Here is a 57,671-nt window from a genome sequence, read left to right as displayed (position 1 = left end):
ATTACTGTTGCATCTGAATTAATGGCTATTTTGACGCTATCAACTGATCTAATGGACCTAAAGGCTCGCATTAATCGTATTGTCGTTGGCTATACTTACGACAAAGAACCAGTTACTGTTGCTGATTTAGGTGTAGCCGGTGCGTTAACAGTATTGCTAAAAGATGCAATTAAACCTAATTTGGTACAAACACTGGCTCATACACCGGCAATCATTCATGGTGGTCCATTTGCAAACATTGCGCAAGGGACAAACTCAATTTTGGCAACAAAAACAGCACTACAATTGGCTGATTACGTGGTTACAGAGGCCGGATTCGGAGCTGATTTGGGTGGTGAAAAATTCCTCGATGTTAAAGTCCCATTGCTAGGAAAAACACCGGATGCAATTGTTATTGTAGCGACCATTCGCGCACTGAAACATCATGGTGGTGTGGCACTGGGCGACTTAAACAATGAAAATATTGAGGCTTTGTCTGCTGGATTAGAAAACTTAGGACAGCATTTAACGGCGATGAATCGTTATGGTGTACCGGTTGTCGTTGCAATTAATCGTTTCACCGCGGATACAGCTCAAGAACTAGCAGTCATAAAAGACTACGTTGCACAATTTGGCGCGACCGCTTACACGACAGAGGTTTGGGCCAAGGGTGGCGAAGGTGCAACAGACTTGGCACAAGCCGTTATTGAAAAAGTAGCACAAGAATCTGATTTTACACCACTTTATCAACCTAACGATGCTGCAACTGATAAACTTAATGCCATTGTGCAAACGATTTATGGTGGCAAAACTATTGTATTATCTGGCAAAGCTCAAAAGCAACTAAAAGAATTTGAAACTCGTGGCTGGGATAAGCTACCAATTATTATGGCTAAAACGCAATATTCTCTGTCTGATGATGCTAAAAAGTTAGGAGCACCAAAAGACTTTGCTATTCATATTCGTGAATTTGTCCCTAAGTTGGGCGCTGGTTTCTTAGTTGCATTGACTGGTAATATTATGACAATGCCCGGTTTGCCAAAACATCCTGCAGCATTAGACATTGATATTGACGAAAAGGGTCAAATTACTGGCTTGTTCTAATTCGTACAGCATGATATAATCATTTTAAATATTGAAAAGAGGTCGATCCAGTGCGTAACTAAACTATTCATTCAAATTTCACAAACGGAATTGGAAAGAGTAGGATAAGTGCGCCAAAATCGACAATAAGTCGTTATTTTTGCGATGTTTACGAAACCAATTCTGTGAAAAATCAGAGGAGGTTTTTTTATGCATGCAATCACATTAAATAAAGTCAATTACAGTATTGACGGACGCGACATTTTAACACAAGTTACTCAGCAAATAAAAATTGGTGAGCGTATTGGCGTTATTGGCGCTAATGGTGTTGGCAAAACGACATTGGCGCACTTAATGATTGGTGATTTATCACCTGACAGTGGTGAGATTTCTATAAATGGCCGTGTTATTTATGTGCCGCAATTGGTCGTCGACGATAGTGATCGTAGTGGTGGTGAAAAAATGATGCAACGTATCAATGAGTCACTGAACAATCAACCTGATATTTTGGTGTTAGATGAACCAACTGCTAATTTAGATATGACACATCAGAATTGGTTAATCAAACGGCTGTCACATTTTTATGGTACATTGATTGTGATTTAACACGACAGTTATTTTCTTAATCATATCATCCAAAAAATATGGGCGCTGCATGAACAACAAGTTACTGCTTATAATGGCAATTATCACGACTATCTAGCGCAACGTAATCTTGCCAACGAAACTCAGAATCATCTGTATCATGATGCGGTCAATAAGAAAAAGCAACTGCAACGGGCAATGACGAAAGTGAAGGTGAGAGAAGGGCGAGCAACAAAACGACCAAAGAATATTAGTCCATCTGATGCACGTTTGATCAGTGGAAAAGGTAACGCATTAAAAACACAGAAAAAATTAGGCCAAAATGCCAAAACGATGGCGCGTCGCTTTTCAGAATTAGAAAAAGTTGATAAACCGCTTGTCACAAAGCCTTTAAAACTTCAAACGGTTGCAGGTCAAAACTATAAAACACGGACTATTTTAAAAATAACAGGGGAAACAGTTAAAGCCGGCAATCATTTACTGTTACAAGACGTGAATTTTAATCTGGAAACAGGGGAGCGACTGGCTGTTTTAGGTGATAATGGCAGTGGTAAAACCACCTTGATTAAGCAAATCATCAAAAATTATGATAAGCTGGTTGGCTATTTTTCACAAAATTTGTCTGGTTTGGACGAAGAAAAGACAGTCCTAGAAAACGTATTATTGAAATCTTCTCAACTGCCACAATTGGCCAGAGATTTTCTTGGTGCTTTTGGCATTAAAAGAGATATGGCTTTTCAAAAAGTTAGTTCACTAAGTGGCGGTGAAAAAGTAAAAGTATTACTGCTACAAGTTTTATTTACCGATACGCAGTTACTTATTTTAGATGAACCCACTAATTATTTAGATTTACTAGCCTTAGATGCGCTGACAAATTTTTTAACGCATTATGCTGGCGCTGTTTTGATTGTATCTCATTATAAGGACTTTATTGACGCGGTTGCTACGAAAAAAATGAGGATTCAATTTCAGCATTTACTGCCTGTTTGAAATTCTTGTAACTGCGTCGTGGCGGTGCTAAACTAGAATATATTAAAATAAATTGTTGATATAGTGTCGGATATTGGCCGACAGTTTCTACCCAACACCAACATGTTGGACTATCATAAATTGTGTGGTGCTAATCCATTCATCGTTTGTGATGGGTGGATTTTTCTATGTCACAGGGAGATACACATATGCAAAAGTTTTTTCATCTTAAGGAAAATGGTACCAGTGTACGACGGGAGATTGTCGCAGGTATAACGACCTTTGTTTCCATGGCTTACATCTTTTTCTTGAATCCACAGATTCTTGGTCAAGCAGGTATCCCACAGCAAGCTGTTTTCTTGGCTGCGATTTTAGTGGCGGTATTTGGCACCCTGTTTATGGGATTGTTTGCTAACGTACCCTTTGCTTTAGCACCAGGTATCGGAATGCAAGCGTACTTTACCTATACGATTGTGTTTGGCTTTGGCTTTAATTGGCAGCAAGCCTTAGCAATCGTGTTCTTGGTCGGTGTGGTTGATATCGTCATTACTTTAACACATGGTCGACGCGCTATTGTGAAAGGCATTCCTAGCGAATTGAAGGCTGCCATAGGTGGTGGTATTGGTATGTTTGTCACTTATATTGGATTAAAAAACGCTGGTTTTATCAACTTTATCGTTGATCCAGGCAATATTTTGACGCTAAATGACAAACCATTTACTGGCAAGGCCACAGGTACGATTAATTCTATTTTAGCGAGTGGTGGCGTGACACCTGAACTGTCAAAGTTCAATTCTGCGTCTGTACTATTGGCACTAATTGGGTTTGTTCTATTAGTAATATTAGTAATGCGTAAAGTGCCTGGTGCATTTTTGATCACATTAATTGCGACAACGGTCATCGGTATTCCAATGGGCGTTACTAATACTCATATTTCAGCCGGTACATCGGTTGGATCAGCATTTGGCGCCTTGGGACATGTTTTTGGGCAAGCATTAGGTGCAAATGGTTTAGGATCATTGTTCACTGATTGGCACCATGCTTCATTAGCAATTATTACGATTTTTGCAATGGGACTTACCGGTCTCTTTGATGCGATTGGCACTTTGATTGGTATTGGTGACCAAACTGGTATTTTCTCAAAAGCAGATACAAAGGCATTCGAAGAAGATAAAGGGTTTAATTCTAAAATGGATCGCGCGTTGGTTGTTGACACCTTTACAACAGCATTTGCTGGTATCGCGGGTACTAGTAACACGACAACGTTTATTGAATCGGCAGCTGGTGTTGCTGCTGGTGCCCGTACTGGTTTGGCAAACATTGTCACAGCAGCTGGCTTTGCTTTGATGATTATTTTTGCCCCATTTGTTGGCGTTATACCAACTGCGGCAACATCATCATTACTGATTCTGGTAGGTATCATGATGATGGGAGAATTTACTAAAATCTCTTGGGAAAACCTAGAAGTAGCATTGCCAGCTTTCTTCACGTCAGTGTTTATGGCATTTTCTTATTCCATTTCGTACGGTATTGCCGCTGGTTTCTTATTTTTCATTATAGTGAAATTAACATTAGGTAAATTCAAAGAAATTTCACCGGTATTGATTATCGTGTCACTATTTTTCTTGATAAATTTTGTTGTCCTAGCATTTATTTAAAAAAATAATTGAAAACTATGAAAGTTGTCCGTGGGGGCAACTTTTTTGATACAATAAAGATATGAAAACAGGAAAAGTAAAAATTTGGCAAAAAGAACGTGGCTACGGTTATATCACACCTGATGATGGTGGGGATGATATTTTTGTCCACTTTAATGGCATTGAAATGGATGGCTTTAAGTCATTAATTCAAGGTGAAAGGGTCGAGTATGTCTTGGTGCAAGGTCATCAAAACTATCAAGCTGCCCGTGTGCAACCTATTAAGACAAAAGCTGGAGAAGTTTAATGGCTGAAAAAGAGATCGTGACTGACACTAAAACTGTCTATGAAGGACCTATTTTTAGTGTTGAGACACAAAGTGTACAGCTCTACAATAATCAGACATCACAGCGTGATATTGTGAGACACGTGCCAGCCATTTCAGTTTTAGCGATGGTGGATGATGATCATATTATTTTGGAAAAGCAATGGCGTGCCACAATTGGTGATTTTATTCTTGAAATTCCGGCAGGCAAGTTGGATGAAAGAGATTTCGACGCCCCACATCATGCGGTCGTTCGTGAATTAAACGAAGAGTTACGAATGTCCGCTGGAACGATTGAAAAGGCCTTCGGTTTTGTAGAAACGGTCGGTTTCTCTGATGCTTATATGCATCTCTATGTTGCTAAAGATTTGCAACCAATATTAAAATCAGATCAATTGCCTCGTGATTTAGGGGAAACAATGGATTTAATAACAATTTCGTTTGATGACTTAAAAGAGATGTTTGAGGCTGGAAAATTAAACGATCAAAAGACAGTAACGGCGTTTTTGTATTGGGCCTATCTTAGAGGTTAATGAATGGATAACGAAACAAGAAAAGCTGCGAAAAAGGCACAAAAGCAACGTGATAAACAACGGGTGAAAGCAGAAAAAGAATATGCTAAAGCGCATCCAATGAAAGTAGAAGTTGTCACACCAGAAACACGTCAAGAGATGCGGTTAACCCGCAAAGGTCGCTATGAGTTGGGTTCAGACGGGAAACTGACACCAATCGGTAAATCTAAACGATTAACTCATCGCTACAATTTGGCCATTATTTTTTTGGCAGTATTAATTATTGCGACATATGCGTATTTCTTTTTAGTAAATTAGACTTGGAGCGTAAATTATTATGAAAATCGGTATTATTACACCAATGGCGGAAGAAAAGTTGTCATTGATTGCTGCACTAGATAACACAAAGACAAAGCAGCATGGTGGTACTTCAATTACCACAGGCACTTATAAGGGTCATGAAGTGATTTTAACAGAATCCGGTATTGGAAAAGTCGCAGCAGCATCAGCGGCGACAGTAATGATTGACAATTTTGAACCAGATTTAATTGTAAATACTGGTTCGGCTGGCGCCCTTGACCCTGACTTGAAAATTGGTGATGAGGTTGTCGGTACTCGAGTTGCCCATTCTGACGTTGACGTTACTGTATTTGGCTATGCATTTGGGCAGGTACCTAACAAACCTTTGTATTATTTGGCCGATCCTGAAGTTGTCGCTGATTTTGAAAAATTGGCTGCCGTTAAAGAAGGACTCATTGTTTCCGGCGATCAATTTGTACAAGACGATGCCAAGAAGCGTATTTTAGCTCATTTTCCAGACGCTCTAGTTGCTGAAATGGAAGCCGCAGCAGTAGCGCAAGTTGCCACCCAATTTGGGACGCCATTTATTGTATTACGCGGTGTTTCCGACTTAGCGAATGGTGATTCGGGCGTTGTGTTTGATGACTATGTTGTTGAAGCAGGGAGAGCTTCAGCTAAGCTATTGTTACGGTATTTGGATCAAAAAAAATAAGCCGTTAGGCTTTTTTTTGTGTTTCGGTTTCCTGTTGATAGGGCACGGTGTCAGCTTTACTACTATAACGATTACCAATAAACATGATGGTTGAACCTATCACGATAATGACAACGCCAATTATTGTATTGAGTTTGATGCTTTCGTGGAGAATAATCAGTGCCAAGATTGGTGCAAGGGCTGGTTTAATAAAAAAGACAAGCGAGGCAGTTGAGACATCTGAAGCCTCCATTGCTAGTGAATAGAGTACATAACCGGCTGCTGTAACACCCAAGAATATGTATGCCAATAAAATGATATTGTGGATAGTAATGCCCTGAAAGAAAGGAATATTCGAAAAATCGTGCATGACAGGATTATGTGTAAACAAATTAGCCACACTCTGAATATGAGATAAAATCATAATCACCATCAGCTCCAAGGCACCAGCAATAAACGAAAATGTGTTCATTGTTAAGCCGTCATAGCCACGCTTCATGCCAACTTGTCGCTGCATAATCGCGAATAATCCAAAAGTTAGTGCCGCAATCAGCGCAAGTGAAATGCCAAGTGGATTCGTTAAGTGGGCTGGATTGACAATAACGAGTAACCCAATAACTGATACAATGACGGCAATCAAATTAGAACGTGTCAGCGTCTCATGAAGAATGATATAACCAAAAATGAGGGCAAAAATGGGATTCGAACTGAATAGGACCGCCACCGTTGAAGCAGCATCGACTTCAACTGCAATTTGAAAGAATGTCATACTGATAACAACACCTATAAAACCAGTTAAAAGAAAAGTACCAATATCTTGTTTTTGAAAGGTGACATGACGCTGTTTCATGTTATGAACAGCTAAAGGGACTAAAGCCAAGCCACCAATTAAAAAGCGCAGGAAATTTAATTGCACGCCATTGAATTGACTACCGGCTAATTTTAATGAAATTTCCATCGAACTGAAGAGAAATGTTGAAATGAGAACGTAGATATAAGCTTTTTTCAAGATGATTACTCCATTGTTTTTTCAGTGTACTACTCTGTTTTACTCTTTTCACAAGCGTTCGTCAAATATTGACTTTATTGGGATTAAAAAGTAATGTAAAATAGATAATGTACTGATAAAACAAAGGAATTGAACCATGATAACAACATATAACCCAGAACATCTCGGAGATGTTTTAATGATTATTTTGGCGCCAAATGCTAACCAGCAAGTTGTGACAACCAATAAGAATGTTACACGAGTGAGTGATTTATCTTCGGATAAAACAACAGGCTATAACATCTTTGGTATTGGCGAAAAATTACAGATTAAGCACAAATCTGGTCAGCTAACATTGACACAAGAACAAATTGATGTCATTAATCAAGAATTAAAACAAGCAGGATTTTCTGACAAATTGACAGTTGAACCAACGAAATTAGTCATTGGCTATGTCGAAACGGTTGCCACACATCCAGACTCTGATCACTTACATGTCACCAAAACGCGCGTGGCTAATGATAAAACTTTACAAATTGTTTCGGGATCGCCTAACATTAAAGAAAATATCAAGGTGGCAGTTGCGCAACCAGGCACAATGATGCCGAGTGGGGCTTTGATTTGGGATGGCGAATTACGCGGTGTACCTTCAGCTGGAATGATTGTGTCTGGCAGAGAATTGCATTTGCCAGGCGCTCCTGATAAGCCAGGCGCACTGATTTTACCAGACGATTTTGGTGAGGTTGGTGACAGCTTTAATTTTGAAAAGGCTGCTAATTTGTATCATGATAATCTCGTGGATCTAAACTACTAATGAGCGATAATTTGAAGAATGCTCCACGAGTATATCGCACGTTAAATGACGAAACAGCACAGTATCGTCGCTTAATTTTTGAACTGCGAAAAGGTGAGTTGCAATATTTTACATTTGTAACAGAAGGTGAAAATAATGAGTAAACAATATTATTTTATTGGTATTAAAGGCACAGGAATGGGACCCTTAGCGCAAATTTTGCATGATCAGGGCAATGAAGTTTTGGGATCTGATATTGATACTTATACGTACACACAAGCACCTTTAGAAGCAGCGGGTATCAAAATTTTACCCTTTGAAGCTAAAAATGTTGATGAATATCAGTCAGCCGTTTTTGTACGAGGAAACGCTTTTGAAGATACGCATGTTGAGGTAGCACGCGCACTTGAACTAGGTGTCAAGATGATTTCGTATCCTGAAGCAGTGCAAGAGCAAATTGCTCAAACAACCTCAATTGCTGTCGCTGGCGCGCATGGTAAAACATCAACTACTGGATTATTGGCTCATGTACTCAAAAACATCGCGCCAACCTCGTATTTGATTGGAGATGGAACCGGACGTGGTGTACCAAACTCGCAATTTTTTGTTGTGGAAGCCGATGAATATCGTCGCCATTTTAAGGATTATCGTCCAGATTACGCAATCTTGACTAATATTGATTTTGATCACCCTGATTATTACACGGGTATTGAGGATGTGACAAATGCGTTTGCTGATTTTGCCAACAATGTCAAAAAAGGTATTTTTGCATGGGGTGATGATGAGCATCTGCGTTCATTAAAACCTAATGCTGACGTTTACTATTATGGTGTTAACCCTGATAAAGATGATTTTGTTGCCACCAATATTCGTAAATCAACCTTAGGTTCTCATTTTGAAGTGGTATTTCGCGGTAAAAGTCTTGGTGATTTTGCCGTACCTCTGTTCGGTCAACATGGTATTTTAAATGCTTTGGCTGTCATTGGTGTTAGTTATATGGAACAAGTTGATCTTGATTTGATACGTCAGTATTTACTCACATATCAAGGTGTTAAACGGCGCTTCAGTGAAAAACAAATCGGTGATATCACGGTAATTGATGATTACGCACATCATCCAACAGAAATCACCGCGACTTTAGATGCTGCTCGACAAAAATACCCTAATAAGCCAATTATTGCTATTTTTCAACCACACACATTTTCTCGTGTCATTGCCTATAAGGACGAATTTGCTGAAAGCCTAGAAGCAGCTGATAAAGTTTATTTGGCCAATATTTTTGGCTCAGCGCGAGAACAATCAGGTACGATTTCTTCAGAGGACTTAGGTGCAGAAATTTCCAAGTTTGGTGGCATCGTTCAGGAAGATAATATGCGTTTGCTGATGCCTTATGATAATGCGGTCATGGTGTTTATGGGGGCTGGTGACATCGAAAAATATGAATTTGCTTACGAAAAATTACTTGGGCAACTTCATACTGATTTGACTTAATGTCTATTTAATGACCTTTCTGATATAATAGATATAACTGAAATACAACGGTGTTGTATTTGCTAATTGGAGGAGGTAAGCATTAATGGATAATTTTAATATGAATGCACGTCGCGATGTGACGGGTATCGATGATGGGCTAAGAGCATTTTTTAGACAAACATATAGTTTCATGGGTATTGCTATCATTGTGACTGCGATTACAGGGTTTATTGTTCAGAATTTTTTCTTGACTCAAGTTTATAGTCTTATTGCTGGTAACATTATCGGTACGTTAGCACTGTTCGGGGTACAAATTTTAATCATGACAATGATTGGACGTGCAACGTTCAAAAATCCTGCTAAAGCTTTTGGATTGCTCATGGCGTTTGCCGTGATTGAAGGCTTAACGCTCGGATTGTTGTTAGCAGTCTACACTGGCGCATCAGTCTTAATGGCATTTGTTTCAGCTGCTGGTGTTTTTGGCGGTATGGCTGTATATGGTATGGTGACAAAGCGTGATTTGACTGGCTTAGGATCAATTTTGTTTGGTTTGTTGATTGGCTTGGTCATTGCTTCCGTTGTTAACATGTTCTTTTATAGTGGTATGGTATCATTGCTGATTTCTTGGGCAAGTGTCTTTGTCTTCTCATTGTATACAGCTTATGACAACCAAAGCCTTAAGGTTATGTACGCTCAATATGCTGGGCAAGCTGATACAACAGGCTTGGCAGTTAACGGTGCGCTACGTCTCTACTTAGACTTTGTGAACTTGTTCTTCGCTTTGTTGCGTATCTTTGGTGTTGCAGCCGGTGGATCTCGTGACTAATTTATTTAAAATAAAAATCAGCCCGTTAGGGCTTTTTTATTTGGGAAATTATTACATGGTATAATAATTGGGATAGGTATTATCTCACTACATTGTTTTTGAAGATATCATTACAATGAAAAACAGAATGGATAGCAAATGACCAATAAAAAACTCTTATTAATTGATGGCAATTCACTGGCTTTTCGAGCCTTTTATGCGATGTATAATCAACTAGACCGTATGATTTCACATGATGGCCTACATACTAATGCACTAGTTGCGTTTAACAATTTCTTGGATCAAATAGTTGATCCGATGCAACCTGATTTGGCAGTAGTGGCTTGGGATGCTGGTTCTGGTAAAACGACGTTTCGTGGTGAACTATTATCAAGTTATAAAGATGGGCGTTCTAAAACACCATCTGAATTTTTAGAACAATTTCCTTATTTGCGTGAAATGGTCGCGCTCCATGGGCTGCGCAATTATCAACAAGAAGGGCTTGAGGCAGACGACATTATTGGGACATATTCGCGTTTAGGCGAGGCGGCTGGATACTCAGTGACCATTGTGACTGGTGACCAAGATTTAATACAACTTGCGACTGATAACATTACTGTAAATGTCACCAAAAAAGGTGTGACCGAAATTGAACGCTATACGCCGGATTACATACTAGAAAAATTCAATTTGACGCCGGCCCAAATTATTGAAAAAAAAGCTTTGACTGGTGATACTTCTGATAATTATCCCGGTGTAACAAAAGTCGGTGAGAAAACGGCGCTTAAGTTACTAGCAGAGTACCATGACTTGGATAATCTGTATGCCTATATTGATGGCATGAAGCCGTCTAAAATGAAAGAAAATCTGATAAATGATCGCGATCAAGCTTTTCGAGCACGTCAACTAGCGACGATTTTAACAGCGGCTGATCTTGAATTACCATTGGAAGAGATTGAATATCGCGGTGTTGATTATGATGCTCTCATTCCTTTTTATGAGAAATTAGATTTTAAGCAACAATTAGCTAAAATTAAAGCACTAAAACGTTCGGGGCAAATTGCCGGAGACGATACGGTTGGTGAGAAGAGTGTACAAGTTGTTGAATTAAAAGACAGTAATTTATGCGCTTTGAGTATGTTAGGGGACAAAGTTGCGCTCCATATTGAATATGTCGGCGAAGATTATCATGCTGGCGAGATGATTGGCTTTGTGATTGGAAATGCTGCTGTCGGGTATTATGGTAGCCGAGATGTGTCATTATTACAGCAGTCCGAACTCAAAACGTTGGTTGAAAACGATAAAATTCAAAAAAATGTTTTCAATGTCAAGGCGCAATTAGTCTTATTTAAGCGTTTAGGCTTGAAATTAACTGGTGTTAATTTTGACTTTTTGCTCGCGGCATATTTACTGGATACTGTTGATAATGACAATGTGTTTGCGACATTAGCGCAACGATTTGACATTTATCTCACTCCTGATGAAGAAGTCTATGGCAAGGGCGCTAAATTTAAGATACCTTCAGATAGTGGTCGAGTTTTGATGCATATTGCTAACAAAGCAAATGCGTTGATGGCATTAGAAGAGCCAACTTTTTCAGCATTAAATGAACATCAACAGACTCATTTATATACGGACATTGAGTTACCATTAGCACATGTATTAGCTAATATGGAGTTTCAAGGAATTAAAGTTAACCCAGAATATTTACAAGAAAGAGGACGTGATTTAGCGCAACGTATTGAAGATATTCAGTCAGCTATCTATATTGAGGCGGGAGAAAAAATCAATTTAAACTCACCTAAACAGCTCGGTGTGCTGTTATTTGAAAAAATGGGATTGCCAGTTATCAAAAAAACGAAAACAGGTTATTCTACGGCAATTGATGTTCTTGAAAAGTTGGCCCCACAAGCACCGATTGTGGATCACATATTGCAGTATCGTCAGCTGGCTAAACTTAAATCTACTTACATTGATGGTTTACTGTCAGTCATTTATCCAGAAGATAGTAAAATCCACACCCGATTCTTGCAAACGCTCACTCAAACAGGAAGATTATCATCTGTTGACCCCAATCTTCAAAATATTCCAATGCGCTCAGAAGAAGGACGTTTAATTCGCACGGCGTTTATTCCAAGTGAACCAAATTGGCAAATTTTTGGTGCCGACTATTCTCAAATTGAGCTTCGTGTGTTGGCACATGTGACAGGGGATGCTAATATGCAAAAAGCATTTTTGAATGGCGAAGATATTCATGCGGAAACTGCACGAGCTGTATTTGGTTTGCCAAATGATGCCGTCGTTGATCCACTTATGAGACGAACTGCTAAAGCAGTTAATTTTGGAATCGTTTATGGTATATCTGACTTCGGTCTGGCTAATAATTTGGGCATTTCTCGAGCTGAAGCCAAGCGATTTATTGATACTTATTTTCAAGAGTTTCCTCAAATACATGATTGGATGAATCAAATCAAACAATTTGCGCACGATCATGGCTATGTCGAAACAATTGCTCATCGTCGTCGTTACTTGCCAGATATTAATGCGAAAAACTTTAATTTGCGTTCTTTTGCCGAGCGGACTGCCATGAATTCACCGATTCAAGGATCAGCTGCTGATATCATCAAAATCGCTATGATTAAAGTTAATGATGCATTAAAAGCGCATCACTTCCAAGCACGCATGCTATTACAGGTACACGATGAATTAATTTTTGAAGCCCCATCTAGTGAAATTGATGCATTATCAGAAATCATTACCAGTGTGATGGATTCAGCAGTGTCATTAGATGTACCTTTGAAAGTGGAAAGTCATTCTGGCGCCACATGGTATGATGCTAAGTAACAGAAAAGTATAGGATTATCATGATAATATTACCAAATAATTTAGCAGCTACGCTAAATGACAGTCAAGTTCCTCATCAATTAGCTCATCAAATTGCGACTTATGTTGCCGTTTTCGTGGTGGCTTTCTTGCTGGTTGCTATTTGTCGCTTATTGATAACTCGTTTGCGTCATCACAAATTCAAACCACGCCAACTTATCTATGATGGTTTAATTGGTGCATGCATTATTTTACTAGCATACCTCGGTGGTACCTATGTTTATCAACAAAATATATTAGGCGTTAAAACTGCTATTTTGAAACCTGTTCAGCACCATGAACGACAAGTAGCAGACAAAAAAGCATCATCATCTACGGTTTCACGTGCCACAATTAGGAAAATGGTAATGCGAAATGCCGCCAAGGGCTTTGAAAAACAAGGTTTTGTGTCGATTCCAAGTCGTAATATTTTGTTGCCAATCTATAATGATGCTTATAGTGATGCTGGGTTGAATTTGGGGGCTGATTACGCCAACCGCTCTAGTCAAGACCCAGATGGCACTAAAGTACCAGTGATGGGTCAAGGAAACTATGGTTTGGCAGCACATAATTTCAATGATGGTGTGACTGGATTTAGTGGCTTGCAACAAGTCATTAATCAAAATGCACCTTATCTCACTAATGGTCAATTAAAGGGATCATCATGGTTGAATGGCACATCAGTTCTGTTGGCAAACAATAAAGGCTTATACCAATATGAGATTACAGGGCAAGATGCTGTTAAGAATACAGATGTCTCGGTTTTGGATCCAACAAAAAACGCGCAGTTAACAATCATTAGTTGCTTATTTCCCTCAACTCAGTATCGTATTATTACCCACGCAGATTTGAAGCACACTTATACTTGGAAAAACGCCCCGCAAAGCGTTGTTTCGAGATTTAACTTACAGGTTTATAACACCAATGCTCGTGTGAGTTGGTGGAACCCAGGTGTTGAAGAGGGTGCCAATGGTGATCAGGGTGGTACAAAATAACACTTTTTAGGTAAGGACGATTGTGCCCTTACCTTTTTCTTTAATAATGATAAAAATTAATTGGTATAATAAAAAAATATATGTTAGGTTTCCTGACATATATTTGCAAACAACTAAAATTTCGTATAAAATAAAAGTATCTTAAGCGAAGGGGTATTGTGATGAGCGAACGTGAGTTAAGACGTAATCTATCGATTTTAACAATTGGTACAGTTCGTGAATTGACGTTACTGACTGACCGTCAAATACGGTATTATGAGCAGCAAAACTTAATCACACCAGGACGTGGTAAAGGTGGTCAGCGCCGATTTTCACTAAATGATGTTGATCGATTATTAGCTATTCGTGATTTTTTGGATTCGGGTGATTCTATCAAAGATATTCAAGAAATATTCGCCAAACAACACCGCAAAGCACAAGAAAAACAAGATTCGGAATCAGCACTACGTCGTTCATTACAGAAAGAATTCGCTCAAATTGGGCGATTCGGGGCTCGTTAAGGAAGGAAAATCATGGCTCGCAAAACATTTACCAAAGAAGAAATTAAACAGATCGTTGTTGATGAAAATGTGGAATTCATTCGGGTGACATTTACTGATGTACTTGGTGCGATTAAAAACGTTGAAGTACCAACGTCTCAATTAGATAAAGTACTTGACAACAATTTGATGTTTGATGGTTCATCAATCGAGGGCTTTGTTCGTATCAATGAATCAGATATGTACCTTTACCCAGATTTATCGACATTTATGATTTTCCCTTGGGAAACAGATGGTCATGGTGGTAAAGTTGCCCGTCTAATTGCAGATATTTACACTTCTGATCGTGAGCCATTTGCGGGAGATCCACGTCATGCACTACGTTCAGTACTAGCTGATGCACGTGAAGCTGGATTTACGGCATTTAACGTTGGTACAGAACCTGAGTTTTTCTTGTTCAAACTCGATGAAAAAGGCAACCCAACTACTGAATTAAATGACAAAGGTGGCTATTTTGACTTAGCACCATTGGATATGGGCGAAAATGTTCGTCGTGAAATTGTTTTGACTTTGGAAAAAATGGGCTTTGAAATTGAAGCTGCTCACCACGAAGTCGCTGAAGGTCAACATGAAGTGGACTTTAAATATGCGTCAGCCCTTGAAGCAGCTGACAATATTCAGACATTTAAGTTGGTTGTTAAAACGATTGCACGTAAGAATGGTTACTATGCAACCTTTATGCCTAAGCCTGTTGCCGGTATCAACGGATCGGGTATGCACACTAACATGTCACTATTTACTAAAGATGGTAATTCGTTTGTTGATACGTCAGATGAAATGGGCTTGTCAAAAACAGCCTATAATTTCTTGGGTGGTATTTTGGAACATGCGACTGCGTTTACAGCACTTGCAAACCCAACAGTTAATTCTTACAAGCGCCTAACACCAGGATTTGAAGCACCTGTTTATGTTGCATGGTCAGCATCAAATCGTTCACCAATGGTTCGAGTTCCAGCTTCACGTGGCAATTCAACACGTTTGGAACTACGTTCAGTTGATCCAACAGCTAATCCATATACTGCTTTAGCAGCCATTTTGGCTTCGGGATTGGATGGTATCAAGCGTGAACTAGAGCCTTTGGCTTCAGTCGATAAAAACATTTATTTGATGGATGAGGTTGAACGTGAAAAGGCTGGCATTACAGATTTGCCAGACACTTTGTTGGCAGCCGTCCGTGAGTTAGCAGCTGACGACGTTGTTCGTTCAGCCATCGGAGAACATATTGCAGACAAGTTCATTGAAGCAAAGAAGATTGAATACACATCATATCGTCAGTTTGTTTCTGAATGGGAAACAGATTCTTATCTTGAAAATTACTAAAATAATTATTTTAAAAAGCGCTTGTCGCTTTTTTTTTGTGCTCAAAAAAATGTATTTTAAATTGTTTTTGAAAGCGCTAATAAACTTAACATTCGGTTATTTTTGTTAAAATGCGTAAAAATCCAGCAAAAAGCGAACTATAAACAATAAACTGTGAAAATTCTTATTTTAAAACGAACACAATTGATTGAAAATTTGTTAAATTAGTATCATAAACGAATGATTAGTGATGCGGAACTAAAAAGAATGGAGAAAAAATGACACAAGTAGCCGTTGTAATGGGGTCAACCAGTGATTGGGAAAGCATGAAGCAAACAGTCATGCTTTTAAAAGAGTTGGGTGTTAGCTACGAAAAGCACGTGATTTCAGCTCACCGTATGCCCGTACATTTACAAAATTTTGCTGAAAAAGCACGCGATAATCATTTTCAAGTCATTATTGCTGGTGCGGGTGGCGCTGCACATTTACCAGGTATGCTAGCTGCTAACACCACCTTACCAGTGATTGGTGTTCCTATGAAATCACATGCTTTAAACGGCATTGATTCGTTGTTATCGATTGTTCAAATGCCAGCAGGCGTTCCCGTTGCAACAGTTGCAATTGGTGATGCTGGTGCTAAAAATGCAGCCATTTTGGCAGCCCAAATAATCGCATTATCTGATGATGAAGTATTGGCCAAGTTGACTAACTTCAGGCAAGCTCAAACACAACATTCAGTTGACAGTGAAAAGGAGTTGAAATGACGCATAGTATTTTACCACCAGCAACCATTGGTATCATTGGTGGTGGGCAACTTGGGCGTATGATGGCATTGGCTGCAAAACCAATGGGTTACACTGTCATTGTGCTTGATCCAACACCACAGTCTCCAGCAGGGCAGGTAGCAGATGATCAAATTATCGCAAGCTATGACGATGTGAGTGCCCTAAAAATTCTAGCTAGTCGCAGTGACGTGCTAACTTATGAATTTGAAAACGTTGATCGCGATGTTTTGGAAAAGTATGCCTCAAAAATTTTGCCACAAGGGGTTGATTTGTTAAGAATTACCAGTGATCGCATAGCAGAAAAAACGTTTATTCGTGATGAAGCAGGTGTGCCAGTCGCACCATTTCAAATAATTGATTCAGCTGAACAGCTGAAAACGGTAACGACGCCTTCAATTTTAAAAACGGTTAGTGGTGGTTATGATGGGCATGGTCAATGGCAACTTAATACACCATTCGAAGCATCACAATTAGCTGATAATTTTCCAGGTGGTCGACTAATCTTGGAAACACTGGTCAATTTTAAGCAAGAGGTTAGTATCATGGTTTCTCGTTCTCATGATGGACAAATAACGACATGGCCAATTGCAGAAAATGTGCATCAAAATCATATTTTAAAGTACACAACCGTTCCTGCTAAAATTTCTAGCACATTGCGCAAAAAGATCATCGAGATTGCTCATCAAATTGCTAAAAAAATTGATTTGCGTGGTATTTTGGGTATTGAATTATTTGTCAATGACGAGGAAGTTTGGGTAAACGAGTTGGCCCCACGGCCTCATAATTCAGGGCACTTTACTATTGAAGCAACCAATGTTTCTCAATTCGAAGGTCATATTCGAAGCATTGTAGGATTGCCACTGCCAGAGATTACGTTAACGCAGCCAGCAACAATGTTGAATTTATTAGGTGATGAATTGACGCAGGCAAAGGCCGATTTTAAAAATCATCCAGAATGGCATTTTCATGATTACGGCAAGGCAACGATCAAGGCAGATCGTAAAATGGGACACATTACGGTGCTAGGTGATGAAAACGGGCAAGCATTAATCGCATGGGGTAAACAACATGAACAACGTAACAGACTATAACAATCAAACGATAACACGTGGTGATTTGAAGTATCAAGGAAAGGCTAAATCTGTTTATTGGACAAGTCAGGCAGATATTTTGTGGTTACATGATACAAACCAAGCAACAGCTTTAAATGGTAAAGTTCATGAAAATATTTCTGATAAAGGCCGCCTTAATAGTGCAATTTCCTATCTCTTATTCAAGCACCTCCATCAACATGGCGTTGCAACGCATTATTTAAAACACATCTCAGAAACGGATGAGTTGGTTGAAAAATTAGATATCATTCCCGTTGAAGTCGTGGTGCGAAATTTTGCTTCAGGTCATTTTGTCAGTCGATTTGGTGTCGCGAGCATGACTGAGTTAACACCAATTGTGCAAGAATTTTACTATAAATCAGATGCTTTGGATGATCCATTTATTAACGATTCACAACTTATTGCTTTGCATTACGCAACAGCTGAAGAAATTAAATCGCTTCGCTTGAAAAGCGCTGAAATCAACGATATATTGAGACGTCGGTTTGCAGAAATTAATATTGAGCTGATTGACTTCAAGCTGGAATTTGGTCGAAGAGCTGATGGCAATATGATTCTCGCGGATGAATTGTCACCAGATAATATGCGTTTGGTTGACAAAACAAGTGGTCAATCACTTGATAAAGACATATTCCGCCAACACAAAGGTGATTTGACGGTCGGTTATCGTGAAGTATTACAGCGTTTAGAAAAATTGGAGAAATAAACATGTACTTAGCCAAAATTTATGTTACCTATAAGCCATCAATTCTTGATCCACAAGGTGAGGTCATCAAATCAGCCCTGACACGACTGGATTACACTGGTATTTCGCAAGTATCACAGGGTAAGTATTTCGAAGTGAAATTGGATGCACGAGATGTTGAAGCGGCAACTGCTGAAGTGAAAAGTTTTACCGATTCACTTTTAATTAACCAAAATACAGAAACCTACCGTTTTGATTTATCCATTGTCAATGAAGACGAGGCAACCTTATGAAAGCAGCAGTAATTAGATTTCCAGGATCAAATTGCGATTTTGATATGTTATATGCTTTGCAAGATTTTGGTATTGACGCCGAAATCCTTTCAGCTGATAATAACGACCTCAATGACTTTGACGCCGTCTTTTTACCAGGTGGTTTTGCCTACGGTGACTATTTGAGAACTGGCGCCATTGCAAAGTTTTCGCCAATCATGGCGGCCGTTATTCAAGCGGCTAACGATGGTAAATTAGTGGTGGGTGTCTGCAACGGATTCCAAATTTTGACTGAAGCTGGTTTGTTACCTGGTCAATTGCAAGTTAACAAGGTACCGGGTTTTATTTGTGAAGATGTTGAGCTGTTGATTGAAAATCCAAATACAGCGTTCACAAATGCCTATGAAACAGAATCAATTATGATTCCAATTGCTCACGGTGAAGGTAATTACTATGCTGATGACGCAACATTAGCGCAACTGGAAGATAATCATCAAATTGTTTTCCGTTATGCTCAAAATCCTAATGGTTCGGCACATGACATCGCTGGCATTATGAATGAACGGGGCAATGTCTTTGGCATGATGCCACATCCAGAACGCGCAGTAGACGCAGTAACAGGCAATGTTGATGGACAACCATTTTTCAAAAGCATTTTGTCAGAGATAATAGCGGGAGATTAGGACATGCATAGTGATAATGAGATAACACCCGAAATGGTCCGTGATAGTAAAATTTATCAGCAATGGGGTTTGACTGATACGGAGTACCAACTTATTGTTGATACACTTGATCGCTTACCTAATTATACTGAAACAGGTATTTTCTCTGGCATGTGGTCAGAACATGTTTCTTACAAAAAGTCCAAGCCAATTTTACGTCATTTTTGGTCAACCAATGAACGTGTTTTGCAGGGGCCGGGTGAAGGTGCCGGTATATTGGATATTGGTGATAATCAAGCAGTAGTTTTCAAAGCTGAGAGTCATAATCATCCGTCATTTGTTGAGCCTTATGAAGGCGCGGCGACTGGTGTTGGTGGTATTTTACGCGATATTTTTTCAATGGGAGCCCAGCCTATTGCTGTACTAGATTCGCTACGTTTTGGCGAACTTGATAACGCACACACACACCACATTGTTGACGGTGTGATTGCTGGTATTGCTGGTTACGGTAATGCGATTGGGATTCCCACAGTTGGTGGTGAAATTGGTTTTGACCCAGTTTATGCGGGTAATCCATTAGTTAATGTAATGGCTGTTGGACTAATGGATCAAAAGGGTATGCAAGTCGGTCAAGCCAAAGGTGTTGGTAACTCAATTATTTATGTAGGTGCCAAAACTGGGCGCGATGGGATTAACGGGGCATCATTTGCATCGGCCGAATTTTCAACTGAACATGAGTCAGATCGTTCTGCTGTTCAGGTTGGCGATCCATTTCTAGAAAAATTAGTGATGGATGCCACTTTGCAAGCAGTTCGCGATCATTCAGATATTATTGTTGGTATTCAGGATATGGGTGCTGCTGGTTTGTTATCTTCTAGTTCAGAAATGGCCTCAAAAGCTGGTATGGGAATTGATTTAGACTTAAACCAAGTGCCACAACGTGAAACAGCGATGACGCCTTATGAATTGATGTTGTCCGAATCCCAAGAACGCATGTTATTTGTTGTTAAAAAAGGGGAAGAGCAAGTTATATTAGATTTGTTCAAAAAAGCCAACTTGGATGCTGTCATTATCGGTCGTGTGACGGATGATGGTCGCTATCGTTTACGTTTCAATGATCAAGTAGTGGCTGATGTGCCCGTTGACTTTTTGACGCATGCCCCTAAACAAGATTTGCCAATGGTGGCGCCTCAACGTTTGGCTATTTTGAAAGCAGATCAATTCGTACCAGATGTAACTGATTTAAAGCAAACAGTCCTTGATTTAGTTGGTCAACCGACGATTGCTTCAAAAAGTGATTTGTTCCGTCATTTCGATTCCCAAGTTCGTGCTGATACGGTCATTAAACCTGGTGGTGATGCTACTTTAGTCAGGATTCGTGGGACTAAGAAGGCACTAGCAATGACGACCGACGTGAATGCACGATATTTGTACTTAAATCCTAAAGTAGGCGCTAAAATGGCTGTTGCAGAGGCAGCTCGTAATATCGTTGCTACTGGAGCAACACCAATTGGCATCACAGACGGATTGAATTTTGGTTCACCGGATAATCCGGAAGTGTATTATGAATTGGCTCAAGCAGTTGATGGCATTAATGAACTTGCAAAACAACTCAATACACCAATTATTTCTGGAAACGTATCACTTTATAATGAAACGGATGGTCAAGCCATTTATCCGACACCAATGATTGGCATGGTTGGTTTGCTAACTGATGTGTCAAAAGCAACACGGATTGGATTCCAAAATGCCGGCGACAGCATTTATATCATTGGGGAAACGAGCGCTAGTTTCAATGGTACTGAAATTCAAAAAATGCAGACAGGTACCATCGACGGGCAGCTTTTTGAATTTAATGATCATGATGAAATTACCAATCAAAAGCTAGTATTAGCAGCAATAGAGCAGTCATTATTAGCTAGCGTACACGATTTATCTGAAGGTGGTTTGATTGTTGGTTTATTGGAAAGTGCATTTGCTGGTCATTTAAGTTTCAATGTTGTCACTGACATGACTTCAGAGTTCCTATTTGCTGAAACACCTAGTCGTTTCATTGTTTCCGTGGCACCCCAAAATCGTGATGCTTTTGAAAAACTAGTGGGTGAGTCAGCTCAAAAAATTGGTGAGGTATCTGATGAGGATCAAATGACGATTCAATCAAGTGACCAATTATTGCAGTTATCACGACAAGAAACTCAAACCATCTATCAGGAGAGCATTTCATGGCGATTAAAGGCATAATGACAGATATTAACACACAAGCGAATCAGGCAATGAGAACTGAGCAATCACGCGTCAATGTTCGAAGCCTTAATGAAGAATGTGGCATATTTGGTGTTTGGGGACGGAGTGATGCTGCGCAGCTGACCTATTATGGCTTACATGCATTGCAACATCGTGGTCAAGAAGGTGCTGGGATTGTATCTAATCGTTCAGGCCATTTGTGGCAGGAAAGAGGACTTGGCTTATTAAGTGACGTCTTTCGAGATCCAAGCAGAATAGAAGCCCTGCAAGGAAACAGTGCAATTGGACACGTTCGTTATGCGACTGCTGGCTCTCATGGTATAGAAAATATTCAACCACTCATGGTCAACTTTCACGATATGCAAATTTCACTTGCACACAATGGTAACTTGACTAATGCCTTGACATTGCGCGAAAAGCTCGAAGAAGAAGGCGCCATTTTCCAGTCATCGGCTGATTCAGAAATTTTATTGCATTTGATTCGTCGTTCTAAAGCGTCAACATTTGTTGACAAACTTAAAGCTTCACTCAATGTTCTCCGCGGGGGATTTGCTTACTTGCTGTTAACCCCGCACGGGTTGTACGCGGCGCTTGACCCCCATGCTTTTCGACCTTTTGTGGTTGGTCAAATGCCGGATGGCCAATACATTGTGACTTCTGAAACTGCAGCATTAGACGTTGTTGGCGCTAAATTTTTGCGAGATGTACAACCTGGCGAACTGCTGATTATTGATGATAGCGGACTCACGATTGACCATTATACTGATAAGACGACGTTAAATATCGATGCGATGGAATATATTTATTTTGCTCGACCTGATTCATCAATATATGGTGTCAATGTTCATCAAGCCCGCAAGCGTATGGGAGCAGCTTTGGCAGCTGAACAGCCTGTGAAGGATGCCGACATTGTGGTCGGTGTTCCCAACTCAAGTTTGAGCGCTGCCGCTGGTTTTGCAGAAGCTACCGGCCTACCAAACGAAATGGGTTTGGTAAAAAATCAGTATATTGCTCGAACATTTATTGAGCCAACACAAGATAAACGTGAGCGTGCAGTACGTATGAAATTAAGCGCGGTTCGTGATGTCGTTCGTGGACAAAACGTTGTTTTGGTTGATGATTCAATTGTTCGTGGTACAACATCAATGTACATCGTTCGCATGCTAAAAGAGGCGGGAGCTAAGTCAGTTCATGTGCGCATTGCGAGTCCGATTTTTAAATTTCCTTCTTTTTATGGTATTGATATGCAAACGACTAAAGAGTTAATGGGCGCTAACCACTCATTGACAGAAATGACCGACATGATAGAGGCTGATTCACTAGGATTTTTGTCGGTAGATGGCTTGGTGTCAGCGATTGACTTGCCATACTATGGTGAGGGGACAGGATTGACCACAGCATATTTTGATGGACATTATCCTAGCCCAATATATGACTATCAAGCAGGATTAGCGGATTTTGAGGCACGTCACGAAGTTGATTTTGCACCAGAGCCAACCACAACTTATCATCCACATCAAGTCAGATCTTTGCGTAATCAAGATATTTTGGCAGATGGAACTGTTCATCTTGATGCACAACCAATTATGGGAGGAGAACGATGACCAACGAAAATGCCTATCAGAAGGCTGGCGTGGATATCAAAGCTGGTGAAAAAGCTGTTGATTTAATGCAAGATGAAGTTGCTAAGACATATAACGATAATGTTTTGAGTGGTATTGGCGGTTTTGGTGCGGCTTATGCACTTGGTACAGACTACAAAGATCCAGTACTGATTTCAGGCGCGGATGGTGTTGGAACAAAGTTATTGTTGGCGATTGCGGCGAATAAGCACGACACCATTGGCCAAGATTTAGTTGGTATGGTGGCTAACGATATTTTAGCTCAAGGTGCCAAACCGGCATTCATGTTGGACTATTTAGCGGTTGATAAAATGCGACCGGAAGTGGTCGCTGAAATCGTACAAGGCATAGCACATGCAGCCAAAGAATCTGGTATGGCTCTTATTGGTGGCGAAAGTGCTGAATTGCCCGGATTGTATGCTAAAAATCACTACGATCTAGCTGCATTTGCTGTTGGTATAGCAGAGCGGGATCAGTTATTGAAACCAGAAAATGTTGATGTAGATGATATTTTAATTGGTTTGCCATCGTCAGGCATTCATTCAAATGGCTACTCATTAGTTCGCCACATTTATCATATTGATAATGAATCAGCCTTTCAACAGCTTGATGAGCAATTGCAAACGACTTTGCTGACGCCAACAGCATTATATGCTAAATCGGTATGGCCATTAGTTCAAGCAGGTCTGGTACAATCAATGGCGCATATCACAGGTGGTGGGTTAGTTGAAAATTTGCCTCGTGCCTTTCCAAAACATCTATCAGCTGAAATTAGTTGGGGATCATGGCCCATACTGCCCATTTTTGATGATTTACAAAAACGTGGCAATGTTTCTCTCGCAGATATGCTATTGACGTTTAACAATGGCTTAGGTTTAGTATTGGTAGTTCAACCTAGTCAATTAGCAGATGCCATGACGATGTTGACTGAAAACGAACAACCTGCTTATCTATTAGGTAAAATCACTGACCGTCAAAAAGAAGCTGTGGTGTTTACAGGAGTAGCACCATGGTAAAAAAAGTTCGATTAGCAGTTTTTGCCTCTGGGACTGGCACAAACTTTCAGGCATTAAATGACGCCATTATACAACGCAATCTAAATGCTGAAATTGTCAGATTAGTGGTTGATCATTCCAAAGCTGGGGTGCTCAACTTAGCAAAAGTATTTGGCGTGCCAACCACGACAATTATTTACAGTCACTATCTTGACAAAACAGCTGCTGAACAAGCGATTATTGACCAGCTGGAATCAGATCAAGTTGATGGTATTTTACTGGCAGGTTACATGCGCATTTTGACACCATTATTAATCAATCGTTATTTGGGTAAAATCATCAATTTGCACCCAGCGATGCTGCCTAGTTTTCCCGGGCGGCACAGTATTTTGGATGCGTTTGAAGCAGGTGTCGATAAGACTGGCGTCACAGTGCATTTTGTTGACAATGGCATTGATACTGGCGAAATTATTGCGCAAGAAGTGGTGCCAATTAAAAAAGACGACACACTTGAACAACTGGAAACGCGTATCCATCATGTGGAACACGTTTTATACCCGAACACACTAGAAAAGTTATTAAAAGAAGGAGTATTTTTAAAATGACCCGTGCATTACTAAGTGTTTCCGACAAAAAAGGTTTGGTACCATTTGCTAAAAGTTTAGTGGAATTAGGTTATGAGTTAGTGTCAACAGGTGGGACACATAAAGTGTTAGCAGAGGCTGGCTTGGAAGTATTGCCAATTGACGAAGTCACAGATTTTCCTGAGATGTTAGATGGGCGTGTCAAGACGTTGCATCCACGTGTGCACGCTGGTTTACTAGCACGTCGTGATTTGCCAGAACATATGGCCAAATTAGCAGAATACGATATTACGCCAATTGACATTGTGGTTGTGAATTTATATCCGTTCAAGTCAACGATTCAAAAAGATGGGGTCACAGAAGCAGAAGCTATCGAAAATATTGATATTGGTGGGCCATCAATGTTACGTTCAGCTGCTAAAAATTTTGCCGCTGTTTTACCAATTGTTGATCCAGCTGATTACGATGATGTTATTAACAAATTGAAGTCTGGTTCAGTGGACCAAACCTATCGTCGTAACCTAGCAGCCAAGGTATTTCAACATACGGCGTCATACGATGCCTTAATCGCTCATTATTTGACAGAAACAGAATTTCCAGAAAACCTGACACTGCCGTTTGAAAAATTTGATGATATGCGTTATGGTGAAAATCCTCATCAATCTGCCGCAGCCTATCGGAATGCCTTGCCTGAGGCATATTCAGTGCTCAATGCGGAAATATTGCATGGGAAGCAATTGTCATATAACAACATTCGTGATGCGGACGCTGCGTTGCGCATTATTGCAGAATTTGACGAAACAACTGTGGTGACAGTTAAACATATGAATCCAGCTGGCATTGGTCAAGGTGCAACGGTTGAAGCAGCGTGGGATAAGGCTTTTGCTGCTGATGATATTTCAATTTTTGGTGGAATTGTTGCATTAAATCGAGAAGTTGATGCCGTAACTGCTGAAAAAATGCACAAGATATTTTTGGAAATTATCATTGCGCCAAGCTTTACACCAGAGGCTTTTGAGATTTTGTCTGCTAAGAAAAACTTACGTTTGCTGACGTTGCCATTTACTACTGCAATCCCGCAAGCGCTTGAAGTTACCTCTGTACTTGGTGGTGCCGTTGTTCAAGAACGCGATTTGGTGGAAGAGTCAGCGGATTCGTTCAAGGTGGTATCAAAAGTTGTACCAACAGAGGAGCAGTTAAAGGCCATGATTTTTGCGCAAAAAGTTGTTAAACATGTCAAGTCTAACGCAATAGTTGTGGCGAGAGATGGTCAAACTTTGGGTGTTGGCGCAGGACAGCCAAATCGTATTGATTCCGTTGTTTATTCTATTCAAAAAGCTGCCAATAAGTCAAATCTTAGCGATGCGGTATTGGCATCCGATGCCTTTTTCCCGATGAATGATTCGGTGCAATATGCTGCTGAACATGGTATTAAGGCAATTGTTGAACCAGGTGGATCAATCAAAGACCAAGATTCAATCGACAAAGCTAACGAGTTAGGGGTTGCGTTAGTCTTTAGTGGTACCCGTCACTTCAAACATTAAGCCTTCAAAACGCTCAAACGAGCGTTTTTTTATTGAAGTCATCTTGAAATTTCGGTATACTAATCATACGAACAAATATTCGCTTAGGAGTGACAATGAAATTTATTCATGCAGGGGATATACATTTGGGTAACCCATTTTCGGGGTTGGACGGACAGTTGCCCGAAATGTTAAAAGAAACGGTTCATAAGGCAACTATCACTGCTTTCATAAAGTTAATTGATGCTGCAATTAGTGAATCAGTAGATTTTGTATTGTTTCCAGGCGATTTGTACAACGCTGCTGAAAATAGCGCCCAAATTCAAAGTATTGTGAATCAACAATTTAATCGGTTACTGGAGGCAAAAATACCGGTTTATTTGAGTTTTGGTAATCATGATTTTGAAGCAGATCGACGACAACATTTGCCTTGGCCAGTTAATGTTGTTGTTTTACCTCAGCAGGTTGTGACGCAATCGTTAACGATAAAAAGTGGTAAACGTGTCGCAATTACTGGATTTAGTTATCAGACTCAGCAACAAGCAACTCGTATTATTGATGATTTTCCTCAAAAGAATCGACAATTTGATTATCAAATTGGTATGTATCATGGGTCTGTTGGTACGGAGGGATCATCTTATGCACCGTTTTCTGTTGGCGATTTACTATCTAAAAACTATGACTACTGGGCACTGGGCCATATTCATAAGCGACAAACACTGAATCAGCGGCCCTTTGTTGGATATTCAGGAAATTTGCAGGGGTTGAATCTCACAGAAACTGGGCCAAAAGGTTACTATTTAGTTAGTGATGATACTGGTCGTTTGGTACCTACATTTGTTGCTGTGGCACCAGTTGTTTGGCATGAAGTGACTTTTGATCACGTTGCAGATGAACTGGATTTGATTCAGCGTGCCAAAACATTGTCTGATGATGAAGTTGGGTTTTGGACCATCAATATCTCTCAGACAAGTGACCCTGAATTTATCTCTCGTATTACACACGGCTTCACACTGGAAGGCTTGCGTGCCAATATGGCTTCAAACGTGTGGATTGTTCGTTTAAATCTGATTATGGATTATCAATCAGCACAAATTAACGACGTGATTGATCAGCAATTTTGGGAAAACTCATTGACGCAATTGATGTCTTCATTTGAAGTGAATGATTATTTACCAAATCAAGTGCCTTTTTTTGTGCGTGATTATTTTACGACATCAGCCGGTAAACATTTGTTGCGTCAACGGATGACGGAATTAATTAGCGAAAGGCGACACTTACATGAAGATTAAACAAGTTCATATTAGTGGTTTTGGCAAATGGTCTCAGGTGGCATTTGATTTTAACAGTCAATTGCAGATAATTGTTGGTCAGAATGAGTCCGGTAAATCAACCTTACGCGCATTTATTGTTGGTATTTTATTTGGTTTTCCAAGTAAAAAACAATCAAAAAATGTTTATGATCCCCAAGATGGCAGTCGCTATGGTGGTGATTTGGTGGTTGAGACTGCTAATGGTGATTTTCGCATTGCACGCTTTGATCGAACACAAAGTACTTTGACAATTACCCGTCTTGCAGACCAACATGAAATAACAAATCCAGAGGAATGGCTAAGCAATGAATTATCGCCTTTAACAAGGCAATCTTTTGATGATATTTTTAACTTTAGCGAGCAGGATTTGATACAAATGAAACAAATTTCTGCACCAGATTTACAAAAACTATTATTAAATCTCGGCGCAGTTGGCAGCACACAATGGCTTGAGACAGCAACTGAATTTGATAAGAAAGCAGATAAATTATTTGCGTCACGTGCCACAGGGAGACGATCACTTAATCAAGCGGTCCATTCATACGAAGTTAGTGAGACCGAATTGACAAAGCAATCAGAACAGTTGAAAATTTTTTTAGATGATCAACAGACTGTTTCAGAGTTGACACAATCAGTTGCCATGTTAGAAAAAGAATTAGATAAATCCCAAGAAAATATTAATCAGCTAACGCAATTGCAACGGCAATACCGACTGTTTTATGAAGCGCAACAAATTGAGAGAAAGCAGGTTCGTTCAGTCTCAGAGTCAGATTTACAGCACGCGGAGCAATTGCAAGTTGAAATTGATCTTTTGGCAAGCAACATTCGTCGTCAAGAGCAAGATCTGAGTGTACAACCCGAATCTGCAAGTGAAATTGAAGACAGTAATAAACGGTTGATGACTATAAAAATGATGGCCAGCCAACTAGTGAATGATCAGCGACAGCATGATGAATTATTGGCGCAACAAAAAGCAATTCAAGCACAGTTTGCAACCAATAAGGTGCCAGAATTACTGACAGCCGATGATGATCAACGGCTGTCAAACTACAAAGTCCGATTTATTGGAATGGTTAGTGGGGCAATTTTGTTAACTATTGCAGTGTATTTGGTGGTAACACCCATTTGGCTATGGTTGATGGTCGTAATTGTACTTTTGAGTTTTATTATTAGATTTGTAGTGAAAAATAATAGTGTGATTAGTGATATTAAAAAGCAGTATTATCCTTTAAATGGGACACAGATACGTGCTGTTCAGCCTAGTATTGAACATTACCTTAAGCTTGACAATTCTTTGACAGCCATTAATCAAAAAATTGACTTGCAAACAGTTCACATTAATAAAGCACTACAATCCTTAGCCAGAGATCTAAATGTGGCGTTAGCATCACAGGCGATTCATGACTCAGTGGATCAACTGGCGCAAACGATTCAAAATCGTGTTTTAGTAAAGCAGAATGAAAATGTTCTCAGGCAACAACAGCAATCACAACTGGATAATATGATTGAAGCGTCAAGTATATCTTTAAATCAAAAAAAGCTTGATTTAAAAGTGATTTTTCAGAAATATGATGTTGAAAAAATGACTGATTTGCAAAATTTGGATATTGCTTATCACGAGCAAATGGTTAACGATCATCGGTATCAAGCAATGATTCAACAAATACCTGCTCAAGACCAAAAAAAATTGTCAGCGTTTGAGGATGCGCAAGCACTTTCAAAAAATCTGGAAAACGAGCATAATAATCTTGCCCAAATAAAGCAGCATTTTGCGGAAGAACAGGCAAAATTGGCGCGCATTCAGGCACAACAGATGCAACGCGTTAGTAATGATGATTTCATGGTAATGCAACAAAAGGTTGCAGACCAAAAAACTGAACTCATCACTCAATTTAGTGAATATTTGGCGCAAAAATTAGCAAATCGTTGGATTTACAGTGCTTTACACGCTGCTTCACAAAATCGTTTTCCTAAGATGATGAAATTTGCGACAGAGTGCTTTAGTCAATTAACCGTAAGGCGTTACCAACACATTAATTTTGAAAAAGACGAAATTATTGTAACTACTGCGCGCCATGAGTCATTTAACGTGATGTCGTTATCTACTGGTACTCAGGAACAGCTTTACGTTGCGATGCGTCTTGCATTGGCTCGCGTTATTGCTGATGTGATTAATTTCCCTATGGTAATTGATGATGGATTTGTCAACTTTGATCCACAGAGACGTGCTATTATGCTTGATATGTTAGCCCAATTGTCAGACAAACAACAAATTATTTATTTGACAACTAGTGTAGAAACCAACGATTTTCCAAATATGATAAAATTGTAATAGATAAAGCTGTGAGGATAGAATATGACTAAATTATTAGCAAATTATCAGGATTCGGAGCATGTGGATAGTTTTGCGCTGATTAAAAGTGCGGATGTACGTTTGACAAAAAATGGGAAAACATACATTGGATTAGTGTTTTCTGATAGGTCTGGTGACTTACCAGGAAATTTATGGGACGCTACTGAGGAACAGATAACTTGCTTTGTCCCTGGAAAAATTGTTAAATTGCAGGGTGTACGAGGATCATATCACGATCAGCCACAAGTTCAGATTACAAACGTTCGTTTAACTGAATCCGGAGAGCCAGAAAATCCGTCTGACTTTATGGTGCATGCGCCAATTAAAGAAGCAGATATGAACGATGCCCTAAACGATTATATTTTTTTGATTGTTAATCCAACTTGGAATCGTTTAGTACGTCGCTTATTTACACAATATCATGATGCATTTTTACGCTATCCAGCTGCCAAATCAAATCATCATGCATTTGCTGGTGGTTTGGCATTTCACTCATTATCTATTGCAAAATTAGCTAAAGGTGTCGCAGGACAGTATCCACAATTAAATCAGGAGTTGTTGATTGCCGGTGCATTGTTACATGATTTAGGAAAAACGATTGAACTGTCTGGGCCAGTGGCGACACAATATACTTTGTCAGGAAATTTGATTGGTCATATTACGTTAATTGATGAACAAATTGTTTTGGCAGCGCGAGAACTGAAGTTTGATTTACAAGATGAGGACTTGATATTACTACGGCATGTGGTGTTATCACACCATGGTATTTTAGAATATGGATCTCCAGTGAGACCAGTCGTCATGGAAGCTGAAGTGTTGCATCAATTGGATGAACTTGATGCGGGTATTCAGATGATGAGCGGAGTAATGGAAAAAACAGCTGAAGGTTCTTTCTCAGATAGAGTCTTTGGTTTAGATAATCGTAAGTTTTACAAACCTGAAAACCGTGATCAAACAACTTTGTGACAGTAAACATAAAAAAAGCGATCCCGTTGGAATCGCTTTTTTTATGTTTACTTTGAAGAACTTGAAGAACTTGAAGAACTTGAAGAACTTGAAGAAATGCCGGCTGTGAGGTAACTGCTCAATGCATTTTTCAAATCAGTGTCTTTCACATTGACATCGTTTTTGCGCAAAATTTTACCAATAATGGCTTGAATTTCTGTTGTGTTACTTGAATCACTAATGAAATCACTGACGATTTTATTTGACAACTTACTACGAACTTTGCTCATTGCAGGTTTCGTAGTTGTTTTGTCTAATTGAATCACATAATAGCCACTAGAACTACCTGTCACAGGTTCTGTTGAATAGTCACCAACTTTTGATAATTTGAACGCAGCCGTTTGAACGGAAGAGTCAACTGTTGAGCTTGTTGAATCAAATGCTGGTAATTGACCATTTGATGAGGCGTATGTGGTATCTGTTGAGTATTTTTTATAGACGGTTGCCCATTTGTCACCCTTCTTTAAGGCTGCAATGGCTTCTTTAGCAGAAGATTCATCTTTAGCGGTAATCATCGAAATGGTTGTATTTTGATGATAACTAGCATAAGCTTTTTTCAACTGCTTTTGGGTGACCTTATAGTTAGCTTTGATAGCGGCGTTCATAATCAAATTATTTTTCACATTTGTTTTAAATTGATCTTGTGTCAAATTATTTGATGCTAAAACTGTCTTAAATGATGAGCCGTACTGTGCTTTTTGAGTATCATAAGCGGTTTGAACATCGCTTTTTGAAACTTTTTTGCCATAGTTTGCAGCAAGCACTTTGTTGATTACCATATTGGCAAATTCTTGCTGACCAGCTGATGACTTTTTAAAGTCATTGTAGAATTCTTTTTGTGTGATTTTGCCAACATTAGTTGTAACCAATGTTTTGGATGAATTAAACCCTAGGAAGATAAGCCCGCCGACGAAAATGACAACGAGCAATCCCCAAATAAACTTTCTCATGAGTGATTATTTTCCTTTTCTAAATACAATACTGAATATTTTACCATAAAATGAACTATCGCGCTTTATATTTAGACAACTCATGGTCTATGTTTTTTTGACTTTTGGCGATGCGATCAAGATGTGGCTGATTTTTGAAATTCATTTTGTCAATATCAGTTTGAATTTCCTCACCAATAGTTTGAACATGCTTTAATTGCTCAGTTAAAATTGCTTGCTGTTGCTGGAGTTGTTTCAATAAAGCTGAAATTTCTTTGAAATCAGCTATTAACGACTTTAATTGACTAAACAGCTTCATATTGACCTCCGTGATTTGTTTCCGTGTTTCTAGAATTGGGCAGCAATGCTATCAGCAATTTTTTGATAGCGCTCAGGTGAAAATGCTGAACTATTGTCAATCGTTGGCGCTAGTTTGCTATTGAGATTATCATCATCAAATCTTGGAATGATGTGCCAGTGAGAATGGCGGACGGTTTGACCAGCAGAAACACCGTTATTAGACTGAATATTGATGCCTGTAATGTCAGGGTTGCTTGCTTTTATTGCGGCAGCAACAACTGGTAATTTTAGCAATACTTTTTTTGCAATGTCATCTGTGTAATCAAAAATATCAGCCACATCAGCTTTTGGCACAAGTAATGTATGACCGGGTGTCACTTGAGAAATGTCAAGAAAGGCTAAAACGTCTTCATCTTCATAAACTTTGTAACTTGGGATTTCACCTGCAATAATTTTATCAAAAATATCCATTTATCTTGCTCCATTTCAATTTACTGACTTTATTATATCAAATATTGACTGGTGCCTGTTATAATAGAAGCTATGGGACTTAAAATTAACAATCTGTCTGGTGGTTATGCCGGTAATAACGTTTTAAAAAATGTCACCTTTGATGTGCCTAATGGCAGCATTGTGGCATTAATTGGTTTGAATGGCGCTGGTAAATCAACGACAATCAACCATATTATTGGTGAACTTCAACCACAAATGGGCACAATTGAGTTAAATGGGATTAATTTGGTTCAAAATCCGACCGGTTTTAAATCACAAATTGCTTATATTCCGGAACAGCCTATCTTGTATGATGAATTGACATTAGGTGAACATTTACATTTAATGCTGGCTGCTCATAATATTGATGATGAGGTTGCTTGGCAACGTGCGGAAACATTATTGAAACAATTCCGGTTAGATGATAAGCTACACTGGTTGCCAATTCATTTTTCAAAAGGGATGCGGCAGAAAGTCATGCTGATATCGGCCTTTATGCTAGATGCACCGCTAATTATTATTGATGAACCCTTTTTAGGATTAGACACGGTTGCACAAAAAGATGTCGTTAGATTGATTCATGAGCAAGCTAATAAGGGAAACAGCGTTTTGATGACGACTCATTTATTAGCTTCGGCCGCCGAATTTGTAGACCAATTTGTAGTATTGCATGATGGTAAGTCACGATTCATAGGGACACCACAAGCTTTGGCTGAGGAAAATCAGTTGCAGTTGGATCAGTTGGATGATTTTTTTGGCCTTGTCCAGCGGGAGCTAGCCGATGAAAGTTGATAGTTTGTTTCAGGAACGATTACGGCGTGCGCAGAAAATAAATTTTAGATATCTACGTTTGCTGTTTAATGATCATTTTATTCTTTTTTTGATGATAGCCTTGGGTGCTGGTATATTGGGTTATCGTAATCTGCTGACAGCACATCAATCTGTGACCTATTGGCATTCAATTTGGTGGCAAGCAATCAGTATTTTATGGTTGTTAGTGGGTTTGCAATTTGGTAGTCTTGTCACTTATTTTAAACCTGCCGATCGGCTCTATTTATTTGCGAACGATCGTGATATCATTAAATCCTATTTGGCTTCGGCTATGCGTTTGAGTATATGCTATGCGTCTGTTTGGCAAATAATATTTATCGCTGTGATTGCGCCTATATTGTGGCGAATGGATGTTGATAATTGGTCGCGACTATTTTTTTTGATTATCTTTGTGATTAGTTACAAGATGTTGTTATTGATGTATGAGCGGGATAAACTTTTTTTGAAATCTCGTCGGTTGACAATCGCTATTTTTGAGCCGGATGCCATTGCTGAAAAAATCTTGTTCAGGTTTTTAGTACCCGGAACCTTGTTAGCGTTTATCATTGGTTTGTCGACGGATCAATTGAATGTCATGGTAATTATTTGGTTGTTGCTGGCAGGAATTGTGGTGCGATATTTTGCGGTAACTGAAGTCAAATCAGAATTATTCGCAATTGATTGGTTGCGGGCTACGGCCCAAGCCCAGATACAACAGCAGCGGACATTGCACTTTTTTGCGTTATTTGCTGAAGTACCACATCAGCCAAAAACGATTAAACGACGCCGTTATTTGGATTTTTTGTTAAAGCGATTGATTAAAGGGCAGTCAAGCATGTTTCGGCTGTATTTGATACGATTAGCGAGAGATACTGAAATACTACCTTTAATTGTGCGATTATTATTGGTCGGCGTTGTGCTAATTATTGCACTAAAATCAGCGCCGTTGTGGTTGATTACGACTATTGCTGCTGCAATATTGTACTTAATGACATTTCAAATGTTACCACTGTATGATGATACGCACCAAAACCTGTGGACAAGGTTGATGCCCGTTTCAAAAACAGAAAGGTTAAAATCATTTGCTAGCGTGCAAATAATTGTTGCCATACCAGTTATTTTGATTCTGGTTATGATTGCGATATTCATTCGACCATTGAAAGAAATGGTAGTGATTTTAGCGACTATGTTGCTAGTGGAATTTATCATGTTCAAATTTTATATTCCAAAAAATAGCCACAAAATAAAAAAATAATGGAGAAAAAATATGCATTTACGTGCAAAACCGTGGGCCAGCGATTGGCTAACTAATCACTCAGACATTGTGATTGATCAAGACAAAGCGACAGATCAAATCGGTCAATGGCAAAAATTGTTTGACCAAAATCAACCAATTCATGTGGAAATTGGTTCTGGAAAAGGTCAATTTATCTTAGGGATGGCTTTAGCACACCCAGAGATTAATTATATTGGTATGGAGATACAAGAGACTGCGATTGCAATTGCTGCTCGAAAGAGCTTTGATCAAGTCGGTAAATTACCAAATTTACGTTATATTTACGGTAACGGTAATGGTGTCGAAACTTACTTTGAAAAGTCAGAAATCGATAAAATTTATTTGAATTTTTCTGATCCATGGCCAAAAAAGCGACACGAGGCACGACGTTTGACGTATCGCTCATTTTTACAATCGTATGAAGCTGTTTTACCAAATCAGGGTGAGGTTGAATTCAAAACAGATAATCGTCATTTATTTGAGTATTCATTAGTTAGTTTTATGACCTATGGCATGCGTTGGTCTGCAGAAGATTACACACTTGATTTGCACGCTGACCCTGATAAAGTAATAGGAAATGTTGAAACCGAGTATGAACAGAAGTTTATGGTAAAGGGACAACCAATTTATAAAGTCAAGGCTCACTTTCAGAGCACAAGATATTCCATTAACAACAAGCAACGTCTAATTTAGGCGTGTATGCTAGACTGTTATTCAATAATGAAAGTCTTTGTCAGCTAGTTATGAATTTAATTAAAGGGAATTTTTAAAATGTTAATGTTCATTCAAAAAAATCATAAAAGTGACAAATATTATACGTTAGCAACAGATGACGGTAACATATCATATGCAGTGCTTGGGCAATATCTTGGGCCACAACTACTGACTGAATTTGAACAAACGTTTGCTAATTATCTGGTCAATGAAACCGGTATAGTGATGTTTGATATCAAAGAAAACGATTTAGATGAAGTGATTACTAATTTAGCTAAATACGCGCTTTAATTTAAGAAATACTGAAATAGAAGTATTTCTTTTTAATGGACAAAAGAAAGTAGATTGAAGTATGAAAACACTTGTAACCGGTGGCAACGGTTTTGTTGCAGGGCATATTATCCAAAAGCTTTTGGCACAAGGGGATCATGTGATTGCCACTGTTAGATCTGATGAAAAAGGTCAGAGGCTTATGAAGGAGTTTGATTCAGATCACAGACTGTCTTATGTGTTATCAAGCTTGAATGACCCAGATGACGTAGTGCTGACAGATGCTTTGCGTACAATTGACGTGCTGTATCACGTTGCAAGTCCGCTTGGTGGCAGGAATGCCAATGATCCTAATTTGATTCATCAGGCGACAGGCATGGTGCAAGCGGTCTTTGACAGTGCTTATAAAGCAGGGGTGAAACGGATCGTGATGACGAGTTCACTAGCAGCGAGTACGCCTGAAGCGTCAACTAAGGGACTCATTGATGCCGAATTTTGGTCTGATGAAGAAAATCCTGAGTTAAACGCTTATAGGTTATCAAAGCTTTCAGCAGAAAAGCTTGCTTGGAATTTGGCTGACAAATATCATTTTCAGCTATCGACGATTTTACCGGGTGCAATTTTTGGACCTACTTTAACTGATGCAATTTCTAGCAATGGTTTAATTGCTCAAATTATTCACGGCACACCACTCCCAAAGATTTCATTGGAAATTTCAGATGTTAGAGATGTTGCAGAAATTCACATTCTGGCGGCATCATTTAGCCAGTTTGCTGTCGGGCAGCGCTTCATTGCTAAAAATGGTGATTTAACTTTCGTTGAAGTTGCAAAAACCTTGAAACCAGAATTTCCACGTGTGAAGCTTTCTGTTTTGCCTGATTTTGTTGTGCGCTTAGTTGCAAAATTTCAGCCTTCTATCAGAGCATTAGTCCCAATGCTTGGACGAAGTTATACGCATACGAACGCAAAAACTGTGCGAGTGCTTGGCTATCAGCCAACTGATCCACGTCAGACGATTCTTGACACTGCACGAAGTCTAAAAGAAAAGAATTTATTATGATAAATCTTACAGCATTCAAATACCTAAAGATATGGGTCTTCCAATCGACACGCAACAATACTATACCGTCCGCACTCTGTGATTGACTTACATTTTTAATCGTTCGGGTAAACCAAAAGCATAGTAGGAAACCTAACATATTTTAAGCATTATATGATACTGTGATATATACTAAAAAAGTAATGTTACCAAGCATTGCCAGCCTAACAGGTTTTTTAACGTCCATTATCTTCCCTGTTAGGTTTTTCTATGTCTTCTTTGCAAAATTAAAACCAAATATTGACCTGTTGTATACAAAGACTTGCTAAAATGAAAGAGCAATGTGTTAGTAGACATTGTAGCCAACCAGCAGTATTATTCTATCGTCCTGTATCATAATCTGCACTGCTGGTTAAAAATGTCAATTTCTCCCTGAAAGAAGGCATGATAGGTTCGTTGTAAGTGATTACAACGAACCATTTTTTGTGCGATTTGAAAATTGTTAATCCTCATCTTAATATAATGAAAGTAATTTTTCCGAGTTGAAATCGTTTACAATTTAGGACATGTACGGTAGAATGAACTTGTAACATCAAATAAACCTCAAGGAGATCATTTTATGTCAGTTGAAGAAAAGTTTGATAATGCTAAGGACAAGGTTGCTGGTAAAGCAAAAGAAGTTGAAGGCAAGGTTACCGGTGACAAAGCTCGCGAAGCAGAAGGAAAAGCACAAAACCTCTTTGGTAAAGCCAAAGATAAGTTTGTTGATGCAGCAGATGCTGTAAAAGACAAAACTGAAGAGGCCGTTGACGCAGTAAAAGACGGTATTGACAATCTTAAAAAGAAATGATTCAAAAACGACTTATGGTCGTTTTTTTTTTAACTTTTAAAAATAAAATTTAACATGAAAATACGCCTATTTTAAGGCATAGACAAACCCCTGATAACAAAGTTAGCAGGGGTGATGTGACACTATTATCTAAGACCAACATTTAACGAAAATTAAGACTAATTTTGTGAATTTATTCACTGATGCTGGCTATTTTGATTTAAATGTGATATCATAAAGATATGTCAAAAGAGAAAACAACTAAATCAGGAAATATTCCATTGCGTATTGATCCAGAGTTACATCAGGTTTTGGCTGAAAAAGCGAAACTAGAAGGTCGATCACTAAATAATTATTTGACGAAGATTTTAGAAGATGGTGTTAAACCTAAATCTTTTGAAGATCGGCAGTTCGTGGGACACGTGATTTCAGGGCATGACTTTGATTTGGACAATCGGTTGGTTAAAGTTTCAGGCATTTATTACCGTTATTTGATAGATAATGCTTCGGCGGCTAAATATGATGCAAATTACGTTATTTTAGAGGCTAATGGCAATATTTTGACCTTACGCGAATTAGTTGCTGAGCTTCACTAGTTGTTGCCAATGTTCATGTGAACAACGTTAAAATGGGGGTTGACGGTGCAGTGTGCTTTTTAACACAACGCACGACAGCCAAGAGAGTAGATAGGGAGAAACAAAATGTTATTTTTTAGAATCGTACCGCAAAACAATGCAGGATTAGTCGAAACATTGGGGAAATACAAGTCTCGTAAAGAAGCTGGTTTGCATTTTTACATTCCATTTTTGCAAACAATTCGCAATGTGAGCTTAGCAATGCGACCATTACGTTTGCCAGATTATTCGGTTATTACGGCTGATAATGCTGATATTAAGGCGAGTGTGACGTTGAACTACCACGTTACTAATGCGGTCAAATACATGTATGAAAACACTGATTCAGTTGAATCAATGGCACAATTGGTTCGAGGTCACCTGCGTGATATCATCGGTCGTATGGAATTAAACGAAGCGCTGGGGTCAACTACCAAAATCAATGTACAGCTGGCCGATGCAATCGGTGATTTAACTAATACTTACGGTATTAATGTTGATCGTATCAACATTGATGAACTACGGCCATCAGTTTCGATTCAAGAGGCTATGGATAAGCAACTGACTGCTGATCGTGAGCGTGTAGCTACAATTGCAAAAGCTGAAGGTGAGGCACGTTCAATAGAATTGACAACAAAAGCCAAGAACGATGCTTTGATGGCAACAGCGAAAGCTGAAGCTCATGCAACCAAAACGCGTGCTGAAGCCGAAAGATATCGAATTGATACAGTGCAAGCTGGTTTGGCTGGCGCCGATGACAAGTATTTCCAAAACCAATCAATCAATGCCTTTTCAACCTTGGCACAATCATCAGCTAACCTAGTCGTTGTTGATGGCAAAGAAATTGATTCTCTTGGTAAATTACCAGTTGCTGGCAAGTTATTAGGCAAAGGGCTAAAATGAAACACTTACTGATGCAACAAAAACTATTTTCACTTAAAGGTGAATTTTCAATCATGAATGAGCATGATCAGATTGAGTACACTGTGGCCGGTAGTTTTTGGCGAATCCCAAAGTATTTTGAAATTTATGACAAACAAAATCAAATCATTGCGCGGTTAACACATCGTGTTTGGCAGCTATTACCCAAATTTTCTCTTGAAATCAATGGTTTTCCTGAAAGCATAGAAATTGCGAAGCGCTTTAGTATTTTGAAGCCCAAATATGATATTGATGGATTGGGTATTACTGTGACGGGTAATTTTTGGGACATGAATTTTGCTATTGAAAAAGATGGATTTGAAATTGGACGAGTTGATCAACGGTGGTTGGCCATGTCGAGCACATATGACATCAGTATTGAAGATGAACAGTATGAAACACTTGTGATTGCTTTGGTTGTTGCAATTGATTATGTGAAAGCACAAGAGCGGAGAAGTTCCGCCAGCAGCTAGTAAAACTAACTAATTAAAATCGTGGTAACACGGTTTTAATTTTGGAATCTATTTCGTTAAATTTCTAAATAGATGATATAATAGGTTAAAACAATATTAGGAGCTGATATGGCATTACAGGAAACGATGAAAGCTTTATCTAATCCAGTTCGGCGAGAAATCTTAATGATGCTTAAAACTGGTGCCAAGCCAGCAGGTGATATAGCACAATATTTTGAATTGAGTCAGGCAACAATTTCAGCACATTTATCTTTGCTGAAACATGCGGACTTGATTCGGGAACAAAAGTACAAAAATTATATTTATTATGAATTGAATTTATCGGTATTTGAAGAAGCCACACTTTGGCTGAAGGGATTGACAAATGAAAAATAGCAGGGTATTGCTGCCTAATTTAATTAGTTTATTGCCCATTGCCTATGGTGGCTTGCTATGGCAATATTTACCGCAACAATTACCAATCCATTTTGGCATCGATGGACAGCCAGATCAGTATGCGCCAAAACTAATTGCTGTTATTGGATTACCGGTGCTAATAATTGCTGTGAATTACGTTATTATTAGATCAATGAAGAATAAAGGTATTGATAATCAAAAGGTATTCACTGTCCTTATCTGGAGTTTGCCGTTACTTTTAAACGTCGTTCAAATTGTGACTTTTATGCACGCGCTAAATTATCACATCAATATAGGTTCTGTCATTTTACCAGTAATTGGTCTTTTGTTTATTGTTTTGGGTAATTACTTGCCTAAAACGACGCCAAATTACATGGTTGGAATTCGTTTGCCAGAAACGTTACATAATAGTGAAAATTGGCAGAAAACGAACCGATTAGGCGGGTTTACAATGGTGTTTGCTGGTTTTATACTTCTTATCACGGGGATAATTGGTAATATGATTGCTGTAATTGGGTTGATTGTGGCAATGGTGATAACTATCTTAGTGCCAGCTGTTTATGCTATTTGGTTGGCTCATCGTCAATAAGATTGATAGTTGGAGAGAAGATGTTCATTCATGATATAATGTAGGGCATGAATGATTATAATCAAAAAAAAATATTAGTGGTGGTCTCAGGTAGCGTGGCTGCCTATAAATCAGCTGTTTTAGTTCGCGAGTTGATTAAGTTTGGTGCACATGTGCGTGTAGCAATGACCAACTCTGCACAAGAGTTTATCACCGCTAAAACGCTAGCTGTTTTGTCACAAAATGACGTTTTAACAAATTTGTTTGCTCAACAAGATGCAACAGTATTGCACATTGAATGGGCACAATGGGCGGATCAGATTTTTGTTGTACCCGCGACGGCAAATTTGATTGGCAAAATTGCTAATGGCATTGCTGATGATGCTGCTACCGCGACGATTATGGCGTCTCATGCCGATAAAATCATTGCACCAGCTATGAACGATGTGATGTTAAATAATCCCGCTGTTCAGCGCAATATACAAGTGCTTGAACAAGATGGTTGGCTGGTTATTTCACCAGAAATCGGTTTTCTAGCAGAAGGCTATGAAGCGAAGGGACGATTGCCAGAGCCCATTGAAATACTCTCACAAACAGCGGTTCGATTACGAGCTCGCGAGGCAAAACTGCTAAATAAAAAGGTCATTATTACGGCCGGTGGCACCAAAGAATCAATTGACCCTGTGCGCTATATTACTAATCGATCCAGTGGTAAAATGGGTTTTGCTTTGGCCCAAGCGGCGGTTGAATCTGGGGCAAAAGTCACTTTAATTTCAACTCAAAAAGCCCCACAAATATATGGCGTGGACGTAGTTTATGTCAACTCAGCTGCAGAAATGTATCAACAAGTGCAATCCTCGTTTGTAACCGCCGATATTTTCATTAGTGTAGCCGCGGTTTCTGATTATCGACCTGCTAATGAAGCGAGCCAAAAAATCAAAAAAGAGGGATCAGAGGGGCTGAATTTATCGTTAGTTCAAAATGTTGATATTTTGTCAGAAATTGGTCATTCAAAATCAAGTAATCAATTCGTAGTAGGTTTTGCTGCGGAAACGAATAATTTGATGGCCTATGCGCAAAAAAAATTAAAGACCAAACAAGCAGATATGCTCATTGCAAATGATGTGAGTCGTAGTGATGTTGGATTTAATTCAGATGACAACGCCGTTACAATATTGGTCCCAGACCAAAAACCTGAAACGACAATGCTATTACCAAAAATTGAAATTGCCCGTTTAATCATGAATCGGATCGGACAAACATTCGCATAATAACGCTGGGTGTGCTAAAATAAACTGTTAAATAACGTTTTATGGAGGTCAATATGGTAGAAGAAGTTGCAGAAAATACTTCTGGTTTTAATATTGGGGATGTCTTACTGGCACCAGCTTATGGGAATTTGGAAAAACCATTTACCGGTCAAGTTGAAAAGATTTATGATAACGCATTATTAGTTGAAATCACTGAAAATGATCCTGTTGATCAACCAACTGTTAACGAGATGAACCACCGCGCTGTTGTGCGCATGGATGAAGTCGAAGTAATTAAACACGCACCAGCACCAGAAAAGAAAGCTGAAGAAGAGGCTTAAAGCGCTGCCGTGACGAATGTCTTGTGTTTTTGCTAGCTTATCAAACATTAGTCAATTGTGATTGAATTTCCATTTCTTGTATATGACTAGAAATGGTTTTTTAATTTTTTCGGCGAAATAATGCTGTGAATACGGTATAATATAAGTACTATACAATGCGAATGTGCGGCCTATCTTGTTGAAAAATTATTAATTCAAGAACAAATATGTGTCATTATGTGCCTATAAGCATGATTGTAGGCAACAAATTATTAATAAATAAGGATAATATGATGTCAAATAATCAACCTGTCATTGCGGCTTTAGCTGCAGTTTTAACTGATCTTTCAACCGATCAAATTATAGAAAAACTTGAAGCACCAAAGTCATCGGAACTTGGCGACGTCGCTTTCCCAACGTTTACTTTAGCTAAGACATTACACAAGGCACCACAGCAGATTGCCAGTGATATTGTTGCCAAGATTGATCAAAATGGATTTGAAAAAGTTGTTGCCACTGGACCATATGTCAATTTCTTTTTGGATAAATATGCAACCTCAAATCAGACAATCAAGACCATTATTGATTTGAAGGGCGCCTATGGTGACAATGCAAATGGTAATGGTGCTAATGTTACTATTGATATGTCGAGCCCCAATATTGCAAAACCTATGTCAATGGGACATCTAAGGTCTACTGTAATCGGTAATGCGTTGGCTAATATCACTAAAAAAAATGGTTTTAATCCAGTAAAAATTAATCATCTCGGAGACTGGGGAACACAGTTTGGTAAATTAATTTATGCTTACAAAACATGGGGATCAGAAGCTGAAGTTAAAGCAGATCCTATCGCTACGCTCTTGCGTTATTATGTTGAATTTCATGAAAAGGCAAAAGAAGATGATAGTTTAAATGATCAAGGACGTGCTTGGTTTAAAAAATTAGAAGATGGTGATGAAGAGGCACATCAATTATGGCAATGGTTCAGAGCTGAATCATTGAAAGAATTTACACAAATTTACGACCGTTTGGATATCGAATTTGACTCATTTAACGGGGAAGCCTTTTATAACGACAAGATGGATAAAGTGGTGGATATCTTGACCGAAAAAGATATCTTGGTCAAATCTCAAGGTGCCCAAATTGTTGATTTATCAGCCATTAATCCTAATTTGACCCCTGCTATGATTAAGCGGTCCGACGGGGCAACGCTGTATATGACTCGAGATTTAGCTGCAGCCATTTATCGTAAAGAGACTTATGACTTTGCCAAGTCACTTTATGTTGTCGGTGGCGAGCAACGTGAGCACTTCGTCCAAATGAAAGCTGTTTTGTCGTTAATGGGATTCGATTGGGCCGATGACGTGGAACACATCGCCTTTGGATTAATTACCTTTAATGGTAAAAAAATGTCAACTCGTAAGGGAGATGTTGTTTTACTGAAAGATGTTTTGGATGATGCGCATGAACTCGCTTTGAAGCAAATTGAGGAAAAAAATCCTGAATTGCAAAATAAACCACTTGTTGCGGAACAGGTTGGTGCTGGCGCGGTTGTTTTCCATGATTTAATGAATGACCGTACAAACAATTTTGATTTTAACTTAGAAGAAGTTGTTCGGTTTGAAGGTGATACTGGCCCATATGTTCAATACACGAATGCGCGTGCAAAATCTATTTTGCGTAAAGCAAATACTGAGATTGACCCAACCACTTTAAATCTTAATGATGATAGCACTTGGGATATCGTGACGACGTTAAATCATTTTCCACAAACAGTTGAACGGGCGTGGCAGCAACGTGAAGCAAGCATCATTGCTAAATATGCCTTAACATTATCCAGAGCGTTTAACAAATACTATGCTAACTCTAAAATTTTAACAGCAGATGATCAACTCAATGCGCGTTTAGCGTTGGTTCAAGCTGTTTCAATTGTTTTGACAGAAAGTTTACGTTTGCTTGGTGTTAAAGCACCTGAAGAAATGTAAGTAGTTGATTGACACGAGTCTTTAAGGGAGAAATCTATGATTTCAAAACAAAAACGTCAAGAGATGATTCTTGATATTATTCAGCATCAAACGATTGCAAATCAAGAAGATTTACTGGCGCAATTAAATGGCCGTGGTGTTGAAACAACACAAACCACTATTTCAAGGGACATTCGTGCTTTAAATATTGTTCGTCAAAAAGATTCCGTAGGTCAATTGCGTTACCAGCAATTGCAGGAGCCAACAGCCGAGAAACCTGAAAAGGGTTCTACAACAGCGGTCGATGAAGCAATCAAAGAATACGCGTATTTTGCCAAGAGTGTTGAATTTATGACAATTATTAAGACAACAGATGGTAGTGGTAATGCCGTTGCTGGCATTATTGACGATGCAAATCTGCCTGAAGTAGTGGCAACATTAGCGGGATTTAATACAATCTATGTGACGAGTACGACTGCCCAGTCCGCTGAACAATTGGCCAATCATTGGGCAGCGTTGATAGGGTGATGCATGACTTGGTTAAAATCTACAATTAAAAAAATTTGGGATAAACTTGGCCCAATCTGGCATCGTTGGCAATTCGGACGGCTTTTGATTGTGCTATTCATGACCCTCTTTCTTGCAACAAGTGTATATTTGGTTGTTCTGGCCAAAACGGCAAACGTTGAAAATTTAGAGGCGACATTATCAGCAACCACTGAGATATATGATGATGAGGGTAAAAAAGCCGGTGAATTGTACTCACAAAAGGGAACTTATGTCAAGTACGATCAAATTTCGCAAAACATGCGTGATGCAGTGTTATCAATTGAGGATCGTAATTTTTATCACGAACATGGTTTTTCGGTTAAAGGTATTGCTCGTGCAGCACTGATGTACGTTCGTAACAAAGTGACTGGCTCTAATGCAATTTCTGGTGGTGGTTCAACTTTAACCCAACAGTTGGTTAAAAATGCTTATTTGACTCAGGAACAGACATTTACCCGTAAAGCCAAAGAAATATTTTTGTCAATGCAAGTTGAACAAGATTATTCTAAGAACAAAATTTTCACCATGTATTTAAACAATGCGTGGTTCGGTAACGGGGTATGGGGTGTCGAGGATGCCGCTCAGAAATATTTCGGTGTCCATGCTAGTCAATTGACGACAGCGCAGGCAGCCACATTAGCTGGCATGTTAACAAGTCCAGCTCAATTCAATCCAATTGATCATCCAAAAGCGTCAGATGCACGGCGAAACGTTGTATTGGCCACAATGGTAGAAAATAAAAAGTTAACAAAGGCTCAGGCAAGTGCCGCCCAGTCCACAACGACGGTTTTGCATGATACCTATAACGCTTCAGGTGAGTATAAATATCCATGGTTCTTTGATTCAGTTATTAGTGAGGCTATCAAGACATACGGCTTAACAGAGAGCGATGTGATGAATCGTGGTTACAAAATTTATACCACGCTCAATCAAGAAGACCAAACTAATTTACAAAATGATTTTGACAATGATGCTATGTTTAATTATGTGGACAATGCACAAGCTGCATCGATTGTCCTAAATGCAAAAAGTGGTGGTGTTCGAGCCATTGTTGGTGGCCGTGAAGAGACACATACTTTCCGTGGCTATAATCGTGCTAATCAAGCCCTCTTATCACCTGGTTCTACAATTAAACCTATTGTTGTTTATGCACCAGCTTTGCAACGTGGCTATTCGATTGATTCTGAATTGCCAAACAAAGTCATGTCATTTGGTGTAAATGGTAATTTTACCCCAAATAATGCTGGTAACGTCGAAACAGCTGATGTGCCAATGTATTCGGCACTTGAGCATTCTTATAATATTCCCGCAGTTTATTTATTAAATAAGATGGGCGTTTCGGTCGGATATAACAGTGCTATCAAATTTGGTTTGCCATTGACTTCAAGTGATAAAACATTGTCACTAGCATTAGGTGGTTTGTCAAGTGGTGTTTCACCGCAGCAAATGGCTCAGGCTTATACCGCGTTTGCTAACGATGGCGTCATGAGCCAGGCACATTATATTACAAAGATTGTTGATGCCACAGGTAAAGTCATTGTCAATACACCTAAGGCAAAGCAAACACGAGTAATTAGTAGCACGGTTGCTGATAATATGACTAGAATGATGTTGGGCACCTATACGAACGGTACAGGTGTTGGGTCGGCACCGAGTGGCTATACGATTGCCGGTAAAACAGGAACTACTGAAAATTCACTTGATCAAAATAATGCCAATTCGTCAAAAGATTCTTGGGCGATGGCTTATACCAAAGACATTGTTGAAGCAACTTGGATGGGACTAGAAGGAAAGAATGCCCAATCAAATTCTTTGCCACTTGGATTAACATCAACAATGGGACCATTAGTCAAAACATCTCTTGAACAGATATTACCTAATACGAGTCAGTCAACATTCACAGTAACTAATCCAAATGCCACTACAAGCAGTAGTAATAGTTCTTCATCTAGCGATATTTGGGGTACTATTCAGAAAGATTTCAATACTGGCGTGAAAAAGGCAGTTGATGGTGCTGGCAAACTATGGGATACTGTAACAGGACTCTTCGGACAGTAAATACAAATTTAAAAGGATAGAAAAAATGACTGTAAATATTTATGATAATGCCAATGAGATGGCTAAAGTACTAACTGAAACGCAACAATACATTGCTTGGCAAAATGCTTTCAGTGATGTACAAGAAGATGCAACATCTAAAGAATTGTTTGGTGAATTTCAACAGATTCAACATGCGGTTCAGCAAATGATGCAAACGCAGCAACAACCTGACCCGGCAAAAGAAAAAGAATGGGATGCTGTTGCAGCTAAGGTCCAAAATGATGACAAAATCAAGGCGCTAATGGCCGCTGAACAAGCACTTAACACACTTTTAACGGAAATTAATGATATTGTTACCAAGCCAGTTGCTGAGGCGTATGCTAAGCTAAATTAAGCAAAATATTATCACCGGCAGTGACCTGCTGGTGTATTTTGTATAGGGGACAACAAAATGATGAAGTTTATTAAAGAGTGGGTTTTTCCAATAGGGTTTGCTGTTTTATTTGTGGTGTTGATTCGAACGTTTTTGTTTACTGGTGTTAGCGTGAGTGGACCTTCGATGCAACCCAATTTGCAGGATAAAGAATTTGTTTTTTTGAATAAAATTGCATCCTATAAGCGTGGTGATGTGGTTGTGTTTGATGCCCGTCAAGAAGACCCAAGAATTGCAGATGGTGAGAAAGATTATGTTAAGCGTATTATTGGCGTACCTGGGGACACCGTAGCATATCGAAATGGCAATCTATATGTCAATGGCAAACAGGTAAACCAAGACTTCATCAGTGCAAGTGAACGCAAGGAAGGAACAGAAATGTCCTTTGGTACTACTTGGTCGCTTAAAACCTTATCGAGTGGGAATAATTGGCAAGCCAAAGACCGTAATCATACAGCCGTGCCTAAGGGAGAATACTTTGTGATGGGGGATCACCGCTCTGTATCTAATGATGGTCGTTACTTTGGTTTTGTGGACAAAAAGCATATTACTGGAAAAGTGGTTGTACCATTCTGGAATAGCAATAAAGTAGCCAAATCAAATGTTAATCAAGGCAATACAAATTTCTTTGTAAAGTAGTTTGCACTACGAGTAGAAAGATGATACTATAATAACAACAAATGAAACCTTTAACCAGGTCCAGAGAGGCCTGCAAGGATGATAGATACGATTGGTGAAGTGTAGACTTTTACCCAAATTTTCTAGAACCAAGCAGGTGACTAACTTGCTTGGTTTTTTGTATAAAGAGGGAAAATATGCGTAATTTTTTGAATATAAATACACTAAGTGAAAAAAATGTGTTTCAATTAGTTAAACGAGCGATTGCGTTGAAGTCTGGGGACACACCCAAACACTTGCCAATAACGGCTGTGAATTTATTTTTTGAAAATTCAACACGAACGTATAGTAGCTTTCAAATGGCTGAGAATCGTCTTAATTGGCAAAAAATCATTATTAATCCTCAGACAAGCTCAATGACTAAAGGTGAAAGTTTAATTGATACATTGAAAACTTTAAAGGCAATTGGTGTTGATGTTGCAGTCATCAGGCATTCTCAGAATGCTTGGTATAAAAATCTATTGACCGTCACTGGTCATGATTTGCCACAATTAGTTAATGCTGGTGACGGTAGCGGGCAGCACCCTTCCCAAAGCTTATTGGATTTAGTCACAGTTTATGAGGAATTTAGTCGATTTAAAGGGTTGAAAATTCGAATTGTTGGCGATTTAGCCCACTCACGTGTTGCACGTTCAAATGCTGAAATTTTGAATAATTTAGGGGCAACATTAACTTTCAGTGGACCAGATAGTTGGCGCCCCGATGATTTTACGACATTTGGCACTTATACAGATATTGATGATAATTGGTCGAATCAAGATGTGGTGATGTTCTTACGTGTACAGCACGAAAGAATTACGCAGACAGAAAATCAATCATTTTCCAGTAGACAATATCACGAGCAGTTTGGGTTGACACAAGATAGATATGAACGATTAAAAAGCACGGCAATTATCATGCATCCAGCACCAGTTAATCGTGATGTAGAAATTGCTGATGAACTAGTAGAAGCACCACAATCTAGAATTTTTGAACAGATGACAAATGGTGTGTTTGCCAGAATGGCTATTTTAGAATATGTAACGGAGAATGATTAATGACAGTTATCAAAAATGCTAAAGTTTTGCTAAATGATGAACTAGTACAACGCGATGTCCAGTTTAAAGATGGCAAAATCGTTGCCATCTCAAAAGTTATCGATGAGACCAACGATCAGTATTTTGACGCGAAACAAGCGTTTTTATCCGCAGGATTAATTGATGTTCATGTCCATTTTCGGGAACCAGGGTTTGAGTATAAGGAAACCATTGCAACTGGTTCTAAGGCTGCTGCGCGTGGTGGCTTTACGACAGTCATTGCGATGCCTAATCTTAATCCAGTGCCAGATAATCCGAAACTATTGGCGGATCAAATTCAACGAAATACCGACAACGGTTTGATTCATATTGCGCAGTATGGCGCTATTTCTGCTAATTTGACGGCAACTAAAATTTCTGATATTAAAGGGATGGCTGAGGCGGGTGCAACCGCGTTTACTAATGATGGCAAAGGTGTTCAGACAGCTGACACCATGTTGCAAGCGATGCAAGCAGCATTATCAGTCAATAAACCGTTAGCAGCTCATCTTGAAGATGATAGTTTATTACACGGTGGCGTTATGAATGCTGGTGCAACGGCACAAAAATTAGAACTGCCAGGCATTACAGGATTGGCTGAAAGCACACAATTAGCGCGTGATTTGGTTCTGGCAAAAGCAACGGGTGTACATTATCATGTTGCCCATATCTCGACGAAAGAATCAGTGGCCTTGGTTCGTATGGCAAAATCAGCAGGAGTTAACGTGACAGCTGAAGTGTCGCCACACCATCTGTTGTTAGCAGATGACGATATTAAAAGTGACAATGCTTTGTTTAAAATGAATCCGCCACTGCGTTCTCAAGCAGATAGAGAGGCCCTAATCTCTGGATTACTGGATGGTACCATTGATATGGTTGCTACTGATCATGCGCCACACGGGAGCGAGGAAAAATCAAAATCATTCCGTGAATCACCTTTTGGAATTACTGGGATTGAAACAAGTTTTCAATTGCTCTACACACATCTTGTTAAAAGTGGTGTGATGACTTTAGCCACACTAATGAAACGCATGGTAGCTTCACCAGCAGAAGCTTTTCAACTGAAAGCACCAACTAATATTGCAGTTGGCGAAGCAGCGGACTTGGCCCTATTTGATTTAGAGCATGAAAGTGACATTACCGTTGATGACTTTGAATCGTTAGGTAAAAACTCGCCTTTTGTTGGTTGGCGAGTATTTGGTAAAACATTGGCAACTTGGGTTGATGGTGAAATAGTTTACGAGGATCAAACAAAATGAAAAAAAGATATTTGGTTTTAGAGAATGGTTCAATTTATGAAGGTGAAGCTTTTGGTGCGGATGTTGACGTGATGGCTGAGTTAGTGTTCAACACAGGTATGTCCGGTTATCAGGAATCAATTACTGACTTATCATACCGCGGCGAAATGATTGTTTTCACTTATCCTTTGATTGGTAACTATGGTGTTAATCGTGATGATTTCGAAAGCCTGCGTCCAGCCGCCTCAGCAATTGTTGTGCATGAAATTGCTCGGCGACCAAGTAATTGGCGTCAAATGATGAGTTTACCGGAATGGGCAGAAAAAAGTGGTATGCCAGGCATTAGCGGTGTTGACACCCGAGCTTTAACCAAAGAGTTACGTGATTTTGGTGTCATGAAGGCTGCGCTAGTAGATGAAGTCAATGAAGAAACATTAAGTGCTCTGAAAAATTTTCAATCGTCAAAAACCATGGTCGCTGATGCCACTACCAAAACGCAATACCAAAATCCAACTGATGGTGTATCAATTGCACTAATTGATTTTGGTTTAAAAAATTCAATTTTACGTTCTTTGGCTAAGCGTGGTGCCAATGTGATGGTTTTTCCAGCTGATGTAGCTGCTGAAACAGTTTTGGCAGCTAATCCGGATGGTATTTTGTTGTCAAATGGCCCCGGGGACCCGCAAGATGCTGCCTATGCTATTCCAACGATTCAAGCACTTGAAGAAAAGGTACCGCTGATGGGGATTTGCTTAGGGCATCAGCTATTTGCCCTTGCAAACGGTGCAGAGACCTATAAATTAAAATTTGGTCATCGTGGCTTTAACCACGCTGTCCGTCATCTATCAAAAGAACGTTTGGATTTCACTTCTCAAAATCACGGTTATGCGGTTGATCGTGATAGCCTAGCTAACACTGATTTAGTGGTGACTCATGAAGAAATCAACGACCACACGGTTGAGGGGTTGCGTTTGAAAAATCATCACGCTTTCTCGGTTCAGTTTCATCCCGATGCTGCACCAGGTCCACACGATGCAGAATACTTGTTTGACGATTTTCTAACAATGATTGCAGATGCAAAAAAGGAGACAACTCAAAATGCCTAAACGTAACGACATCAAAAAAGTGTTGGTAATTGGTTCAGGTCCCATTGTGATTGGGCAAGCAGCTGAATTTGACTATTCGGGTACACAAGCCGCTTTGAGTTTAAAAGAAGAGGGTTATGACGTTATTCTGGTTAATTCTAATCCAGCAACAATCATGACTGACTCAGAAATCGCCGATAAAGTTTATATTGAACCGCTGTCACTTGATTTTATCGAACGTATTTTGCGTAAAGAACGACCAGACGCAATTTTACCAACATTAGGCGGTCAAACTGGCCTAAATATGGCTAAAGATTTGTCTGAAGCGGGCATTTTAGATGACTTAAATATTGAACTATTGGGCACCAAACTTTCGGCTATTGAAGAAGCTGAAGATCGTGAAGAATTTAAGGATTTAATGGAACGTCTACATGAACCAATTCCGGAATCAACAATTGCCACGACGGTTGAAGAAGCTATGGCATTTGCTGACGAACATGGCTACCCTGTCATTGTACGTCCTGCGTACACTTTAGGTGGTACTGGTGGCGGAATTGCAGAAAATCATTCAGAGTTACTAGCGATTGCGGCCAATGGTTTGGAGTTATCCCCAGTTACACAGGTTTTGATTGAGCGCTCAATTGCTGGGTACAAGGAAATTGAATTTGAAGTGATGCGTGATGCAAATGACAATGCGTTGGTAGTGGCTTCAATGGAAAATTTTGATCCAGTCGGTATTCATACGGGCGATTCAATTGTGACGGCGCCAGTTCAAACTTTATCAGACCGTGAAGTTCAAATGATGCGTGACGCAGCTTTGAAAATTATTCGTGCTCTAAAAATTGAGGGTGGCGTTAATATTCAGATGGCGTTAGATCCGAAATCTTACAAATATTACATCATTGAAGTTAACCCACGTGTTTCAAGATCATCAGCTTTGGCTTCCAAAGCAACCGGTTATCCTATTGCTAAGATGGCTGCCAAAATTGCAGTTGGTTTGACACTAGATGAAATTATCAATCCGGTTACTGGTACAACGAAAGCAGAATTTGAACCAGCATTAGATTATGTCGTTGTGAAAATTCCGCGTTGGCCTTTTGATAAATTTAGTTCAGCTGATCGTCGACTTGGCACTCAAATGAAGGCGACAGGAGAAGTTATGGCTATTGGTCGTAACATGGAAGAAGCTTTGTTAAAGGCTGTTCGTTCTTTGGAAATTGGTGCTGTTGGATTTGATGATGTGACCTTTGATAATTTGTCAGATGAAGCGTTGATGCAAGCGCTTATGCCAGCGCGAGATGATCGTTTATTTATGATTGCTGAACTATTACGTCGTGGTATTTCACTCGAAGCTATCCATGATAAAACCTTGATTGATGAATTTTTCTTAGATAAAGTATTGCATATTATTGAAATTGAGCAAGAATTAGCAGAGCATGTCAATGATGTTGATTACTTGCATTATGCTAAAAAGAATGGTTTTGCTGATGCCACGATTGCAAAAATTTGGCACCAGGCAATGTCAGAAATACGACAACTTCGCCATTCAAATCACTTGTTACCTGTGTATAAAATGGTTGACACCGTAGCGGCTGAATTCGAATCGAAAACACCATATTACTATGCTACCTATGAAAAAGAGAATGAATCGGTTGTTTCTGATAAAAAAAGTGTGATTGTTTTAGGGTCAGGTCCCATTAGAATTGGTCAAGGTGTGGAATTTGATTACGCAACTGTACATGCGGTGAAAGCAATTCAGCGCGCAGGATATGAAGCGATTATTATGAATTCTAATCCTGAAACGGTTTCTACGGATTTTTCTGTGTCTGATAAATTGTATTTTGAACCTTTAACATTAGAAGATGTTTTGAATGTGATAGATTTAGAACAGCCTATTGGTGTCGTCGTGCAATTTGGTGGGCAAACTGCTATTAATTTGGCGCAACCGCTCACTGATAATGGTGTTCAGATTTTGGGAACAACGGTTGAAGATTTAAATCGTGCTGAAGATCGTGAAGCATTTGATCAAGTGATTAAACAACTCGCATTACCACAACCAGTGGGGAAAACAGCTACAACTGTTGCTGATGCTTTGAGTGCAGCTCAAGAAATTGGTTATCCAGTCCTCATCCGACCATCTTATGTTTTGGGTGGACGAGCAATGGAAATTGTGTCATCTGACGAAGAACTAAAAGATTATATGCAGCGTGCGGTCAAAGTTTCTAATGATCACCCAGTATTGATTGACTCATACCTCGTTGGTCAGGAAGCCGAAGTGGATGTCCTATCAGATGGTGAAACTGCTGTAATTCCTGGTATTATGGAGCATATTGAACGTGCCGGTGTACATTCTGGTGATTCAATGTCAGTATATCCGCCACAATATTTGTCACAAAAAGTGCAACATGAAATGGTTAACGCGGCCATTAACTTAGCTAAATCATTGAACACAGTTGGCTTAATGAATGTGCAATTTGTTATCCATGAAAATACAGCCTACGTGATTGAAGTTAACCCTCGTGCCTCGCGTACAGTGCCATTTATTTCAAAAGTGACCCATCTGCCATTGGCACAATTAGCTACTCGTGTGATGCTAGGTGAAAAATTGGCTGATATGGGATTTGAGACAGGTCTTGTGCCAGCCGATGACATGGTTCATGTCAAAGCACCCATCTTTTCATTTACTAAATTGCCAGATGTTGATTCATTGCTTGGACCTGAAATGAAGTCAACTGGGGAAGTCATGGGTTCAGATACAACTTTACCAAAAGCGTTGTATAAAGCCTTTGTTGCTTCAAATATTAAGGTACCGCAGTATGGTAACGTGCTTTTCACAGTCGCAGATGCTGACAAGGAAGAAGCGCTGACCCTAGCTCAACGATTTAACGATCTCGGATTTGCAATCTTTGCTACCGCCGGTACAGGTAGTTACCTCGCAGCTAATGCGTTACCAGTCGAAATCTTAGATAAAATTTCAGAATCTGATAACAATTCAGTTGTTGCATTGCGTGAACAAAAGTTGCAAATTGTCATCAATACCACCCAAGCTGATGAACGTGCAGAGAGTGATGGGCTATTAATTCGAAATGCAGCCATCGAAAATGCCGTGCCATTGTTTACGGCACTGGACACAGTTAAAGCGTTTTTGGAAGTCCTAGAGTCACGTAGCTTTACAGTTAAAGAAATGCAATAATAATAAAGAACTAATAAAAACAGCCTGAGAGCTGTTATTAGGAGAAAAAATGAACAATCGTTTAGCAGTCAATTTGCCTGGTTTAAGTCTTAAAAATCCTATTATGCCATCATCTGGTTCAGTGTATTATGGACTTGATGATGTCTACGAAGTCGAGCGTTTGGGCGCTTTAGTTACTAAAACAACCACTCTGGATGAACGAGCAGGCAATCCTCAACCTTGGATTATCAACACGCCCGCTGGTATTTTGAACTCAGTTGGTTTGGCAAATCCCGGTGTTAACAAAGTGATTAAAGAATTTTTACCAAAAATAGCGGAAAAATATAGCAATTTACCGGTGATGTTTTCAATTGCCGGTGAAACAGTGCAAGATTATGTTAGGTTAACAAAATATTTTGATGACATTGACACTGTATCTGCAATTGAAGCGAACTTATCTTGTCCAAACGTTGATCGTGGTGGTATAGAATTTGGTGTGAGTGCTGAATCTGCTGCTGAAGTGATTGCTGCCATGCGACAAGTTACTAAGAAACCAATTTATGCCAAAATGTCGCCTAATGTCACTGATATTAAGCCGATTGTGAAGGCAGTTGAACTAGCGGGTGCAGATGGTTTGGTCTTGATCAATACATTAGTCGGGATGAGTCTTGATTTGGATAAACGTGAGCCGAGTTTAGCGAGAGGAATTGGTGGCTTATCAGGTACAGCTATTCATCCGATTGCTGTACGATTTGTTTATGAAGCAGCGCAAACTGTTGATATTCCAATTATTGGGGTAGGTGGTGTTACGCAAGTTGAAGATGCTTTGGAACTTTTTATGGCAGGCGCATCAGCCGTTCAAGTGGGGTCTGCAATCGCAACCAATCCAACTGTTATGACAGATATCATTGCAGCATTACCAAAGGCACTTGATAAATATGGATTTACGGACGTGACAGAAGTAACGCGAACGTTCAAGAAAAGTTGACTACTAAGGGGAAAAAACATGATAAATCGACCAGTTTTTATTGCATTGGACTTTCCAGATGGTAAAACGGCACTGAATTTTTTAGAACCTTTTAAAAAATTAGACCAAAAGCCGGCGATCAAGGTTGGTATGGAATTATTTTATGCAGAAGGGCCGGATTTTGTCAGAGATTTACGCCAAAAAGGATTTGATATCTTTTTAGATTTAAAACTTTATGACATTCCCAACACTGTTGGCCATGCAGTTGCAAATATTGCAAAATTAGATGTTCAGTATTTAACGTTACATGCGGCTGGCGGGGCTAAAATGATGACTGCTGCAGTTGCTAATAAAGGTCACAACTTAAAAATACTAGCAGTGACGCAATTAACATCTTTTTCTGAAGCTGATGTTCAAGAAATTTCCCAATCGACAGTAACGTTGGCGGAAAGTGTGTTGCACTTAGCAAAAATGGCTGACAACGCAGGTGTGGATGGTACGATCAGTTCTCCTTTAGAAGCTGGTATGATACAAGCTAACACGCAATCAGATTTCTTAACTATCACCCCAGGAATTCGCTTAGCAGGTGATGATGCAAATGACCAAATGCGTGTCACAACCCCTGTCAAGGCAAAACAATTAGGTGCAACGGGACTTGTTGTTGGTCGTTCGATTACTAAAGCTAGTGATCCAGTTGCTGCATACCAACAAGTATTGAAAGAATGGAGTCTTTAAATGACAGATTATGCAAATGAAGTTGCCAATGATTTACTTGAAATTGGTGCGGTTAAATTTTCACCGGAGGCGCCGTTCACATGGGCGTCGGGTATTAAAAGTCCGATTTACACTGATAATCGCATGACAATTGGTTTTCCAAAGGTTCGAGAAAACACTTATTGTGGCTTAACAGAATTAATCAAAGCGTCATATCCTGATGTTGAAATTATTGGCGGTGTGGCCACTGCAGGCATTCCACACGCAGCTTGGGTGGCAGATCAATTAAAAAAACCAATGATTTATGTACGATCAAAACCAAAAGATCATGGTGCAGGTCGCCAAACAGAGGGGGCAAACGTTACAAATCACAAAGTAGTGCTGATTGATGATTTGATTTCAACGGGCGGCTCAGTATTGGCTGCAGCAAAAGCAGTTGAAAAAGAAGGTGGCAATGTTTTGGGCATTGTGTCCATTTTTTCATACGAACTGCTAGCTGGTGTAAAAAATTTTGAAAGTGCTAATCTAACCTTTAAATCGTTGACAACTTATTCACAATTAATGGCATTGGCTGTTAGTCGAGGAGATCTAGCTGCGGACCAGATTGAGACGCTAAACGAGTGGAAAAAGCAACCAGAAAAATGGCAAGCAAACTAAAAAAAAATCGACATTATGTCGATTTTTTTTTAGTATATTGCGTCTCGATAAAGACCAATAACCTTACCAAGAATGGCAACTTGTTTTAGAATAATTGGTGCCATTGCATCGTTTTCAGGTTGCAATCGATAGTGATCTGCTTCGCGGAAAAAGCGTTTTACAGTTGCTTCGTCGTTGTCATTCATTGCAACAACAACGTCGCCATTATCAGCATTTTCTTGACGACGGACAATGACTTTGTCACCATCTAGAATACCAATATTGATCATTGATTCGCCATGAACATTGAGCATAAACAAATCACCATCAAATTGCATTAGGTTGTCAGGAATCGGGAAAAATTCTGTTGCCTCTTCTTCAACGGCCAAAATTGGTGTTCCTGCTGTTACAACACCGAGAACAGGAATTTTACCAGGTGTAATTGAAACACCCAGCATTTCTAGACCAGCATCTGTGATTTCAATGGCACGTGCTCTTGGTTTTGAAGCATCTTTTAAGAGATATCCTTTTTTAACCAAACGCTCGATATGACCATGAATCGTAGAAGAGGAAGACAGACCAACCGCTTCGCCGATTTCTCTAACGGTGGGGGGAAAACCGTTAGTTGATTGGGCCTCATGTATAAATCTTAAGACTTGTATTTGTTTGCTTTCTTGAATAATTGCCATGATGGGGTTCCTACTTAATAATTAGTAACTCAATTATACCCAAAAAACACGAACAAATCAAACACGTGTTCGTTGATTTTAGAAAATGTCAAATAAGTCGCCGTGAAAATTTATAATTTCTTTAGAAACTATATGATTTTTAGTGGATTTCTGTGTAAAAAAAAGCTAAAAAGCAAACTTATTTGAAGTGAACCCAATAACTTGGACAAAATAAAAAAATGTCCAGAAAGTTATTGGGTTTTTCTATGTCTAAATATTCA

At 39.3% G+C, this 57,671-nt stretch carries 59 protein-coding genes and 1 riboswitch (1 of these 60 running past the window's edge); of the genes, 54 read left to right on the top strand and 5 right to left on the bottom strand.

Annotation, left to right across the window (positions count from 1 at the left end):
• The 8 genes from IEU71_RS01000 to IEU71_RS00960 form a co-directional block, all read left to right on the top strand.
• Nucleotides 1-1,083, top strand: the 3' portion of a protein-coding gene (locus IEU71_RS01000) for a formate--tetrahydrofolate ligase (RefSeq protein WP_004916014.1). It extends 582 nt beyond the left edge of the window; 1,083 of the gene's 1,665 nt are visible here — the last part of the coding sequence; its start codon lies off the left edge, out of view; the stop codon is at nucleotides 1,081-1,083.
• Nucleotides 1,084-1,272: 189 nt separating this feature from the next.
• The gene (locus IEU71_RS00995; protein WP_004916013.1) at nucleotides 1,273-1,668 is read left to right on the top strand and encodes an ATP-binding cassette domain-containing protein; all 396 of its coding nucleotides are present in this window, start codon (nucleotides 1,273-1,275) and stop codon (nucleotides 1,666-1,668) included.
• A 24-nt stretch (nucleotides 1,669-1,692) separates the two neighbouring features.
• Nucleotides 1,693-2,637 (top strand): ATP-binding cassette domain-containing protein, encoded by a 945-nt coding sequence (locus IEU71_RS00985; RefSeq protein WP_143471446.1) that lies wholly within the window; start codon nucleotides 1,693-1,695, stop codon nucleotides 2,635-2,637.
• Between the two features lie 36 nt (nucleotides 2,638-2,673).
• Nucleotides 2,674-2,770, top strand: a riboswitch (purine riboswitch).
• Between the two features lie 55 nt (nucleotides 2,771-2,825).
• Nucleotides 2,826-4,274, top strand: coding sequence for an NCS2 family permease (locus IEU71_RS00980; protein WP_004916008.1), 1,449 nt, complete (start codon nucleotides 2,826-2,828; stop codon nucleotides 4,272-4,274).
• A gap of 61 nt (nucleotides 4,275-4,335) precedes the next feature.
• On the top strand, nucleotides 4,336-4,560 hold the full coding sequence (locus tag IEU71_RS00975; RefSeq protein ID WP_004916006.1) for a cold-shock protein: 225 nt from the start codon (nucleotides 4,336-4,338) through the stop codon (nucleotides 4,558-4,560).
• Entirely contained in the window at nucleotides 4,560-5,111 is a 552-nt protein-coding gene (locus tag IEU71_RS00970; protein WP_004916005.1) for an NUDIX hydrolase, read from the top strand. The genes IEU71_RS00975 and IEU71_RS00970 overlap by 1 nt, the downstream gene beginning before the upstream one ends.
• Before the next feature lie 3 nt (nucleotides 5,112-5,114).
• Nucleotides 5,115-5,408: a membrane protein gene (locus tag IEU71_RS00965; RefSeq protein ID WP_004916002.1), complete on the top strand. Its 294-nt coding sequence runs from the start codon at nucleotides 5,115-5,117 to the stop codon at nucleotides 5,406-5,408.
• A gap of 19 nt (nucleotides 5,409-5,427) precedes the next feature.
• Nucleotides 5,428-6,102 (top strand): 5'-methylthioadenosine/adenosylhomocysteine nucleosidase, encoded by a 675-nt coding sequence (locus IEU71_RS00960; RefSeq protein WP_036067615.1) that lies wholly within the window; start codon nucleotides 5,428-5,430, stop codon nucleotides 6,100-6,102.
• Nucleotides 6,103-6,106: 4 nt separating this feature from the next.
• Here the strand turns inward: IEU71_RS00960 and IEU71_RS00955 are convergent, their stop codons facing one another.
• Nucleotides 6,107-7,090 carry a DMT family transporter gene (locus tag IEU71_RS00955; protein ID WP_036067618.1) on the bottom strand — a complete coding sequence of 328 codons (984 nt, stop codon included), beginning with the start codon at nucleotides 7,088-7,090 and terminating at the stop codon, nucleotides 6,107-6,109.
• A 136-nt stretch (nucleotides 7,091-7,226) separates the two neighbouring features.
• On the opposite strand from IEU71_RS00955, the gene ytpR reads away from it, so the two are divergent.
• The 21 genes from ytpR to IEU71_RS00850 all read left to right on the top strand — a co-directional run bounded on the left by ytpR (nucleotide 7,227) and on the right by IEU71_RS00850 (nucleotide 30,951).
• A complete protein-coding gene (ytpR, locus tag IEU71_RS00950) occupies nucleotides 7,227-7,883 on the top strand; it encodes a YtpR family tRNA-binding protein (protein WP_004915995.1) in 657 nt (218 codons plus the stop codon).
• Complete coding sequence (locus IEU71_RS00945; protein ID WP_004915993.1) at nucleotides 7,883-8,026, top strand: hypothetical protein; 144 nt, start codon at nucleotides 7,883-7,885, stop codon at nucleotides 8,024-8,026. Before ytpR ends, IEU71_RS00945 begins: the two co-directional genes overlap by 1 nt.
• Nucleotides 8,019-9,353 (top strand): UDP-N-acetylmuramate--L-alanine ligase, encoded by a 1,335-nt coding sequence (gene murC, locus IEU71_RS00940; protein ID WP_004915991.1) that lies wholly within the window; start codon nucleotides 8,019-8,021, stop codon nucleotides 9,351-9,353. Before IEU71_RS00945 ends, murC begins: the two co-directional genes overlap by 8 nt.
• 85 nt (nucleotides 9,354-9,438) lie before the next feature.
• Nucleotides 9,439-10,161 (top strand): Bax inhibitor-1/YccA family protein, encoded by a 723-nt coding sequence (locus tag IEU71_RS00935; protein WP_004915990.1) that lies wholly within the window; start codon nucleotides 9,439-9,441, stop codon nucleotides 10,159-10,161.
• 138 nt (nucleotides 10,162-10,299) lie between these two features.
• Nucleotides 10,300-12,984, top strand: coding sequence for a DNA polymerase I (gene polA / locus IEU71_RS00930; RefSeq protein ID WP_004915988.1), 2,685 nt, complete (start codon nucleotides 10,300-10,302; stop codon nucleotides 12,982-12,984).
• A 20-nt stretch (nucleotides 12,985-13,004) separates the two neighbouring features.
• A complete protein-coding gene (locus IEU71_RS00925; RefSeq protein ID WP_004915987.1) occupies nucleotides 13,005-13,997 on the top strand; it encodes a class A sortase in 993 nt (330 codons plus the stop codon).
• A 161-nt stretch (nucleotides 13,998-14,158) separates the two neighbouring features.
• Complete coding sequence (locus tag IEU71_RS00920) at nucleotides 14,159-14,497, top strand: MerR family transcriptional regulator (protein WP_004915986.1); 339 nt, start codon at nucleotides 14,159-14,161, stop codon at nucleotides 14,495-14,497.
• Between the two features lie 12 nt (nucleotides 14,498-14,509).
• Nucleotides 14,510-15,856 carry a type I glutamate--ammonia ligase gene (gene glnA, locus IEU71_RS00915; RefSeq protein WP_004915984.1) on the top strand — a complete coding sequence of 449 codons (1,347 nt, stop codon included), beginning with the start codon at nucleotides 14,510-14,512 and terminating at the stop codon, nucleotides 15,854-15,856.
• Nucleotides 15,857-16,113: 257 nt separating this feature from the next.
• Nucleotides 16,114-16,599 (top strand): 5-(carboxyamino)imidazole ribonucleotide mutase, encoded by a 486-nt coding sequence (gene purE, locus IEU71_RS00910; protein WP_004915983.1) that lies wholly within the window; start codon nucleotides 16,114-16,116, stop codon nucleotides 16,597-16,599.
• Nucleotides 16,596-17,711: a 5-(carboxyamino)imidazole ribonucleotide synthase gene (purK, locus tag IEU71_RS00905; RefSeq protein WP_004915982.1), complete on the top strand. Its 1,116-nt coding sequence runs from the start codon at nucleotides 16,596-16,598 to the stop codon at nucleotides 17,709-17,711. Before purE ends, purK begins: the two co-directional genes overlap by 4 nt.
• Nucleotides 17,689-18,438, top strand: a complete 750-nt coding sequence (locus IEU71_RS00900; protein ID WP_004915981.1) for a phosphoribosylaminoimidazolesuccinocarboxamide synthase — start codon at nucleotides 17,689-17,691, stop codon at nucleotides 18,436-18,438. Before purK ends, IEU71_RS00900 begins: the two co-directional genes overlap by 23 nt.
• A 2-nt stretch (nucleotides 18,439-18,440) precedes the next feature.
• Complete coding sequence (purS, locus tag IEU71_RS00895) at nucleotides 18,441-18,710, top strand: phosphoribosylformylglycinamidine synthase subunit PurS (RefSeq protein WP_004915980.1); 270 nt, start codon at nucleotides 18,441-18,443, stop codon at nucleotides 18,708-18,710.
• Nucleotides 18,707-19,372, top strand: a complete 666-nt coding sequence (gene purQ / locus IEU71_RS00890) for a phosphoribosylformylglycinamidine synthase subunit PurQ (protein WP_004915979.1) — start codon at nucleotides 18,707-18,709, stop codon at nucleotides 19,370-19,372. Before purS ends, purQ begins: the two co-directional genes overlap by 4 nt.
• Nucleotides 19,373-19,375: 3 nt before the next feature.
• Nucleotides 19,376-21,592: a phosphoribosylformylglycinamidine synthase subunit PurL gene (purL, locus tag IEU71_RS00885; protein ID WP_004915978.1), complete on the top strand. Its 2,217-nt coding sequence runs from the start codon at nucleotides 19,376-19,378 to the stop codon at nucleotides 21,590-21,592.
• Nucleotides 21,574-23,199: an amidophosphoribosyltransferase gene (gene purF / locus IEU71_RS00880; protein ID WP_004915977.1), complete on the top strand. Its 1,626-nt coding sequence runs from the start codon at nucleotides 21,574-21,576 to the stop codon at nucleotides 23,197-23,199. The genes purL and purF overlap by 19 nt, the downstream gene beginning before the upstream one ends.
• Nucleotides 23,196-24,233, top strand: coding sequence for a phosphoribosylformylglycinamidine cyclo-ligase (purM, locus tag IEU71_RS00875; RefSeq protein WP_004915976.1), 1,038 nt, complete (start codon nucleotides 23,196-23,198; stop codon nucleotides 24,231-24,233). The genes purF and purM overlap by 4 nt, the downstream gene beginning before the upstream one ends.
• Nucleotides 24,227-24,817, top strand: coding sequence for a phosphoribosylglycinamide formyltransferase (gene purN, locus IEU71_RS00870; RefSeq protein WP_004915975.1), 591 nt, complete (start codon nucleotides 24,227-24,229; stop codon nucleotides 24,815-24,817). Before purM ends, purN begins: the two co-directional genes overlap by 7 nt.
• Nucleotides 24,814-26,340, top strand: coding sequence for a bifunctional phosphoribosylaminoimidazolecarboxamide formyltransferase/IMP cyclohydrolase (gene purH, locus IEU71_RS00865; RefSeq protein WP_004915974.1), 1,527 nt, complete (start codon nucleotides 24,814-24,816; stop codon nucleotides 26,338-26,340). The genes purN and purH overlap by 4 nt, the downstream gene beginning before the upstream one ends.
• 95 nt (nucleotides 26,341-26,435) lie before the next feature.
• Nucleotides 26,436-27,611 carry a metallophosphoesterase family protein gene (locus tag IEU71_RS00860; protein ID WP_004915973.1) on the top strand — a complete coding sequence of 392 codons (1,176 nt, stop codon included), beginning with the start codon at nucleotides 26,436-26,438 and terminating at the stop codon, nucleotides 27,609-27,611.
• A complete protein-coding gene (locus IEU71_RS00855; protein ID WP_004915972.1) occupies nucleotides 27,601-29,964 on the top strand; it encodes an ATP-binding protein in 2,364 nt (787 codons plus the stop codon). Before IEU71_RS00860 ends, IEU71_RS00855 begins: the two co-directional genes overlap by 11 nt.
• A gap of 24 nt (nucleotides 29,965-29,988) precedes the next feature.
• Complete coding sequence (locus tag IEU71_RS00850) at nucleotides 29,989-30,951, top strand: 3'-5' exoribonuclease YhaM family protein (protein ID WP_004915971.1); 963 nt, start codon at nucleotides 29,989-29,991, stop codon at nucleotides 30,949-30,951.
• Nucleotides 30,952-30,998: 47 nt separating this feature from the next.
• On the opposite strand, the gene IEU71_RS00845 is transcribed toward IEU71_RS00850, so the two are convergent.
• The 3 genes from IEU71_RS00845 to IEU71_RS00835 are packed head-to-tail and all read right to left on the bottom strand — an operon-like array spanning nucleotide 30,999 to nucleotide 32,690.
• Complete coding sequence (locus IEU71_RS00845) at nucleotides 30,999-31,940, bottom strand: peptidylprolyl isomerase (RefSeq protein ID WP_004915179.1); 942 nt, start codon at nucleotides 31,938-31,940, stop codon at nucleotides 30,999-31,001.
• Between the two features lie 55 nt (nucleotides 31,941-31,995).
• Nucleotides 31,996-32,238: a hypothetical protein gene (locus tag IEU71_RS00840; RefSeq protein WP_004915181.1), complete on the bottom strand. Its 243-nt coding sequence runs from the start codon at nucleotides 32,236-32,238 to the stop codon at nucleotides 31,996-31,998.
• A 29-nt stretch (nucleotides 32,239-32,267) separates the two neighbouring features.
• On the bottom strand, nucleotides 32,268-32,690 hold the full coding sequence (locus IEU71_RS00835) for an HIT family protein (protein WP_004915185.1): 423 nt from the start codon (nucleotides 32,688-32,690) through the stop codon (nucleotides 32,268-32,270).
• 72 nt (nucleotides 32,691-32,762) lie between these two features.
• Between IEU71_RS00835 and IEU71_RS00830 the strand changes: the two genes are divergently transcribed.
• From IEU71_RS00830 to pyrE, 25 genes are all read left to right on the top strand, one after another.
• Nucleotides 32,763-33,503, top strand: coding sequence for an ABC transporter ATP-binding protein (locus IEU71_RS00830; protein WP_004915188.1), 741 nt, complete (start codon nucleotides 32,763-32,765; stop codon nucleotides 33,501-33,503).
• Entirely contained in the window at nucleotides 33,493-34,776 is a 1,284-nt protein-coding gene (locus tag IEU71_RS00825; protein ID WP_004915190.1) for an ABC transporter permease, read from the top strand. The genes IEU71_RS00830 and IEU71_RS00825 overlap by 11 nt, the downstream gene beginning before the upstream one ends.
• A gap of 12 nt (nucleotides 34,777-34,788) precedes the next feature.
• Complete coding sequence (trmB, locus tag IEU71_RS00820; RefSeq protein ID WP_004915193.1) at nucleotides 34,789-35,490, top strand: tRNA (guanosine(46)-N7)-methyltransferase TrmB; 702 nt, start codon at nucleotides 34,789-34,791, stop codon at nucleotides 35,488-35,490.
• Nucleotides 35,491-35,568: 78 nt separating this feature from the next.
• On the top strand, nucleotides 35,569-35,802 hold the full coding sequence (locus tag IEU71_RS00815) for a hypothetical protein (RefSeq protein WP_004915196.1): 234 nt from the start codon (nucleotides 35,569-35,571) through the stop codon (nucleotides 35,800-35,802).
• A gap of 61 nt (nucleotides 35,803-35,863) precedes the next feature.
• Nucleotides 35,864-36,841: an NAD-dependent epimerase/dehydratase family protein gene (locus tag IEU71_RS00810; protein ID WP_004915198.1), complete on the top strand. Its 978-nt coding sequence runs from the start codon at nucleotides 35,864-35,866 to the stop codon at nucleotides 36,839-36,841.
• Between the two features lie 598 nt (nucleotides 36,842-37,439).
• A complete protein-coding gene (locus tag IEU71_RS00805) occupies nucleotides 37,440-37,670 on the top strand; it encodes a CsbD family protein (RefSeq protein ID WP_004915200.1) in 231 nt (76 codons plus the stop codon).
• Nucleotides 37,671-37,891: 221 nt separating this feature from the next.
• A complete protein-coding gene (locus IEU71_RS00800; protein ID WP_004915204.1) occupies nucleotides 37,892-38,245 on the top strand; it encodes a toxin-antitoxin system HicB family antitoxin in 354 nt (117 codons plus the stop codon).
• Between the two features lie 105 nt (nucleotides 38,246-38,350).
• Nucleotides 38,351-39,166 carry an SPFH domain-containing protein gene (locus tag IEU71_RS00795; protein WP_004915207.1) on the top strand — a complete coding sequence of 272 codons (816 nt, stop codon included), beginning with the start codon at nucleotides 38,351-38,353 and terminating at the stop codon, nucleotides 39,164-39,166.
• Nucleotides 39,163-39,657 carry an LURP-one-related/scramblase family protein gene (locus IEU71_RS00790; RefSeq protein ID WP_004915210.1) on the top strand — a complete coding sequence of 165 codons (495 nt, stop codon included), beginning with the start codon at nucleotides 39,163-39,165 and terminating at the stop codon, nucleotides 39,655-39,657. Before IEU71_RS00795 ends, IEU71_RS00790 begins: the two co-directional genes overlap by 4 nt.
• A gap of 108 nt (nucleotides 39,658-39,765) precedes the next feature.
• The gene (locus IEU71_RS00785) at nucleotides 39,766-40,032 is read left to right on the top strand and encodes an autorepressor SdpR family transcription factor (protein WP_004915211.1); all 267 of its coding nucleotides are present in this window, start codon (nucleotides 39,766-39,768) and stop codon (nucleotides 40,030-40,032) included.
• Nucleotides 40,022-40,642 carry an SdpI family protein gene (locus IEU71_RS00780; protein ID WP_036067173.1) on the top strand — a complete coding sequence of 207 codons (621 nt, stop codon included), beginning with the start codon at nucleotides 40,022-40,024 and terminating at the stop codon, nucleotides 40,640-40,642. The genes IEU71_RS00785 and IEU71_RS00780 overlap by 11 nt, the downstream gene beginning before the upstream one ends.
• Before the next feature lie 47 nt (nucleotides 40,643-40,689).
• Nucleotides 40,690-41,892, top strand: coding sequence for a bifunctional phosphopantothenoylcysteine decarboxylase/phosphopantothenate--cysteine ligase CoaBC (gene coaBC / locus IEU71_RS00775; RefSeq protein ID WP_004915216.1), 1,203 nt, complete (start codon nucleotides 40,690-40,692; stop codon nucleotides 41,890-41,892).
• Between the two features lie 53 nt (nucleotides 41,893-41,945).
• Nucleotides 41,946-42,212 (top strand): hypothetical protein, encoded by a 267-nt coding sequence (locus IEU71_RS00770; protein ID WP_004915218.1) that lies wholly within the window; start codon nucleotides 41,946-41,948, stop codon nucleotides 42,210-42,212.
• Between the two features lie 272 nt (nucleotides 42,213-42,484).
• Nucleotides 42,485-44,176, top strand: coding sequence for an arginine--tRNA ligase (argS, locus tag IEU71_RS00765; protein ID WP_004915222.1), 1,692 nt, complete (start codon nucleotides 42,485-42,487; stop codon nucleotides 44,174-44,176).
• Nucleotides 44,177-44,212: 36 nt separating this feature from the next.
• A complete protein-coding gene (locus IEU71_RS00760; RefSeq protein ID WP_004915224.1) occupies nucleotides 44,213-44,683 on the top strand; it encodes an arginine repressor in 471 nt (156 codons plus the stop codon).
• Nucleotides 44,684-44,686: 3 nt separating this feature from the next.
• Entirely contained in the window at nucleotides 44,687-46,762 is a 2,076-nt protein-coding gene (locus tag IEU71_RS00755) for a PBP1A family penicillin-binding protein (RefSeq protein WP_004915227.1), read from the top strand.
• A 25-nt stretch (nucleotides 46,763-46,787) separates the two neighbouring features.
• Nucleotides 46,788-47,138 carry a YlbF family regulator gene (locus IEU71_RS00750; RefSeq protein WP_004915229.1) on the top strand — a complete coding sequence of 117 codons (351 nt, stop codon included), beginning with the start codon at nucleotides 46,788-46,790 and terminating at the stop codon, nucleotides 47,136-47,138.
• 57 nt (nucleotides 47,139-47,195) lie between these two features.
• Nucleotides 47,196-47,816, top strand: coding sequence for a signal peptidase I (lepB, locus tag IEU71_RS00745; RefSeq protein WP_004915232.1), 621 nt, complete (start codon nucleotides 47,196-47,198; stop codon nucleotides 47,814-47,816).
• A 176-nt stretch (nucleotides 47,817-47,992) separates the two neighbouring features.
• The gene (locus IEU71_RS00740; RefSeq protein ID WP_004915234.1) at nucleotides 47,993-48,892 is read left to right on the top strand and encodes an aspartate carbamoyltransferase catalytic subunit; all 900 of its coding nucleotides are present in this window, start codon (nucleotides 47,993-47,995) and stop codon (nucleotides 48,890-48,892) included.
• Complete coding sequence (gene pyrC / locus IEU71_RS00735; protein WP_004915236.1) at nucleotides 48,892-50,169, top strand: dihydroorotase; 1,278 nt, start codon at nucleotides 48,892-48,894, stop codon at nucleotides 50,167-50,169. Before IEU71_RS00740 ends, pyrC begins: the two co-directional genes overlap by 1 nt.
• Nucleotides 50,166-51,254, top strand: a complete 1,089-nt coding sequence (locus tag IEU71_RS00730) for a carbamoyl phosphate synthase small subunit (RefSeq protein WP_004915241.1) — start codon at nucleotides 50,166-50,168, stop codon at nucleotides 51,252-51,254. The genes pyrC and IEU71_RS00730 overlap by 4 nt, the downstream gene beginning before the upstream one ends.
• Nucleotides 51,247-54,426: a carbamoyl-phosphate synthase large subunit gene (gene carB, locus IEU71_RS00725; protein ID WP_004915244.1), complete on the top strand. Its 3,180-nt coding sequence runs from the start codon at nucleotides 51,247-51,249 to the stop codon at nucleotides 54,424-54,426. The genes IEU71_RS00730 and carB overlap by 8 nt, the downstream gene beginning before the upstream one ends.
• Before the next feature lie 49 nt (nucleotides 54,427-54,475).
• Complete coding sequence (locus IEU71_RS00720; RefSeq protein ID WP_188349622.1) at nucleotides 54,476-55,393, top strand: dihydroorotate dehydrogenase; 918 nt, start codon at nucleotides 54,476-54,478, stop codon at nucleotides 55,391-55,393.
• A gap of 18 nt (nucleotides 55,394-55,411) precedes the next feature.
• Entirely contained in the window at nucleotides 55,412-56,107 is a 696-nt protein-coding gene (gene pyrF / locus IEU71_RS00715) for an orotidine-5'-phosphate decarboxylase (protein ID WP_004915255.1), read from the top strand.
• Nucleotides 56,108-56,743, top strand: coding sequence for an orotate phosphoribosyltransferase (gene pyrE, locus IEU71_RS00710; protein ID WP_004915259.1), 636 nt, complete (start codon nucleotides 56,108-56,110; stop codon nucleotides 56,741-56,743).
• A gap of 29 nt (nucleotides 56,744-56,772) precedes the next feature.
• Here pyrE and lexA read toward each other — a convergent pair whose 3' ends face one another.
• Nucleotides 56,773-57,411, bottom strand: coding sequence for a transcriptional repressor LexA (gene lexA, locus IEU71_RS00705; protein WP_036067660.1), 639 nt, complete (start codon nucleotides 57,409-57,411; stop codon nucleotides 56,773-56,775).
• Between the last annotated feature and the right edge of the window lie 260 nt (nucleotides 57,412-57,671).

Source organism: Leuconostoc falkenbergense (assembly GCF_014634805.1).
GTDB lineage: Bacteria > Bacillota > Bacilli > Lactobacillales > Lactobacillaceae > Leuconostoc > Leuconostoc falkenbergense.
Note: the sequence above shows the minus strand (reverse complement) of the source record. Positions and strands in the feature narration are given on the sequence as shown.

Bases quoted from the DNA above. Each gene is read 5' to 3' on its own strand.
- IEU71_RS00995 (WP_004916013.1), top strand. From the start codon at position 1,273: ATGCATGCAATCACATTAAATAAAGTCAATTACAGTATTGACGGACGC.
- IEU71_RS00830 (WP_004915188.1), top strand. From the start codon at position 32,763: ATGGGACTTAAAATTAACAATCTGTCTGGTGGTTATGCCGGTAATAAC.
- IEU71_RS00855 (WP_004915972.1), top strand. From the start codon at position 27,601: ATGAAGATTAAACAAGTTCATATTAGTGGTTTTGGCAAATGGTCTCAG.
- polA (WP_004915988.1), top strand. From the start codon at position 10,300: ATGACCAATAAAAAACTCTTATTAATTGATGGCAATTCACTGGCTTTT.
- purN (WP_004915975.1), top strand. From the start codon at position 24,227: ATGGTAAAAAAAGTTCGATTAGCAGTTTTTGCCTCTGGGACTGGCACA.
- carB (WP_004915244.1), top strand. From the start codon at position 51,247: ATGCCTAAACGTAACGACATCAAAAAAGTGTTGGTAATTGGTTCAGGT.
- ytpR (WP_004915995.1), top strand. From the start codon at position 7,227: ATGATAACAACATATAACCCAGAACATCTCGGAGATGTTTTAATGATT.
- IEU71_RS00750 (WP_004915229.1), top strand. From the start codon at position 46,788: ATGACTGTAAATATTTATGATAATGCCAATGAGATGGCTAAAGTACTA.
- pyrC (WP_004915236.1), top strand. From the start codon at position 48,892: ATGACAGTTATCAAAAATGCTAAAGTTTTGCTAAATGATGAACTAGTA.
- IEU71_RS00825 (WP_004915190.1), top strand. From the start codon at position 33,493: ATGAAAGTTGATAGTTTGTTTCAGGAACGATTACGGCGTGCGCAGAAA.
- trmB (WP_004915193.1), top strand. From the start codon at position 34,789: ATGCATTTACGTGCAAAACCGTGGGCCAGCGATTGGCTAACTAATCAC.
- IEU71_RS00925 (WP_004915987.1), top strand. From the start codon at position 13,005: ATGATAATATTACCAAATAATTTAGCAGCTACGCTAAATGACAGTCAA.
- purF (WP_004915977.1), top strand. From the start codon at position 21,574: ATGGCGATTAAAGGCATAATGACAGATATTAACACACAAGCGAATCAG.
- IEU71_RS00860 (WP_004915973.1), top strand. From the start codon at position 26,436: ATGAAATTTATTCATGCAGGGGATATACATTTGGGTAACCCATTTTCG.
- IEU71_RS00960 (WP_036067615.1), top strand. From the start codon at position 5,428: ATGAAAATCGGTATTATTACACCAATGGCGGAAGAAAAGTTGTCATTG.
- IEU71_RS00770 (WP_004915218.1), top strand. From the start codon at position 41,946: ATGGTAGAAGAAGTTGCAGAAAATACTTCTGGTTTTAATATTGGGGAT.
- purL (WP_004915978.1), top strand. From the start codon at position 19,376: ATGCATAGTGATAATGAGATAACACCCGAAATGGTCCGTGATAGTAAA.
- IEU71_RS00760 (WP_004915224.1), top strand. From the start codon at position 44,213: ATGATTTCAAAACAAAAACGTCAAGAGATGATTCTTGATATTATTCAG.
- IEU71_RS00785 (WP_004915211.1), top strand. From the start codon at position 39,766: ATGGCATTACAGGAAACGATGAAAGCTTTATCTAATCCAGTTCGGCGA.
- IEU71_RS00800 (WP_004915204.1), top strand. From the start codon at position 37,892: ATGTCAAAAGAGAAAACAACTAAATCAGGAAATATTCCATTGCGTATT.
- IEU71_RS00810 (WP_004915198.1), top strand. From the start codon at position 35,864: ATGAAAACACTTGTAACCGGTGGCAACGGTTTTGTTGCAGGGCATATT.
- IEU71_RS00900 (WP_004915981.1), top strand. From the start codon at position 17,689: ATGAACAACGTAACAGACTATAACAATCAAACGATAACACGTGGTGAT.
- IEU71_RS00815 (WP_004915196.1), top strand. From the start codon at position 35,569: ATGTTAATGTTCATTCAAAAAAATCATAAAAGTGACAAATATTATACG.
- IEU71_RS00975 (WP_004916006.1), top strand. From the start codon at position 4,336: ATGAAAACAGGAAAAGTAAAAATTTGGCAAAAAGAACGTGGCTACGGT.
- purS (WP_004915980.1), top strand. From the start codon at position 18,441: ATGTACTTAGCCAAAATTTATGTTACCTATAAGCCATCAATTCTTGAT.
- argS (WP_004915222.1), top strand. From the start codon at position 42,485: ATGTCAAATAATCAACCTGTCATTGCGGCTTTAGCTGCAGTTTTAACT.
- IEU71_RS00970 (WP_004916005.1), top strand. From the start codon at position 4,560: ATGGCTGAAAAAGAGATCGTGACTGACACTAAAACTGTCTATGAAGGA.
- pyrE (WP_004915259.1), top strand. From the start codon at position 56,108: ATGACAGATTATGCAAATGAAGTTGCCAATGATTTACTTGAAATTGGT.
- IEU71_RS00845 (WP_004915179.1), bottom strand. From the start codon at position 31,940: ATGAGAAAGTTTATTTGGGGATTGCTCGTTGTCATTTTCGTCGGCGGG.
- IEU71_RS00795 (WP_004915207.1), top strand. From the start codon at position 38,351: ATGTTATTTTTTAGAATCGTACCGCAAAACAATGCAGGATTAGTCGAA.
- IEU71_RS00835 (WP_004915185.1), bottom strand. From the start codon at position 32,690: ATGGATATTTTTGATAAAATTATTGCAGGTGAAATCCCAAGTTACAAA.
- murC (WP_004915991.1), top strand. From the start codon at position 8,019: ATGAGTAAACAATATTATTTTATTGGTATTAAAGGCACAGGAATGGGA.
- IEU71_RS00965 (WP_004916002.1), top strand. From the start codon at position 5,115: ATGGATAACGAAACAAGAAAAGCTGCGAAAAAGGCACAAAAGCAACGT.
- IEU71_RS00920 (WP_004915986.1), top strand. From the start codon at position 14,159: ATGAGCGAACGTGAGTTAAGACGTAATCTATCGATTTTAACAATTGGT.
- glnA (WP_004915984.1), top strand. From the start codon at position 14,510: ATGGCTCGCAAAACATTTACCAAAGAAGAAATTAAACAGATCGTTGTT.
- purM (WP_004915976.1), top strand. From the start codon at position 23,196: ATGACCAACGAAAATGCCTATCAGAAGGCTGGCGTGGATATCAAAGCT.
- lexA (WP_036067660.1), bottom strand. From the start codon at position 57,411: ATGGCAATTATTCAAGAAAGCAAACAAATACAAGTCTTAAGATTTATA.
- IEU71_RS00740 (WP_004915234.1), top strand. From the start codon at position 47,993: ATGCGTAATTTTTTGAATATAAATACACTAAGTGAAAAAAATGTGTTT.
- IEU71_RS00935 (WP_004915990.1), top strand. From the start codon at position 9,439: ATGGATAATTTTAATATGAATGCACGTCGCGATGTGACGGGTATCGAT.
- purQ (WP_004915979.1), top strand. From the start codon at position 18,707: ATGAAAGCAGCAGTAATTAGATTTCCAGGATCAAATTGCGATTTTGAT.
- IEU71_RS00850 (WP_004915971.1), top strand. From the start codon at position 29,989: ATGACTAAATTATTAGCAAATTATCAGGATTCGGAGCATGTGGATAGT.
- IEU71_RS00790 (WP_004915210.1), top strand. From the start codon at position 39,163: ATGAAACACTTACTGATGCAACAAAAACTATTTTCACTTAAAGGTGAA.
- lepB (WP_004915232.1), top strand. From the start codon at position 47,196: ATGATGAAGTTTATTAAAGAGTGGGTTTTTCCAATAGGGTTTGCTGTT.
- IEU71_RS00945 (WP_004915993.1), top strand. From the start codon at position 7,883: ATGAGCGATAATTTGAAGAATGCTCCACGAGTATATCGCACGTTAAAT.
- purE (WP_004915983.1), top strand. From the start codon at position 16,114: ATGACACAAGTAGCCGTTGTAATGGGGTCAACCAGTGATTGGGAAAGC.
- purK (WP_004915982.1), top strand. From the start codon at position 16,596: ATGACGCATAGTATTTTACCACCAGCAACCATTGGTATCATTGGTGGT.
- coaBC (WP_004915216.1), top strand. From the start codon at position 40,690: ATGAATGATTATAATCAAAAAAAAATATTAGTGGTGGTCTCAGGTAGC.
- purH (WP_004915974.1), top strand. From the start codon at position 24,814: ATGACCCGTGCATTACTAAGTGTTTCCGACAAAAAAGGTTTGGTACCA.
- IEU71_RS00805 (WP_004915200.1), top strand. From the start codon at position 37,440: ATGTCAGTTGAAGAAAAGTTTGATAATGCTAAGGACAAGGTTGCTGGT.
- IEU71_RS00980 (WP_004916008.1), top strand. From the start codon at position 2,826: ATGCAAAAGTTTTTTCATCTTAAGGAAAATGGTACCAGTGTACGACGG.
- IEU71_RS00730 (WP_004915241.1), top strand. From the start codon at position 50,166: ATGAAAAAAAGATATTTGGTTTTAGAGAATGGTTCAATTTATGAAGGT.
- pyrF (WP_004915255.1), top strand. From the start codon at position 55,412: ATGATAAATCGACCAGTTTTTATTGCATTGGACTTTCCAGATGGTAAA.
- IEU71_RS00840 (WP_004915181.1), bottom strand. From the start codon at position 32,238: ATGAAGCTGTTTAGTCAATTAAAGTCGTTAATAGCTGATTTCAAAGAA.
- IEU71_RS00780 (WP_036067173.1), top strand. From the start codon at position 40,022: ATGAAAAATAGCAGGGTATTGCTGCCTAATTTAATTAGTTTATTGCCC.
- IEU71_RS00755 (WP_004915227.1), top strand. From the start codon at position 44,687: ATGACTTGGTTAAAATCTACAATTAAAAAAATTTGGGATAAACTTGGC.
- IEU71_RS00720 (WP_188349622.1), top strand. From the start codon at position 54,476: ATGAACAATCGTTTAGCAGTCAATTTGCCTGGTTTAAGTCTTAAAAAT.